The organism is Flavobacterium sp. (assembly GCF_027531705.1).
Lineage (GTDB): Bacteria > Bacteroidota > Bacteroidia > Flavobacteriales > Flavobacteriaceae > Flavobacterium.
This window is the reverse complement of sequence record NZ_JAPZSP010000039.1, coordinates 57,672-115,342: the sequence shown is the minus strand read 5'-3', so window position 1 is coordinate 115,342 and position 57,671 is coordinate 57,672. Positions and strand designations below refer to the sequence as shown.

The window sequence follows — 57,671 nt, the reverse complement described above, 5'->3', positions numbered from 1 at the left end:
AGTCATTTTTATCTTTGTTAAAATTAGTTAAGTCAACAAATATTTTTTTTGCTTTTGGAAGTGTATTTATTTGATTTTCTAATTCGTCACAATTATCATTCAAAAATTTTACATACAAAGGATTTGTTGATTTTACTATAAAGATTTCATCACTAAAATATCTTTGAGAGTTCTCTATTGCATCTTCAAGTTTAGTTTCGTCTTTAAATATTTCAGCGATAATTTCATAGGTTTTAATAATCAGTTTTCCTTCTTCAGAACTTCTATTTGGCGAGAAAAAAGTTTTATTTGATTTTATTTTTTGTGAATTTTCAAATTCTAAATTTATCGTTATTCCGTCATGTGGTGGAAATTTATCAGTTTTGAATTTAGATAATTTTTTTAAGACACTTTTTAGTTCGTTAAATTTAGTATTTTCTGCTTGAACTTCGAATTTTATTTCTTTAGGTAAAAATTTTCTAATACTTTTTAAATCTGTTGAATCAATAAATTTCCAAGTATTTTTTGAAATTGAATCTGCAAGAAAATATTCATATGGAATTGAAGCTATGACTTTCTTTGAATTATTATCTATTTCTATTTTAAAACCACTGTAAAAAGATGGAGCTGAATAGAATGTGAATTTTTCTATTTCAGATTTTCCTTTTTCTGAACAGCCAATAATTGTAATCAAAATTAAAATTATAAATGTCAACTTTTTCATTAAGGTTCTTTTTTTAAGCGGTTTCCAAAATTTTCGCCTAACGTTTTGCCGCTTTGTCTCGTGGCGTATTTTCGACACTTAACATTCCAAAAATACACAAAATATTGATTCAGCGATAAAAATTCAGATAAAAACTGAACTAGCCATGAGACAAAACGGCTGTTAGAGGTTGCCAAAATCGGCTTTTTAAACGTAAACGTGAATTTTAAACTGAATTCTGCGTTTTGTTTTTCCACTTTCAACTTTTCCATTTTTAGTTTTCAAAGTTTTGCTTTTCAGTTTTTTATTTCATTAAATTTCAAAAAAAAATCGAGCGAAGCTCGATCTTTTAAAAGTATTTTTTTTTGCGCAAAACTTTTCAAGATTTAGTTTTCAGATTTAGTTTGGAAAAATTCAAGTTCAATAATTCAACGCAACATTTTCAAGATTTTGTTTTCAGATTTAGTTTGGAAAAATTCAAGTTCAATAATTCAACGCAACATTTTTCAAGATTTAGTTTTCAGATTTAGTTTGGTAGAAAATTTTAAGTTCAAGAATCTAACGCAACACTTTCACGATTTAGTTTGGCAGAAAATTTTCAGAAACGTTTCGGAAATCAGTTTTCAAAAGTTTAGTTAGTTTTCCATTTTAGGATTTCATTAAGTTTCTTAATTTTTGTCCGCTAAAAACAAAAAAAAACTGATAAAAACTTAACATAAATTTCAGAAAATGCGCCCGAAAAAAGTAGAGTAGAAGTGGACAAGAATTCAGAAACTATTTGGTCAAATTGTATTCTGAGTTGCTTCTGAAAATTGGTAACCTCTAACGTTCTCACGCTTGGCGTCAGTTGCGAGCTTCGGAACTGATTATTTTCTGTTAAAGATAATATTTCTTGCGAAACGTGAACGTGAATTTACCACAAAATTCGCAATTGCGCCAAACGTGTGTTAGCAGATGGCTTTTTATTCAGTTATGATTTTCTCAATTTTGTCGTGTAAATTTTCTTTTATCCATTTGTTCATTTCTTCTTTATTATTTGCTTTACAACTTGTTCCTGGGCTTTCATTGTTGATTAATAATTTATTGTTTTTTAAGTCATACAAACTATGATATAAATTTCCTCTTTCTAAAATTAAAAAGTCTTTTTGAATAAAAATTTTCACATCGTTTAAATTTTTTGGACCTTCATCATAATTAAAAGCAATTGGAATAAAATTGCATTCAGTTGAAGTTTCGTTGTCTTCAAATTTGAATTTACAATCTTCTACTAACTTTTTATCTATTTTTTCGTTCTTGTTCCAATCTTCTTTTTTCCACTTCAATATTTGCCATTCTGTATCGTCAAATCCAGCCATAGAAAAATATAAAACATAAATTTCATTTTTGTATTCAACATATTGCTGAAATAAATAATCTTTGAAAAGTGTTTGCAAAACTTTGATTTTAACATCATAATATTTATCCATTCCAATTTTGTTGAAATTTTCTTTTCCCGTTTCTCTGTATTTTTCGACAACTTTTAAGCTATCATTTATTAAACCTTCTTTTTTAAGTTCTTCAATTTCATTTTTTTCTACGATATCAAAATAATATTCAACACTTCTATATTCTAAATTTTGTGAATAAGAATTAATAGAAAATAATATTGTAAATAATAAAATGAGTTGTTTCATTTTTCGTCTTTTTTCTGCGATTTTTTTTAAGCTATCTGCTAACGTTTTGCTGCTTCTGGCAGTGGCGTAATTTGCTCACTGACAACAGCAAATATACCGAATATTTGAAAACGAAAGTTGTATTGTAAGAAAAAAGATTTTCACAGAAGTTTTATAAATAAATCCCAAGCCTAGCCATTGCTAGAAACAGCTGTTACCAGTAGTACTTATTTCTTATCTATAGTCACATTTCGTTCTTTCAAAATTTGGCTTATCGCAATCTTTGCTTCTTCAACTAAATTATTTGTATTTTCTCTTTTGATTAATTCTTCTGATGATAAATTTTTAAATTCACGTGTGAAAAGGGCAATTTTATTTTCTTTAGCCTTTTCCAATTCTTCTGGCTCACCTCCAAACCATTTTTCTTTTAAATCCATTAATTCACTAAACCTTGTGAAGATTAAAACAATTAATAATATCAAAGGAAATAAATGGAAAATTCCGATTCTTGCATCGAATGCATCACCATATTTAATTGCGTCAAAAGTTGAAAGAGTTAAGGAAAATACTAATACTCCTAAACTCAAATCATCTTTTTTCAATACAAGAGCGGTTGAAACAAACGTAAGGCTTATAATTCCAAAGAATGATTGAATTCTAAAATGTGGATTATAAATCATAGATATTATGACATAAATCCAAAGTATTGTTACGATTATTATTTCGGCTTTCTTTTTACGCATTTTCGAATAGTATTACTGGTAACTTGTTTATATCAGCCATAAATTGCACTTATCAACTTACCGTAAGTTGGCTTTGTGCCATAAATTTGACTTCAAGTTTCAAATATATGAAAAAATTTGTACTATTTTTATGTAAGAACATTTTTTTATAAATCATCAAACGGACTTTTTATTTGTTCTAAACTCTTGGTGCTCACATGTGTGTAAATTTCGGTTGTTTTACTGCTTCGATGTCCTAATAATTCTTGAATATATCGCAAATCGGTGCCACTTTCTAATAAGTGTGTTGCATAGCTGTGTCGTAACCAATGCAAACTTACGGGCTTGGTTATGCCAACTTTTGCAAGTGCTTGTTTTAAAACATTTGATAAGCTTCTAGCATCGTACGGTTCGTCTCCATTGACACCTTCAAATAACCATTTTTTTGGTTTGTAAACAACATAATAATCTCGTAGTAATTGCAAAATCTTGATTGATAAAGGTGCTATTCTGTCTTTTTTTCCTTTGGCTTGTCTTATCATTACTATGTTGCGTTTGGAATCTATATCTTCTATTAATAGATTCAATAATTCGCTTCTTCTTAACCCGCAACTGTATATTAATGAGAGCATTGTTTTATGCTTTAGGTTGCTGTGAGCTGTAAGTATGAGTTTTATTTCTTCTTTGCTCAATACATTTGGCAACACTTTTTCTCGCTTTGGACGATGAATTTTTTCTATTTCAATCTTTTTTTCTTTTACAGTTTTGAAATAGAGTTTGATAGCATTTACTATCTGATTTTGATAGGATGATGATAATTTGTTTTTATAAATATACTCGTTATTGTAAGTTATTAAATCTTCATTGGAAATTTCATTGCTGCTTTTTTGGTTGAAAAAAGATAAAAAGGAACGCAATGCTTCTGTATAGGTTTTTATTGTATTAGAACTATACCGCTTTGAAATTAACCATTGCTTGAACTTCTCAATTTGTTCTAATCCTTCTTTTGAAGGTTGGTTGACTACAATACTAAATCTAATTTGGTTTTCTACAGAATTGGGAATGTGCCAGACTTTAAGTGTTTGACTCCATCTTGCACCTTCGACTTTTCTTATTCGGGAAATTAATTCGTTGCTTTTTTCAAAATAAACGGCAATGCGTTTTTCTCCGTTATGGCTGATAATTTTTGCAATCCAATACATGGCTTATAAGTTTATAATGTAAAAATAAAAAAAAATCCTCAACTAACTAGTAGTCAAGGAATATTTTTTTTATTTTCTTCTAAAATCTCTTCTTGGCGGAACGATTCTTGGTGCTGGTTTTGGCAAACTGGCTTCTTCTGTTTTGCTCGATGGTTCTATTAACTGATTGAGTTCTTTGATTTCGGCATCGGTTAAAAGTCGGTGGCGACCTATTGGCAAATCGAGTGAAATATTGATAATTCGTGTACGTTTTAGAGCTGTTACTTCATAATCAAGGTATTCACACATACGACGAATTTGTCGGTTCAAACCTTGTGTAAGGATGATTCTAAAAACGTTTTTGCTGATTTGTTCGACTTTACATTTTCGGGTAACGGTTTCTAGAATCGGAATTCCGTTGCTCATTCGTTCTATAAATCGGTCAGTAATTGGTCGGTTTACCGTTACGATGTATTCTTTTTCGTGGTTGTTTCGTGCACGCAAAATTTTGTTGACAATATCGCCGTCGTTGGTTAGAAAAATCAATCCTTCGCTGGCTTTATCAAGTCGTCCGATTGGGAAAATTCGGGTTGGATAATTGATGTAATCAATAATGTTATTGCGTACTTCTAGGTTGGTAGTACATTCTATTCCGGGTGGTTTGTTGAAAGCTAAGTAGATAGATTTTTCGGTTTTTTCTCTAATGAGTTTTCCGTCTATTCGCACTTCGTCGTGCATAGAAACTTTGGTGCCCATTTCTGGAACAACGCCGTTTATGGTTACTCTGCCTTCTTCGATAAGTTTGTCGGCTTCTCGTCGGGAACAGAATCCTGTTTCACCTATGAACTTGTTTAGCCTTTTTAGATTGTCTTCCATTTGGCAAAGATAGTTATTTTGTAAAAATGATTTCGCATCAATACAGATTGAATCTAGCCCCGATTGCAGTGGCACGAAGTAGAGCGAAAAGCGGGAACTACCATTATCGAAAATGCCCGAGTGATTGGCTCCTAATTTTTTTTAACCACATAGATACATAAGAAAAACAATAGATTTGAAGATTTCAGAGGTATTTTATTTTCACATAGATTGTTAGTAAAATATCTTTTGGCGGATTTGAAATCTAAGTTTATTCATTAAAAAAACCGCAAACTCTCAACTAATAGAATTTGCGGTTAAAAAAAATGGTTTAATTTGGCTTTAGTCTAATAAGCGTATGCTTTTTTTAAGCCACTGATTACACTGATTAGCACAGATTTTTATCTATATAATGAAGAAAATCTTTGAAATCCTTTAAATCTGTGGCAAAATAAATTGAAAGCAAATATATTATTTACACCATAGCTTTAATTTTAATGATTGGATGAAACGCTTCCGCCTGAGGTTTCTTCTTTTTCGACGGTTTTAGGGTTTCCATCATAATCGATAGAGCTTCCGCTAGAGGCTTTTCCTGAAATTTTTACTAACGGATGAACTTGTGTTGAACTTCCGCTGGTTGATTGGGCAAAAACTTCGTTGGCAAGCAAGCTTTCGGCGTTGATTTCGCTTCCGCTAGACGAAGCTGTTTCTAGTTTTAGAGCTTTTCCAGCAATGTCAATGTTACTTCCGCTGGTTGATTCGCAACTGATTTCTTCAAACTCTACACTGGCTTGAATTTCGCTTCCGCTACTAGTTTTTACTTTTAAATTGGTTCCTTTTAGTGTGTTTTTTCCCGTTATTGACGCGCCACTTGTGGTTTCAATTCCAGTGATAGTTGGCATTGAAATGCGAACAGTCATCATTTCGGCATTGTCAATATTCTCGTCAGATGTAACTTTTAGAACGCCATTTTCAACTTTGGTAGTAATGTGTTTTAGTAAGTTTTCATCGGCTTCTACTTCAATTTTTACGGCATCTGCTTGTTCTAGCACAACGTCAATTCCGCGTGAAACATCAACTTTTGTAAAGTTTTCTGTAATGGTTCGAGTTTCGGTTTGTACGTTTCCGTTTCCGTCGATTCCGTCTCCTAAGTCAATTTTGTAGGTACATGAATTGAACAATAGCGCTAGTAGGGCTGCCGTAATGACTTTTGCTGCAAATAATAGTAACTTTATCATAATTAGTTGGTTTTAACGATTATACCATTTTCATTGATTTCTAAACCAGGTTTACCTTTTTTGGTTTGAATAACTTCTTTGCCGTTTATTTTCAATGAAATCTCTTTTATAGAATCATTTTCGTTGGTAACATTGATGTCTTCTGTCATTATTTCTGAATCTACATCATTGTATTCATTTTCATCAGCTGGGCAGTTTAGACATTTTATTTGTTTGTCACCTACTTTATAAATGTAGTCGTCTGAACTGTAATGCAAGTTGAAAAATTCATTATCTGATTCGTCATATTCTTGAACGCTGTAGTCTGGTTTGATAATAGTTCCTTTTGGTACATAAACAAATAATACAACTTGTTGCGCTCTAAATCTGTTTTTTACATTGTGTAAAAGATAATTGTCTAAAATTAATTTATTTCCTTCAATTTTGAAACCATAATTGATTTTTTCTGCTCTTTCTTTTGCTTCAGAAGCGGTTTTGCCTTTTGCTAGTTTTTCAATTTGCAAATAAGGAAGCTTTTCATCTGTTGGTAAAAACTCGATTGAAATATTAGTTGAATACACTACTTCGTTTCCTTTTTCGTCTTGTGTCAATCTGAAATCTTCGCGATCATCAACATCTTTTGAATAAAAATCATTGCTTTTGAATTTTACATAAAGTGTGTCTTGTGGCGACATAGTAATGGTTTGTTTTTCAACCGATTTTCCTTCGAATGCTAATTGTGTTGCTTCGTTAATTCCTAATGAAATTAAGATTCCTAATGCAATAATCCAAATAGCAAGCAAACTGTATTTAGCAATATTTCCTATTGATTTTAAGTTGGTTATCAATAATTTTAAACCTAAAATAAGTAAAAAGAATAATGGAATACCAAAAACCAACAAGTATAAAATTCCTTGAATCCAAAGCGGTGTTTCTAAGCCAATTGGTGTTGTTACATGATTTAGAATATAATTTTCAGGCATATTAGCAGAAAACATTAAAACAATACAAGCAATACAAAAAGCTAACAATGAAAAAGAGGCAAACATTACAATTATAGCACCCAAAACTTTAGCGAAAGCTCCGAAAATAGTAACTAAAACATCACCAAAATTTTTACCAACTCTATTGGCACCCGATGTAAATTTGTTGGCCAAATCAGGATTAGCGTTTTTGAATTTCTCAGACATGTTTTCGTATTCTTCACGTACTTTTTGATCTACGTTTTTGAATTTTTCTGAAACACTATCAAATTCTTCTCTCACTTTTTTCTCTATATTCGAAATGGTTACTGGTTCTCCCGTCATTTCTAGTTTTTCGCTAGTTGTGATAGCTTCTGGCGTAACAACCCAAAGGATAAAGTAAGCCAAAATTCCAGTTCCGAAACCTGCGAAAACAAATACTAAGAACAAAATTTTAATCCAAACAGCGTCTACACCAAAGTAGTGACCTAATCCTGTACAAACTCCACCAATCATCCCTTTTTCTTTATCACGATATAATTTTTTTGAAGTTCTTGATGTTGAAGAAGTATAAGTTGTTTTTCTTGGTTCTTCACCTTCGTCGTCTATTCGGTAATCTTCTGGTTGTCCCATTACTAAAACTACTTCGTCAACGTCTTTTAAGCTAACAACATGTTTATCAGATTTTTGTTTTTCTTCTAACAATTCTGCAATTCGCATTTCGATATCTTTCATGATTTCGTCTTGCCCAGAAGAGTTAGATAGCGAACGTTTTATAGCATCTAAATATCTAGATAACTTTTGGAATGCATTTTCATCTACATTGAAAAATAATCCACCTATATTAATATTTACTGTTTTGTTCATGATTGTTAGTTTTGAATGGTTATAATGTTTACGGCATCCGACAATTCTGTCCATGTACCATTTAATTCATTTAAAAAAGTTTTTCCTAATTCGGTTAGTCCATAATATTTTCTTGGTGGTCCCGATGTTGATTCTTCCCAACGATAGTTGAGTAAGCCGTCATTTTTTAGTCTTGTTAGTAGCGGATAAACTGTTCCCTCAACTACAAGCAATTTTGCGTTTTTCAAGGTATCTAAAATTTCAGAGGTATAGGCTTCTTTTTCTTTTAATACAGATAAGATGCAGAACTCCAAAACTCCTTTTCGCATTTGCGCTTTTGTGTTTTCGATGTTCATAATGTGTTTTTTAATTTTTTGTGATTAACATTCGTTTTTTGATTGATGATTAAATTGATGATTGAAATTATTTAAAGAAATTAATAGTCAAAGGATATTTATACGATTCGCCATTCGATGCTTTTACACCTGCAATAATCACCAAAATGAATTCGCTTATTTTTGAAAATATAAATAAGCCAAAAGCGATAGCTGCAATAATTATAAAAGTTGTGAAATTTTCATTACTTAAATCTTCAATTTTAAAATTTCCAGAATCAAAATGATTCGCACTAAAACTTACATTTTTTATAGCTAAGTAAATTAAAGTTGGAATTGAAACTAACAATAAAAGTAAAGTATACAAAAACATACTTAGTTGAAAGTTCAATGCTTGTTTTCCGTTTGCATCGATAAATTCAGAATCATTTTTTTTAGAACTCCATATTATAATAGGAAAAATAAAACCTCCAAATGGAATAATATATTGAGATAATGTACTCAAATGGATTAGGGCTGATGTGTTTTTTTCGTTTGATGTCATGATTATTTTTTTGTTTTGATTAGTGATGATTTTATTTAATACTATAGATAGACTATTAATTTCTTATACAAAGATAAGGCTAAAAACTAGTATCTTGTTTTGCATAGTAGTAAATATTAACAAAAAATTAACATTTACTATGAAGTGAATACTAACAAATAAATGTGTATTTTTACAGCAAAATCAATACTTCATGAGTAATTCAACTTTAAAATATAATACCTTTTTGTTTTTCAAATTACCTTCTGCTTTTTGGTCAGGTGTACGACTTAAAGCAATAGACGAGGAGCAATGCGTAGTTTCTGTTAAGCACAGATGGTTCAATCAAAACCCTTTTAAATCGATGTATTTTGCAGTGCAAGCAATGGCGGCCGAACTCACAACAGGCGCATTAGTATTATCCAAAATAAAAGCTTCTGGTAGAAATATTTCGATGCTGGTTGCCAATAACAAGGGAAATTATACCAAAAAAGCAACAGGTAGAATCACTTTTGTTTGCCACGATGGCAAGTTGGTAGAAGAAGCTATCCAGAAAACTATTGCAACTGGCGAAGGACAAACCGTATGGATGAAATCAATAGGAACCAACCAAAAAGGTGAACAAGTTTCCGAAATGGATTTTGAATGGACAGTTCGTGTTAAATAGTTTCTAAACAAAAGTTAAACCCATAACAATTAACGAAATATTCAGATTTTGTCTTCGTAAATTTGAATAAAAATAACAAAATGAAAGTTTTAATCACAGGCGCAACAGGACTTATCGGCTCAGAATTGACGGAAAAGCTATTGAAAAACGATCATTCCGTTAATTATTTGACAACTTCAATTTCTAAAATTGCAAATAAAAACAACTATAAAGGATTTTATTGGAATCCACAAGACGGAACCATCGATGAGAATTGCATTGAAGGTGTTGATGTTATTGTACATTTGGCAGGAGCATCAATATCAAAAAAATGGACAAACAACTATAAACAAGAATTAATTGAAAGCCGATTATTGTCGGCTCATTTGCTTTTCGGATTGGTAAAAAAATCCCAAAATCAAGTGAAACAATTTATATCAGCTTCTGGAACGGCTATTTATCCTGATAGTTTTTCGAAAGTATACGATGAAAATTCTCCCGAAATTGAAGATAGTTTTTTGAGTAATTTGGTGGTAAAATGGGAGGAAAGTGCTAATCAATTCCAATTATTATCAATCAAAACCACTGTTCTTCGCACTGGAATTGTTTTTTCAGCCAAAGGTGGCGCACTTGCCGAAATGGTAAAGCCAATTAAATTTGGTGTAGGTTCGGGTTTCGGTTCAGGAAAACAAGTTCAATCATGGATTCATATTCAAGATTTGGTCAATTTGTATTATTTTGCCATTATAAATCAAACCGAAGGTATTCTAAATGCAGTAGCTCCAAACCCAATTTCAAATCAGGAATTGACCAAGACGATTGCCAGAATTTTAAAGAAACCTTTAATTTTACCCAATATTCCACAATTTGTAATGAAATTGATTTTGGGCGAAATGCACATATTACTCTTTCAAAATAAAACTATAATTCCTAAAAGAGCACTCCAACTCGGATTCAAATTTGAATTTGATACAGCAGAAAAGGCTTTGAATGATATTCTAAAATAAAAAAAAACTCCAGTATTTGCTGGAGTTTTTTATGTATCGGATCGAATTAATAATTGGAAAAGTTATAAAGCCCAACCTTTTAAAAAGAACTTTATTATTCCAAATGTACTAAACTCGAAATCGATATAGTCTTAAAATTTTGCTAATTTTTTTATTTTTAATATAAGCTTAGATTTGAAGCCAGAATTGTGACAATTTGACATAAATTCAAAAATGGCAAATAATTTGATTTTAAAGTTTTGAAATCATACGATTATGAACATTAAAAATATTTTTAAGAATAAAAAACAAGAAGATACAATGAATACTGAAAATCCAGAAAATGAACCAATTGTTGAAGAAAAAACTTCAGAAAACATTGTAAATGAGGTTGAAGCAGCTACCGAGTTAACTCTTGAACAACAATTGCAAGAAGAATTATCTACCGAAAAAGATAAATTTTTACGACTTTTTGCTGAGTTTGAAAATTATAAAAAACGTACTTCTAAAGAACGTATCGATTTGTTTAAAACTGCCAATCAAGAAGTTTTGCAAGCCATGTTGCCAGTTATGGACGATTTTGACAGAGCGATGATTGAAATTTCTAAGTCAGAGGACGAACTTTTACTAAAAGGTGTTGAACTAATTTATGAAAAATTAAAAGGAACATTGGTTTCTAAAGGTTTAGAGCAAATTGAAGTTAGAGTAGGTGATGCATTCAATGCTGATTTTGCGGAAGCAATTACCCAAATTCCAGCACCAACTGATGATTTGAAAGGAAAAATTGTAGATGTTCTTGAAAAAGGATACAAATTAGGCGATAAAATAATTCGTTTTCCAAAAGTAGTAGTAGGAATGTAGAGACAATTCATGACTTGTCTCTACAAAACAATATAAAGATAAAATGAAAAAAGATTTTTACGAAATATTAGGTATTTCCAAAAATGCATCCGAAGCTGAAATAAAGAAAGCCTATCGCAAGAAAGCTATCGAGTTTCATCCTGATAAAAATCCGGGTGACGCTGCAGCAGAAGAGAATTTCAAAAAAGCAGCAGAAGCTTATGAAGTCCTAAGTGACCCTCAAAAAAAGGCTAAATACGATCAATATGGTCATCAGGCATTTGATGGCGGCGGCGGATTTGGTGGTGGTCACGGCGGCATGAATATGGACGATATTTTCAGTCAGTTTGGTGATATTTTTGGCAGTGCATTTGGCGGTGGCGGATTTGGTGGCGGAGGCGGTCAACGTCGTGTAAAAGGGAGTAATCTTCGTATTAAAGTTAAATTGACTTTAGAAGAAATTGCCAATGGTGTTGAGAAAAAAGTAAAAGTTAAACGTAAAGTTCAAGCGCAAGGTGTTACCTATAAAACTTGTTCCACTTGTAATGGTCAAGGGCAAGTGATGCGTGTTACCAATACTATTTTGGGTAGAATGCAATCTGCCTCAACATGTCCAACTTGTGGTGGTTCGGGTCAAATCATGGACAAAAAACCTGCCAATGCCGATTCACAAGGAATGATTTTAGAAGATGAAACAGTTTCAATAAAAATTCCAGCAGGTGTTGTAGATGGTATGCAACTTAAAGTTTCTAACAAAGGAAACGATGCACCAGGAAACAACAGTATTCCTGGAGATTTAATTGTCGCTATCGAAGAATTAGAGCATGAATTTCTTAAACGTGAAGGCGAAAATCTTCATTACGATTTGTACATAAGTTTATCAGAAGCGGTTTTAGGTGTTTCAAAAGATATTGAAGCCATCAACGGTAAAGTTAGAATCAAACTGGAGGAAGGAATTCAATCTGGAAAAATTTTGAGACTCAAAGGAAAAGGAATCCCAAGTATCAACAGTTACGGAAGTGGAGATTTATTAGTTCATGTAAACGTTTGGACGCCAAAAAATCTTAGTAAAGAACAAAAACAATTTTTTGAAAAAAATCTCGGAGACATCAATTTTACTCCAAATCCAGAGAAAAGCGATAAATCTTTCTTTGAAAAAGTAAAAGATATGTTTTCATAAACCATATAAATAGCTATATTTGATTAATGCTTTATTGATAAGTAATCAGATAAGCAATTTTTTTTCCCATCCTTGTGCAAATAAGGGTGGGTTTTTTTGTAACAAATAAACAAAGTTTACTACTAATTCTATACTTTTACAAAATGCAATTGCAATAACAAAAGTCAATGTCAAAAATCAAATTCAATTGCCAAACTTTTGTAAATTGCTATTGTCATTGCCATTGAAATTTAATTTTTATGAATAACATTCTCGAAGTAAACAAAGTTGTCAAAAAATACGGAGATTATACTGCTCTCAACGAAGTTTCGCTTTCTATTCCTCAAGGAAGTATTTACGGATTATTAGGACCAAATGGTGCCGGAAAAACATCGCTAATTCGTATTATCAACCAAATTACAATGCCTGATAGTGGTGAAGTTTTACTTGATGGAAAACTATTGCAACCTGATGATGTTCAGTATATTGGTTATATGCCAGAAGAACGTGGTTTATACAAATCAATGAAAGTTGGTGAGCAATGTTTGTACTTGGCTCAACTAAAAGGATTGTCTAAAGAAGATGCCAAAATTCAACTAAAATATTGGTTCGACAGACTAGAGATTCAAGGTTGGTGGAACAAAAAAATCCAAGAACTTTCTAAAGGAATGGCACAAAAAATTCAGTTTGTTGTAACCGTTTTGCACAAACCAAAATTGCTTATTCTCGACGAACCGTTTTCTGGATTCGATCCTGTAAATGCCAATTTGATAAAAGACGAAATCATCGAACTCAACAAACAAGGAACTTCTATCATTTTCTCAACACACCGAATGGAAAGTGTAGAAGAAATGTGCGACCATATTGCGCTAATTCACAAATCAAATAAACTAATCGAAGGAAAATTGACTGATGTAAAAAAGCAATTTCGTACCAATAGTTTTGAAGTGGGAATTCTAACCAATAATGTAGAAGGTTTGATGTACGATTTGAGTCAAAAATTCACACTGTCACAAACCGATTTCAAATCGCTAAACGACGAATTAAAGCTCGAAATCAACCTTGGAAACGCTACTTCAAGCGAACTTTTAAATACATTAATACAACGCGGACAAGTTACCCATTTTGTAGAAAAAATTCCAAGTGTAAACGATATTTTTATAAAAACAGTTACCGAATAGTAATTTTTTGTTGTCACACTGAGCGCAGTCGAAGTGCTCATAAGTAAATTCTAAATATGTCTAAACTACTACTAATAATAAAAAGAGAATTTATTGCCAAAGTTCGCAATAAATCATTCATCGTAATGACATTTTTAAGTCCATTACTCTTTGTCGGAATTGGAGCTTTTGTCGGGTATCTTAGTTCAATGAAAGCCGACATGAAAACCATTGCCATTCATGACGAAACAGGCAAATTTGTTAGCCAATTCAAAAGCGATGAAGAATACAAATACCTCGATTTATCTTCTGTCGATACCAAGATTTTAAAAGATAGTATCGTAAAAGAAAGCTACGAAGGTTTGTTAATCATACCAAAAGCAGCCAATAACGAAAGTTTGCAAAAGGGCATTCAATACGTTTCTAATGATAGTCCAAGTGTAATGTTTGTCGAAAAATTAGAAGATGTTATTTCCAAAAAAATAACAGACGAGAATTTCCTTGCACAAGGTTTAGATACTCTAAAAATTAGCAATGCCAAAGCAGCTGTTTCCATAAATTTAACAAAAGCATCAGGTGAAGAAGCGCTAAAAGGTCTTAATGAAATAAAAATTGCCATTGGTGGTGCTTTCGGATACCTTATCATGATGTTCATCGTTATCTACGGAAACATGGTAATGAGAAGCGTTATCGAAGAAAAAACGTCAAGAATTATCGAAGTCATTATTTCTTCTGTCAAACCTTTTCAATTGATGATGGGTAAAATCATAGGAACTTCAATGGCTGGAATTTTGCAATTTCTAATATGGGCAATTCTAGGAGTTGCTGCCATGTTTATCATGACATCTGTTTTCGGGGTTCAAATGGGTGCAGCATCTGCAAGTCAATCGCAAGAAGCAATGGCAATGGCACAAAAAGAAATGGGTGGCGATTTTCAAATGTATCTCAAAGAAATTTTAAATCTTCCTTTACTTTCAATAGCTTTAGGTTTCATTATTTATTTCGTCGGTGGCTATTTTCTATATAGTTCATTTTACGCGGCAATTGGTGCAGCTGTCGATAACGAAACCGATTCGCAACAATTTCTTTTACCTATAATAATGCCTTTGATACTAGGTGTCTACATCGGTTTTTTTACCGTAATCAACGATCCACACGGAACCGTAGCAACCGTATTTTCCATGATTCCGCTTACATCGCCAATCGTCATGCTTATGCGAATTCCATTTGGTGTGCCTTGGTGGCAAATCGCCATTTCGGTAACGTTACTTTTCGGAACATTTCTCGGAGTTGTATGGTTTGCATCCAAAATCTACCGCGTCGGAATCCTAATGTACGGCAAAAAACCAACCTGGAAAGAATTATACAAATGGCTTAAATATTAGGAGCGAATGGCTCGGGCTTTATCAGTGATGGCAATTCCTGCTTTCCACAATATCTTTTTCTTTTTTAAATAAAAAAAGAAAAAGGATATTTATTCCAATCAGGGCTATTAATAAAACAATTTTGAATTTTTGCGAACTTTGCGAAAAACTTTGCGAACTTTGCGGTTAAATAAAAAAGCATGTCAAAAATACTAATCATAGAAGACGAAGCTGCCATTCGTAGAGTATTAACCAAAATACTTTCCGAAGAAAGCGATACCTATCAAGTTGAAGAAGCCGAAGACGGAGCACAAGGTTTCGAAAAAATAAAAAACACCGATTACGATTTGGTGCTTTGCGACATCAAAATGCCCAAAATGGATGGCGAAGAACTTCTAGAAGCCGTAAAAAAAATAAAACCCGAAATTCCAATCGTAATGATTTCTGGTCACGGCGATATGGAAACCGCTATCAATACTATGCGTCTAGGTGCATTCGATTATATTTCAAAACCACCCGATTTAAATCGACTATTAAACACCGTTCGCAACGCTTTAGACAAAAAACAACTCGTAGTTGAAAACAAAATTCTAAAGAAAAAAGTTAGCAAAAACTACGAAATGATAGGCAATTCAGAACCTATCAATCACATAAAAGCCATAATCGAAAAAGTGGCGCAAACCGATGCAAGAGTATTAATTACTGGACCAAACGGAACAGGAAAAGAACTTGTTGCGCATCAATTGCACGAAAAAAGCGAGCGAGCCAACTTTCCAATTATTGAAGTAAACTGTGCCGCAATTCCATCTGAATTGATAGAAAGCGAATTATTCGGACATATAAAAGGTGCATTTACATCAGCCGTAAAAGACCGTGCAGGAAAGTTCGAAGCAGCCGATGGCGGAACTATTTTCTTAGATGAAATAGGCGATATGAGTTTGGCAGCACAAGCCAAAGTATTACGTGCTTTGCAAGAAAGTCTGATTCAACGTGTTGGTGCCGACAAGGATATCAAAGTAAATGTTAGAGTTGTAGCTGCAACCAACAAAGATCTTAAAAAAGAAATTGAAGAAGGACGATTCAGAGAAGATTTGTACCATCGTTTGGCAGTAATTCTTATAAAAGTTCCATCGCTAAATGATCGTAGAGAAGATATTCCATTATTATTAGAACATTTTGCCATAAAAATAGCTGAAGAGCAAGGAAATGCAACAAAGGTGTTTTCAAAAGATGCTATCAAATTATTACAAGAATACGACTGGACAGGAAATATCCGCGAACTAAGAAACGTTGTCGAACGACTAATAATTCTGGGTGGTAACGAAATATCAGAAACAGACGTAAAACTATTCGCAAGTAAATAAAATGTTGTCTGAAGTCACTTATTAGTCTAATTAAAAAGAACTGAAAACCGACAACCGACAACCGACAACCGACAACTAACAAAATGCAATTAAAAAAAATAAACCCAAACCTTCAAAAAGCACTAATCGAAAACGGATTAACGGAAGCTAACGAAATGCAACAAGAAACGTTTTCTACTATCAAAAGTGGTGCGGATGCCGTTATTCAATCGGGTGAAAAAACAGGAAAATCGACTACGATTGTGCTTAATGTCATTCAACGATTAGAAAAAACGCAAGGTGAAAGTACTCGTGCTTTAATCATTGTTGAAAACAAAGAAAGAGTCCTCGAAATGGAAGAACTTTTTTTGAAACTGGGAACTTATACCGACTTGAGTATTCTAGGTGTTCATGACAAGGGCGACATTGATTACGACAAAAATGTTATTTCAATGGGATTAGATGTTCTTATCGGAACACCAGCTCGTGTCAATACACTTTTCTCTTCTGCCGGATTTAATATTAACACTATTAAAATGTTTGTAGTCGATGACACAGAAATTTTAATGCGATTAAGAATGGATGCTGTAATTCTGCGTTTGTCACAAAGTATTGAAAAAACCCAACGAATTTTCTTTTGCAACACCATAACCGAACGCGTTGAATCTTTGGCTAACAACATAATGATTGAACCATTATTTTTCGAAATGGAAGACGATGAATAAATGATTATCCGCGTTTTAGCCAACCAGTAATGCTCATTCTTTTTTCATTTGTTGTCAAAACTTCATGAAGTAATTCGTCACTTTTAAAAAAGACCGTTTTGCCTTGCGTAGGATTTATGGTATGATTATTTTTGTCTTCATAAATAAGCAATTCACCACCATCTTTTTTTTGCCAATCAGCATTCAAATAACTTATCATTGAATATTGTCGCTTGGCATCATCCTGAAATTGATCTAAATGTTTCCGGTAAAAACTTCCTTTTTCGTATAAAGAATAGTGAAATTCATAACTCTTTATATTGGTATAGCAACTTTGGTTGAGGTAAGAAATAAATTCTTCAATTTTTTCAAAAAATTCATTTTCAAAAGAATTGTTGTGCTTTTTGTCGAGCCAATAAATCTTGTCATTTCGTATTAAATTATCATAAAGCATGTGTCCATCATTACCGACACCTGCGGTTTTCATGCTACTTTCACTATCTAAAGCTATTAAATTTGCCTTTAAATTATCACACAAAGTTTCGCTTAAAAAATTCTCCGAAACACCAACTTTATTCGCAATAAAACTGGCTATCAAGTCCTCAAAATTATTTTCCATTTTAATAACTTGATTAGACAAGTATTGCAAGGTAGTCTAATAAGATTTAGTAATAGGATGATTTTAAAATATTTGGAATGAAGTTTTTTAATATATTTGTTTTTTAAATGTAATTTTCAAAGTGAAAAATAAAAGTTTAGCTCTAATTTTCAACTTCATTCTATTAATAACACTCTTTTCTTGTGGTGATTCAGAAGAAACGGAATATGTTTCAGTAGAAAAAACTCCTGTAATACTTAATCTTGAAAACGTTCCGTATCCTAAATTATCAGATTATAAGTTTTTTCAAGGAAGTATTAAAGACCAAAAGCCATCTTATGGCGTAATTCCGTACGAACCTACTAGTGAATTATTTACTGACTATGCTGAGAAAAATAGATTTTTATGGATGCCAGAAGGAACAAAGGCTACCTACAGTAGTGATTCTGAAAACTTGAATTTACCAGTTGGTGCTGCTTTGATTAAAACTTTTTACTACAATAATGTTCAACCAACCAATTCCACCAAAATAATTGAAACACGAGTTATGATTCGTAAATCTACAGGTTGGATTTTTGCTGAATATGTATGGAATGATGAACAAACAGAAGCTACTCTTCAAAATGCCGGAAGCACTATTCCAATTTCTTGGAAAGATAGTAACAACATCATTCAAAATATTGATTATCAAATTCCTGCGCCAAATCAATGTTTAACGTGTCATTCAAATAATCAAGTTGTAATTCCAATAGGCATAAAGCCTCAAAGTTTGAATAGTGATTTCAGTTATGTTAATGGAACCAAAAATCAATTGCAAAAATTAATTGACTTTGGTTATTTAGAAAATAATCTACCAGCTACTATTGTTTCCGTTGTCAATTATGATGATACTTCCAAAAGTTTAGATTTGAGAGTTCGTTCCTATTTTGATATTAATTGTGCTCATTGTCATCAAGATGGTGGTAATGCTGCCTATGTAACTCAATTGAGATTATCATTTAATGAAACTGTAAATCCTACCAAAATGGGGGTCTGTGTTTCAGCATTAACTGCAATTCCTGGTTTTCCACGTGGAAAGTTGGTAAATCCTGGTAACATTACAGGATCTTATATTTATTTTAGCATGAATACCGATTTATCTTTTAATAGAATGCCGCGTTTAGGAAGAACTATTGTTCATCAAGAAGGAATTCAGTTGGTAGAACAATGGATAAATTCTTTGCCTGCTTGCGAATAAAATCTCCTCAGCCAAAACTGTTTACCATTTGTACACCTTTAATTTTTGAGGTTTACCAATAAAAAGTTCTATTTTTGAAATATGAATTTTTTAAGAAACATTTTCATTTTCCTTTTTTTACTGTTAGCAGAAGTTAGTTTGGCTTCGCCATCAGATAACCCTTTGTTGCAAAAAGGTTGGGCTGCTTTGGTTAGAGATGATGAAAATGAAGCTTTCAACTGTTTCTGGCAAGCTTTCGAAAAAGCTCAAAAAGATAAAAATACCGAAGACAAAGCGGAGGCACTTTTATATTTAGGAATTTGTTCTTATGGTTCAAGTTCCGAAAATGGTTTGCGTTATGTAACCCAATCATTAAGTGAATATAAAAAACTGGAACCGACTTTTCCTGAAATCGCCAAAAATGGGCGTAGTAGATGTTTGCAATTAATAAGTACCATTTATAGCCGCCAAAAAAAGTATTCTGAAGCGATTCGCTTGAGTAGAGAAGTTATTACAAATTTTGAAGGCTCAAAAGATGTGACTGGAACATTAGGCTTGGCCTATAACAGCTTAGGTGCACTATATGAGATTCAAAAAAAGATAGATTCGTCTGATTATTTTTTTAATAAAGCTTTGATTGAATTTGAAAAGAATAAAAATAATGCCTATTTGCCAACAATTTACATCAAAAAAGGGAACATTGAAAAAAGAAAAGGTAACAAAGAAACTAGTTTTGAATTCTATCAAAAAGCATCTTTAATTGCTCAAAAAACCGAAAATAAACAAGCGCAAGTTTTATCTTCAATAGCAAAAGGTAATTGGTTTATAGATTTTGAAAACAATTCTTCCGAAGCAGAAAAATTATTCAATCAAGCTAAAATAATTTCAAAATCGCTAACAGATAAAACTTTCGAGATTAAATCACTTGAAGCATTGATAGTTTTGGCAAAAAAACAAAATGATTTTAAGCAAATTAGTCAGTTACAAAGTGAGATTTTAAAAATTAAAGACAATTATTATTCATTAGAAAGAGAGCAAATTGTCAAAAACCTCGAAGTTCAATTTGAAGTGTCCGAAAAAGATCGAAAATTAGAATTGATTTCAAAAGAAAAAGAAGTTTCACGATTGACGAATATTTTACTGATTATGTTGGTTTTGCTTTTGTTGGTTGTGTTTTCCTTTCTTTATTTTTTTCTAAAAAGAATTAATAAACGCGACAAACAATTATTGAAAACCAAAGAAGAATTATTTATTGCGCTCGAAGAACAAAAAAGGTTAAAAGAAATTCAATTTCAAAATGATCTTGAACATAAAGAAAGCCAATTAAGTGCCATCACATTGCAAATGTTGCAAAAAAACGAATTGCTTGAAGAAATAAAGGAAATTACTCGGAAAAAAGAAGCAACTTCAGGTGAACAATTGTCACGTATCGTAAATAGTCATTTTGCGCAAGATAGCAATTGGAACGATTTTGATAAATATTTTGAAAGTATAAACAAAAATTTTTACACCAAATTGAAACAGAATTATCCCAAAATAAGTTCAAACGATTTGAAAATATGTGCTTTGATAAAATTGAATCTTTCAATAAAAGAAATGGCTTCTATTTTGAATATTTCGCCCGATAGTGTCAAAACAGCTCGTCATCGATTGCGAAAAAAATTAGATTTGTCAACCGAAGATAATTTGACTGAATTCATACTTTCAATTTAAATTCTTTGATTTACAAGTTTTTGCATGATGTTTACCTTTTGTCAACCTATTAAAAATAGCTTTTTAAAATTATATGTTTACTTTTGAATTGTCAATAATTAAAAAACGAATATAGAAATCTTAAATCCAATAATTATGAAAAAAATTACTTTAACTCTGAAAATGTTTTTAGTATTTGTTTCTGTTACAAATATGAATGCGCAAGTCATAAATGGAAGTTTTGAAAATTTGAAAGATAATTTTTTAGTAAGCAATTGGGGAAAAAATTTTTCATATAATGTTGGAATTGATACCGGAACTGGACAAACAACATCTGATGAAATTCAATATAGTGGTTATGTTCCTAGTTTGTGTTACTCTAATTTTGGCAACTGCCATTCTGGTCAATATGCTATGGAAATGGCTAATGCTTTTAATGTTACTCAAAACGAAATGATTGTAGGTGGAGCTGTTCTTTTTGAAGATGTAACTCAAAACTTTCCTCCTGGTGGAAACTACGATATTAATACTAGTTTTGTTCCTTTTAACGCTAGCCTTTTCAATTCTTATTATGGTTATAACTTAGGGTTTTATTATAAATTTTTGCCATTAGGGAACGATATTGCCGAAGCTACTCTTGAACTTTTTGATAGTGAACTAAATTCTGTCGGGAAAGTATCTGTTCCCATTTCAGGTGTTAGTTCTGGTTTTGATTATGTGTACGCACCAGTAAATTTGACTTCTACAAATACACCTACTTTCATGAGTCTTTCTTTTTCAATGGCAAAAGAAGGTTCTACACCAACTTTAGGAAGCACGCTAATTGTTGATGATGTTTTTATAAATAATATGACTTTGGGAACTGTTATGAATCAAGCTTTTCAGTTTTTAATTTATCCAACGGTTGCCCATAATGAAATTAATATCCAAAAAGGAAGCAAAGTTGCGAATGGAAAGTATGATTTCAATATTGTAAATGCTGAAGGCAAAATTGTGCAAAAAGCTTCATTGAATTTAACTGATAATGATGCAAAAATTGATGTTAGTCAACTTTCTTCTGGAATGTATCTAGTAAAATCTGAAAATTTTGTTGGGAAGTTTATAAAAGAATAGTTTGTTAATTAAATTGCTGAAACTGGTTTGAAATGTTAAATTTCAAACCAGTTTTTATTTATATGCACGCATACTAAATTATTTTACTATATTTACCCAATCAAAACTATAAAATATGGATTTTTCAGCAAAAATGCTTCGTGATAATGCTTTGGCAGACAAAGTAATAGTAGTTACTGGTGGCGGTAGCGGATTAGGAAAAGCAATGACCAAATATTTCCTTGAATTAGGCGCGAAAGTTGCCATAACTTCACGCGATTTAGAAAAATTAAAAACAACTGCATCCGAATTAGAAGCGCAAACTAACGGAAAATGTTTACCAATTCAATGCGATGTTCGTCATTATGATCAAGTAGAAGCAATGCTTGCTGAGGTTTTGAAAAATTTCGGAAAAGTAGATGTTTTACTAAACAATGCAGCTGGAAATTTCATTTCACCAACCGAAAGACTTTCAGCAAATGCATTTGATACTATTATCGATATTGTTCTAAAAGGAAGTAAAAACTGTACATTAGCCTTCGGAAAACATTGGATAGAAACCAAACAAACCAATTGTAATGTGCTGAATATTGTTACAACTTATGCATGGACAGGTTCGGGTTATGTTGTGCCAAGTGCGACCGCTAAAGCTGGTGTTTTAGCCATGACAAGAAGTTTAGCTGTAGAATGGGCAAAATACGGAATCAGAATGAATGCCATTGCTCCAGGACCATTTCCAACCAAAGGTGCTTGGGATAGATTATTACCTGGCGATTTAGCCGAAAAATTCGATATGTCCAAAAAAGTGCCTCTAAGAAGAGTAGGTGACCATCAAGAGTTAGCCAATTTAGCAGCATATTTAGTTTCAGATTTTTCTGCTTATATAAACGGCGAAGTAGTAACAATCGATGGTGGTGAATGGTTACAAGGCGCAGGTCAATTCAATATTTTAGAAAAAATTCCACAAGAAATGTGGGATATGCTTGAGGCTATGATTAAAAATAAAGGAAGTAAATAATCCTTTATTTTGTTATTCAGGAGGAATCTCATTTTTTATACAGTTAGTATTTTTACTTAATATTTTGCAAGTCAGATGGAATTTTTCTATCTGACTTTTTTTGTAACTCATTGCTTTTAACTAATTCTCAATCGTTGTTAACTGATAACTGACAACTGAAAACTAAAAATTACAAGATTGTTAACAAAATACATTTTCAAAACCCATAAATAGTTGTATTTTTACCACTCAAAATTTTTATAAAGTAAATGGGTAAAATCATAGCAATTGCTAATCAAAAAGGCGGTGTTGGTAAAACAACAACGTCTATCAATCTCGCAGCTTCATTAGGAGTTTTAGAAAAAAAAGTATTACTAATCGATGCCGATCCACAGGCTAATGCAAGTTCAGGGCTTGGAATAGATGTGGAAAGTGTTGAAATTGGAACATATCAAATTCTAGAACACAGCAATACTCCAAAAGAAGCAATTATTTCGTCAACTTCACCAAATGTTGATGTGATTCCAGCTCATATTGATCTTGTTGCCATCGAAATCGAATTGGTTGACAAGGAAAATCGCGAGTATATGTTGAAGCAAGCTTTAGAAAGTATCAAAGACGATTATGATTATATTCTAATTGATTGCGCACCATCATTAGGTTTGCTAACCTTGAATGCATTGACAGCAGCTGATTCAGTTGTAATTCCAATTCAATGTGAATATTTTGCTTTAGAAGGTTTAGGAAAATTATTAAACACCATCAAAAGTGTTCAAAAAATACACAATCCAAGTTTAGACATCGAAGGTCTGTTATTAACCATGTTCGATTCACGTTTACGTTTGTCTAATCAAGTGGTTGAAGAAGTTCAAAAACATTTCAACGACATGGTTTTTGAAACAATTATTCAACGTAATGTAAAATTGAGTGAAGCACCAAGTTTTGGCGAAAGCATCATCAATTTTGACGCAACAAGTAAAGGTGCTACCAATTATTTGAATTTAGCACAAGAAATTATCAAGAAAAACAGTTAGTGATTTATGGCACAAGCAGTAAAAAAACAAGCATTAGGTAGAGGTTTATCGGCACTTTTGAAAGATCCAGAAAATGATATAAAATCTGTTGACGACAAAAATGCAGATAAAGTTGTTGGAAATATAATCGAGCTTGAAATTGATGCAATTGAAATAAATCCGTTTCAACCTCGTAGTAATTTCAATGAAGAATCTTTAAAAGAATTAGCAATTTCTATTAGAGAATTGGGTGTAATTCAACCCATTACTGTTAGAAAGTTAGATTTTAATAAATACCAATTAATTTCGGGAGAACGTCGTTTGCGTGCTTCTAAAATAGCTGGTTTACAAGTAGTTCCTGCTTATATTCGTATTGCTAATGACAACGAATCATTAGTAATGGCTTTGGTTGAAAATATTCAACGTCACGATTTAGACCCAATTGAAATTGCTTTATCTTACCAACGTTTGATGGACGAAATTCAATTGACACAAGAGCAAATGAGTGAACGAGTAGGTAAGAAGCGTTCTACAATTGCTAACTATTTGAGATTATTGAAATTAGATCCAATTATTCAAACTGGAATTCGTGATGGTTTTATAAGTATGGGTCACGGTCGTGCTATAATCACAATTGAAGATCATGATGCTCAAGCAGATATTTATCAAAAAATTGTTAGCCAAAATCTATCTGTTCGTGAAACAGAAACATTGGTTAAAAATTACCAAGATAGTCTAAAACCAAAAGCAGAAAAAACTGCTAAATCTTCTACATTTGAAGTTTCTACTGATGAACAAAAAGCAATTGCAACTTATTTTGGAGCAAAAGTTGATGTAAAAATAGCTGGAAATGGAAAAGGAAAAATCACCATCCCATTTCATTCAGAAGAAGATTTTAATAGAATTATTAAACTTATAAAAGGTTAGTGATTAGATTTTTACATATACTTTTAGTCGTTTTCTTTTTGGGAAATGCGATTGGTTTTGCCCAAGAAACAGAACTGAAAATAAAAGATACTATTAGTTCAAAAAAATCACAAATCGACCCATTGGCGCCAGCTAGAGCCGCTTTTTATTCGGCTGTTTTGCCAGGATTAGGGCAAGCTTACAACAAAAAGTATTGGAAAATTCCAATTGTTTATGGAGCAATCGGAAGCGGTATTGGAATTTACGCATGGAATAACAGTAAATACCACGAATTTAGAGATGTTTACAAAAGAAGAATTGCAAATATTCCTGATGCCAAATACGATAAATATTCGGATGCAACTTTGATAAATGCTCAAAAATCATATCAAAGAAACCGTGATATTTCGCTTTTAGTAACAGTAGCTTTGTATGCTTTAAATATTGTGGATGCTAATGTTGATGCGCATTTAAAGCAATTTAATGTTGATGATAATTTGTCACTTCGTCCCGAAATTTACCCATCTGATTTTACTTCACAACAAAATATTGGTTTAACACTAAATTATCGATTCTAATGAAAGTAGCACTTTTAGGTTACGGAAAAATGGGAAAAATTATCGAAAGAATCCTATTAGAACGAGGGCATAAAGTTGTTTTGAAAAAAACTAGCACCACTACTTTTGACGGATTAAAAAGCGCCGATGTTGCCATAGATTTTAGTTTGCCAAGTGTTGCTGTTGACAATATTTCAGAATGTTTAACTAGCGGAATTCCAGTTATTTCTGGAACTACAGGTTGGTTGGAAGAATATCCAAAAATAGTTTCGCTTTGTCAAGAAAAAAATGGGGCATTTTTATATGGTTCCAATTTCAGTTTAGGCGTAAATTTGTTTTTTCAATTGAATGAAAATTTGGCCAAAATGATGTCAAAGTTCAATCAATATAAAGTTGAATTAGAAGAAATTCATCACACTCAAAAACTCGATGCTCCAAGTGGAACAGCTATTTCATTAGCAAAAGGAATAATCGAAAATTCTGATTACACAAGCTGGACATTAGACAAAAATAGAGAGGAAAATCAATTATATATCGATGCCAAAAGAATAGAAAATGTGCCAGGAACGCATTCTGTTTTTTATAATTCTGATGTTGACACTATTGAAATTAAACACACAGCCCACAATCGCGAAGGTTTTGCTTTCGGAGCAATTATAGCCGCTGAGTGGATTGTGAACAAACAAGGAATATTTACAATGAAAGATGTGTTGCAAATAGTGTAACATTTTCAAAAAAATTATACATATATAAATTATATATTTAATATCTAAAATCTAAAAGTAACATGACACTATATCAATGGTTTGTATTGTTTTTAATTGTTCAAGTAATTCATTTTGTTGGAACTTGGAAAATTTATGAAGCTGCTGGAAGAAAACGTTGGGAAGCCGCAATTCCAATTTATAATGCAATAGTTTTGATGAAAATCATCAACCGACCAACTTGGTGGACATTTTTGCTCTTTGTTCCTGTCATCAACTTGATTATGTTTCCAGTTGTTTGGGTTGAAACCTTGAGAAGTTTTGGTAAAAACTCAACTTTAGATACTTTTCTGGCAGTTGTAACTTTTGGTTTTTATATTTATTATGTCAATTATACACAACCGTTAAACTATATTTCTGATAGAAGTTTAACACCAACAAACAAAACAGCAGATACAGTAAGTTCGTTATTATTCGCAATTGTTGTTGCAACTTTGGTGCATACTTATGTGATGCAACCTTTTACAATTCCATCTTCTTCGTTAGAAAAATCATTGTTAATAGGTGACTTTCTTTTTGTTAGTAAGGTAAACTATGGACCAAGAACGCCAATGACAACTGTTGCTTTGCCAATGGTTCATGATTCAATTCCGCTTGCAGGAAGATTGTCCTATACTAGTTTTCCACAATTACCTTATTTTAGATTTCCAGGATTTGAAAAAATTAAAAATAATGATATTGTAGTTTTCAATTGGCCGAGAGATACCTTAGACCACATGTATCATCCATCGGCAGTTAGAATTGACAAACCAAGAGATAAAAAGACAAATTACGTAAAACGTTGTGTCGGAATTCCGGGTGATAGTTTGCAAATTAAAGACGGAATTGTTTTTATAAATGGAAAAGAATTGATTTTGCCAGAAAGAGCAAAACCGCAGTATTCTTATGAAGTTGGTTACGACGGAAAAACGCCAATCGATTTTGAATATCTTTTGAAAGATTTGAATTCTACCGATGGTGCGGGCTTCAAAAATGCAGAAACTAGAGATACAATTTTTATTGCTGCTTTAACTTTTGAAAGTGCTAAAAGATTAAAAGACGTTCCTGGAATTACTTCGGTAACAAGAGTTATTCACAAAGGTCCAGAAGATGGTGTTTTTCCTGATTTTAAAGACGGAAAACCTTCTGTTACTAACAATTGGAGCGGTGATAATTACGGACCAATATATATTCCACAAGCAGGAAAAACAGTTGCGTTGAACAAGCAAACGCTTCCAATGTATAAAATCATTATCACTGAATATGAAGGAAACACTTTGAAAGTTGTTGGTGATGCTATTTATATAAATGATAAAAAAGCGACGAGTTATACTTTTAAACAAAACTATTATTGGATGATGGGAGACAACCGTCATAATTCATTAGATGCTCGTTATTTTGGATATACGCCAGAAGATCACGTAGTTGGAAAACCAGTTTTCATTTGGATGAGTTGGGATACTAACGGAAAAGGATTAAACAAAATTCGTTGGGAACGTATGTTTACTTTTGTAAGTGGCGATGGTCAACCTAACTCGTATTTCAAATATTTCTTAGGTTTATTGGCTTTATATTTTGTGGGTGAATATTTTTGGAAAAAAAGAAAAGCAAAAAATGTAGAATAGTTTAAGAGTTTAAAGGTTTAGCATAATAACTTCTAAACTTTTAAACTCATAAACTTCTAAACAGAAATAATGAATAATTTATTAATACATCCAACTTATTTCCCGTCTATTAGTCATTTTGTTGCTATGTCACAAGCTGATAGTATTACGTTTGAAATGGAAGACAACTTTCAGAAACAAACCAATCGTAACCGAATGTACATTTATAGTCCAAACGGAATTCAGTTGTTAAATATTCCCATAAAACACTCCAAAGAAGCACATCAACGAACAAAAGATGTAAAACTTGAAACAGCTTTTGATTGGCAAAAACAACACTTCAAATCATTAGAAGCGGCTTACAGAACATCTCCTTTTTTTGAGTATTTTGAAGACGAAATCTATCCAATTTTCACAAAGAAGCACACTTTCCTAATGGATTTGAATTTGGAATCGATGGAAATGGTTGCCAAATGTCTCAAAATGAAATTGGAATACAGTAAAACCACTGAATATTTCCACGAAGTAACGGATTTTAAAGACTTGCGAATATTAGCTAACGGAAAAAAAGACACTGCTACTTTTGAAAGTTACACACAAGTTTTTGGCGATAAACACGGCTTTTTAAATAACTTAAGTATTCTAGATTTGCTTTTCAATGAAGGACGATACGCTTTAGATTATTTGAAAAAACAGGTGTTGTAGTTTACTCAATCGAAAGCCTAGTCATAATTGGAAAATGATCTGAATTTTGAAATTCTGGGAAGCTTTCAAAACTTTTTACCTTTATGTTTGAATCGGCAAAAATATAGTCAATTCGTGCTGGATAATATTTGAAATTATAGGTTTTTCCAAATCCTTTTCCAGCTTCTTCAAATGTGTCGTGCAAGTTTCCTTTGATACTTCTATAAACATAAGAAAAAGCACTATTATTCATATCACCACAAATAATGATTGGATATTCACACTCACTTTTGTGATTTTTTATAATTTCTGCTTGTTGCTGTTGTTTGGTAAAAGCAGCACTAATTCGCTTCAAAACCATTTGTGATTTTTCTTGATTGATACCATCAATGTTTTCAGATAACTCATTAACATCTGGAGAAATTTTGATGGATTGTAAATGAATATTATAAACGCGAATAATGTCTTTTCCTTTTTTAATATCAGCAAAAATGGCATTATTATTCGAATTTGGAAACACAATGTTTCCTTCATTTATTATCGGGAATTTTGAAAAAATTGCTTGACTAGTTTTAATTTTATCGCCTTGCACATATACGTATTTATGCGGATAGACTTTCAAATCAATTCCAGCCGTTTCTGAATATTCTTGAATACACAAAATATCAGGATTTTTCTCGTTGATAAATTCCAAAATTCGATACGGAACGCTATCACTATCAATCCATTTGAAAAGATTAAGCAAACGAACATTATAACTCATCACAACAAAGTCGTTTTCGGTTTTTTCAACATCAAGAGATGAAAATTTGTAGAATTTATTGATAAAAGTTATTCCTGCCAAAAGCACTAAACCAGATAAGATGATTTGTTTTTTCAATTGTAGTAACCAATAGATAAAAAACAACGCATTCAAAATCAAAAATAATGGTAAAACAAGTGTTAATACGGATAAAAGCGGAAATAATTTTGGTGCTAAAAAAGGTAAAACATATGCAAGAAAAGTCACTATAGTCAAAACTATATTGAAAAAGAATAGGATTCTATTAAACCAAGAAAGGTTTCGAGTTAATCGCATTATTAGTTCTTACAGATAGTTACAAAAATACTACTTTCCGGCTTTGAATAAAAATTCTTTTTCTTCTTTGGTCAAAGCATCATAACCAGATTGACTTATTTTATCTAAAATTTCATCTATTTGTTGTTGTGTTTTGTCTTTAGTTACAATTTTGCTTTCCGTTTTCACAACCGTTTTCTTCAGATTTACATGCACTTTTTTGAAAGGCGTTTTCTTTTTTGTTCCAAATAAAACGGCTAACGAATCTAAAATTTTTGTAAACCAAGCTGTAATATCTGTTCCTTTTTGCAATTGTTTGATATAAATATAACCAAAAAGTGCGCCACCTAAATGGGCAATATGACCGCCAGTATTGTTAATTGGCAACTGAATCAAATCGATAAACAAGAAAATAAGAACAACATATACAAGTTTTACAGTTCCAAATAGAAACAATCTTAGTTCCATCATAGGTTGATAGGTTGCAGTTGCAGCCAAAATTGCCATTACAGCTCCAGAAGCACCAATCAAAACAGAAGAGCTATTAATGAGTGCTGGGAAAATCATATACGAGACTATGTATAGAATTCCAGCAAAAATGGCACTTACAAGGTATAAACTTAGAAACTGTTTTTGTGTAAAAAAGGTAGAAAAAATTCTTCCAGCAAAATTCAACATTAGTAAATTAAACAAAATATGTAGAATTCCAGCATGAAAAAAAGCATATGAAATTATGGACCAAGGCTTAGTTAAAAGGTTATGCGGATTGGATGATAAACTTACGTAAGATAGAAAATCAATATTAATATTGAATAATTTCAAAATTGAAAAGACAATAGTAGGAATAGCAAATAAGATGATGTTCCAAAAAATTAATTTGGTAGCAACATCACCCATTTTGAATTGCAATTTTAGATCATCTAGAATGCTACTCATTAGTTCCATCGATTTTTGTTAAATTGATTTTTTTTCCAATACCACATCATAATAAAACCTGTTAAGGCACCGCCAAGATGCGCAAAATGAGCAACTCCAGTGCTTCCAGCTCCAAAAATAGAACTTCCTTTTAAACCTAAGAATAAGTCGACTGCTAAGATTCCAGGCACAAAATATTTAGCTTTTATTGGAACAGGTATAAACATCAAACCTAATTGAGCACTTGGAAACATAAAGGCAAAAGCTGTCAATAAACCATAAATTGCACCAGAAGCTCCAACCGCAGAAGATTGATAATTCATAACCACATTTTGTAATTGATTAAATTGCTCTTGATTGCAATTAACTCTTTCTAAAATTTCTTTAACTTTCCCAGCAACCATTTGATTATTAGCATCAAAAACTTCTCTGTAATCAGTATTTAATAAAGTATGTAACTCTGCGTTAGTAAATTTTAGTTCTGAAATTGTTCCTAACAAAGAATGCACTTCATAATAATTAACACCCATATGCAACAAAGCTGCTCCTAGTCCACATGAAATATAAAAAAACAAGAATTTTTTACCACCCCAAAAATGTTCTAAAGTCGATCCAAATGAATATAAGGCAAACATGTTAAACGCTAAATGCATCAAATTTGGCATTTTGGCGTGCATAAACATATGTGTTATCAGTTGCCAAAATCTGAATTTGTCACTTTCAGGATAAAAAAGCGAAAAAAGATCGTAAGAAACTGGCACTAATTGTGAACCAATAAAAAAGATAATATTTATAATCAAAAGTTGTTTGACAACTGGTGTGATATTCATCATAAAGTAAATTTTCTGTCTATATCTTCCACACGCATTGTGATGAAAGTTGGTTTTTGAAATGGAGTAGTATTAGGTTCTTTGCAAGCAAAAAGTCCGTTGACTAAATTTTCTTGCTCTTTTTCAGTCAAGAATGTACCTGTTTTTATAGCCAAACTTTTCGCCATTGATCTTGCAATCGTATCATTTTGACTAAAGCTATTTTCAGGAATTCCATCTTGTAAATCGCTAATTAAATGTTCTAAAACCAATGATGCTTCTTTTTCAGAAACATTGGCCGGTAAACCTGAAAGAACGATATATTCTTGTGTGGTTTCTTCAAAAACAAAACCAGTATTAACCAACGATTGTTTTAATTCTTCAATTAATTCTAATTCGGCTGTTGAAAAATATAAATTTAAGGGAAACAATAATTGCTGACTGCAAGCCTGATGAACCGTCATGTTGGTCAGAAATTGTTCGTACAAAATACGTTGATGTGCTCGGTGTTGATTTACAATTACCATTCCCGATTTTATTGGGTTTACAATGTATTTTCTATGTATTTGATAGGTTCTGTTGCCTTGTTTTTCTTCGTTATTTTCATCAAATAAGGATGCGGTAATTTCTTCGTCATTTTCAAAATTCACTATCGAAGTAGCATCAATTTCTATTTCAGAAGCTTGATTGGTTCCAATATACAAACTTTCCCAACTTGCTTCTTTTTTTGGATAATAGGGTGGCGTGTAGGTTTTGTTTGGCTTATCATTAGAAAAAGGATTGTAGCTTCTATCAACTTGAATTGTTGGTGTAGAAGCTTCTTTGTCTTTAAAATCATAAGGTGTGTCCAAATTGGAATCTCTATCAAAATCTAAAGCCGGAACCACATTAAATTGTCCTAAACTATGTTTGATTGTAGAGCGTAAAATGGCATATAAAGCTTGTTCATCGTCAAACTTAATTTCAGTTTTTGTCGGATGAATATTGATGTCAATTGTATTTGGCGGAACATCTAAGTAAAGAAAATAACTTGGTTGTGCACCAACAGGCAAAATTCCTTCATAAGCAGCCATAACAGCATGATGCAAATAACCGCTTTTGATAAATCTATTATTCACAAAAAAGAATTGTTCGCTACGACTTTTCTTGGCATATTCAGGTTTTCCAACAAATCCAGTTACCTTCAAAATATCGGTTTCTTCATTGCATGGAACTAGTTTTTCATTTGTTTTTCCTGCAAAAATAGTCACAATTCTTTGTCTCAAATTGGATTGAGGCAAGTTGAACATTTCGCTTCCATTATGATAAAAAGTAAAGTGAATGTTGGGATGCGCCAAGACCACACGTTGAAATTCATCAACAATATGTCTAAATTCTACCGTTTCTGATTTCAAGAAATTACGTCGCGCAGGAATATTAAAAAATAAATTCTTTACAGAAAATGAAGTGCCTTTTGGCAAAACTGAAGGTTCTTGAGAAACAAATTTGCTTCCTTCGATGATGATATGTGTACCAAGTTCTTCTTGATCTTGTCGGGTTTTCATTTCTACATGAGCAATCGCTGCAATAGAAGCCAGTGCTTCACCACGAAAACCTTTAGTATGCAATGAAAATAAATCTTCCGCTTGACGAATTTTTGAAGTAGCATGACGTTCAAAGCACATTCTAGCATCGGTAATGTTCATTCCAACACCATTGTCTATTACTTGCACCAACGATTTTCCTGCGTCTTTTATAATCAGTTTGATATCGGTTGCTTTGGCATCGACTGCGTTTTCAAGTAGTTCTTTTACTACCGAAGCAGGACGTTGCACCACTTCACCAGCAGCAATCTGATTGGCAACATGATCGGGAAGTAATTGAATTATGCTCGACATTAAATTATTTGTTATTCAGTTTTGTCATTCAGTAGGAATCTCATCAAACTTTACAATTGTTTAAATCGTAAAAAATACGAATTAGCAAATTTAAGCAAAAACTATTGGTTTAACTAGTTAACAACTTCCTAAAAAAAACAAAAACCTATTCGATTTAGAATAAGTTTTTGAGTTATAAATAAAATTTGGAAATTTCTTCGTTAACTTATTTCAGATTTTCTTCTCAAGTCAGCCATTTTTATTGCAGCTATTGCAGCTTCTGTTCCTTTGTTTCCATGAACTCCGCCACTTCTGTCGATGGATTGTTGTTCGTTATTATCGGTTAGTAAACAAAAAATAACTGGAACATCTGTTTGAACATTTAAGTCTTTGATACCTTGTGTTACACCTTCGCAAACGAACTCAAAATGCATAGTTTCGCCTTTTATAACACAACCAATTGTGATAACAACATCAACATTTTGTGTTACAATCATGCGTTGAGCACCATACACTAGTTCAAAACTACCAGGAACATTCCAACGAATGATGTTTTCCTGAATAGCTCCACAATCTAAAAGTGCCTCAAGAGCACCTTTGTAAAGTCCTTCGGTTATATGATCGTTCCATTCTGAAACAACAATCCCAAACCGAAAATCTTTCGCATTTGGGATTGTGTTTTTATCGTAATTAGATAAATTTTTATTAGCTGTAGCCATTTTTATAGTTTTCAGTCGCAATCGCAGTAGGCAGTTACTGAAAACTGAAAACTGAGACTGTTAACTTCTTATTGTGCCATACCAATCAAAGCATCAACACTTTGAGCTTCTGGAGCACTTTCGTATTTTTCTTTGATTTGAGTTAAATGTTTCAAAGCATCTGCTTTATTATTAGCTGCTAATTCTAATTGTGCTGCTTTTAATAAATATCTTGGTGTAGTTAACTCATTTACATTCATTTCTGAAGCTTTGATATAATATTCTAATGCTTTTTTAGCATCATTTTTTTGTGAATAAGCATCACCAATCGCTCCAACTGCAAGTGTACTCAACATTACATCATCTGAAGAAAAACTTTCTAATGAGCTTATAGCTTCAGCATATTTTCCTGTATTAAGGTAAGCAATACCAGCATAATAGTTAGCTAAATTTCCTGCTGCAGTTCCTGAGAATTTATCAGCAATATCTTTAAATCCGAATTGTCCTTCTGAACCTTTTAATGCTAAATTGAATAATGAATCTTTTGCAGTATCGCCATCAACAGCTTTTTGGAAATTTTGTTGTGCTACGAACATAGCATTTGCACCTTCATCTTCTTTAGGTTCCACAACAAATTTTTGGTATAATAAATAACTTACTGTTACTAAAGCAATTGCTCCAACAATTCCGAAGATTATCTTTTGATTTTTTTCAACCCAAGCTTCTGTTTTTGAAGCTGTTTCGTCTAATGTATTGAAAACACCGGCTGTTGCACTGTCTTTCTCATCTACATTTGGAGTTTCTTCAATAAAGTTTGCGTCTACTTTTTCTTCTTTCTCTTTTGGTGTTTTGTAACCTCTTTTATTATAAGTTGCCATTTAATTTTAATTTAGTGTGCGCAAAAATAAAATTTTTATTCGTATTTAAAAGCGATTTTTGTCGATATTTTTCAATAATTTGCACGCTCTTAAAAAAAGATATTGAAAATTTTAAAAAAGTCAATATTTTCAAGCCATCACAATGTTTTTAAAAAAGATTTCTTTATTCAATTATAAAAATTTTTCGGAAGTCAGTTATGATTTCGATGCCAAAATCAACTGTTTTGTTGGGAAAAATGGTATTGGAAAAACAAATGTGCTCGATGCAATCTATCATTTGGCTTATGGAAAAAGTTATTTCAATCCTATTGCAGCTCAAAATATAAAACATGGTGAAGATTTTTTTGTGGTTGATGGCGAATTTGAAAAAGCAAAACGTTCGGAACAAATTGTAAGTAGTTTCAAAAAAGGACAAAAGAAAATCCTGAAGCGCAACGGAAAACAATATGAAAAATTCTCCGATCATGTTGGATTGATTCCACTTGTTATTATTTCGCCAAGCGATGCCGACTTGATTATTGAAGGTAGTGAAACCAGAAGACGTTTTATTGACAGTGTAATTTCGCAGTTGGATTCTACCTATTTACAGCAATTAATTCAGTACCAAAAAATCATTAGTCAACGAAATGCGTTGTTGAAATATTTTGCCTTGAATCATGTATTCGAAAATGATACTTTGTCTATATATAATGAGCAATTGAATCAATTAGGACAATCTATTTTTGAAAAGCGAAAACACTTTCTGAATGATTTTATTCCAATTTTCAATAAACATCATCAAGCAATTACGGGTTCAGTAGAAACAGTTCAATTGGTTTATGAAAGTCATTTGTTTGAGAATGATACACTGACTTTATTAGAACAAAATTTAGCAAAAGACAGAGCTTTGCAATATACTTCAGTTGGCGTTCATAAAGACGATTTGTCGTTTCAAATTGAAAATTATCCGATCAAAAAGTTCGGTTCGCAAGGACAACAAAAATCCTTCTTGATTGCATTGAAATTTGCTCAATTTGAATTTGTAAAAAAACAAAGTGGCGAAAACCCAATCTTATTATTTGATGATATTTTTGATAAATTGGATGAAACTCGTGTTGGCAAAATTGTAGAAATGGTCAACCAAGACGAATTCGGGCAATTATTTATTTCAGATACACATTCTGAACGTACCGAAGCTATTGTAAAATCAACACATCAGAGTTATAAATTATTTAATTTGTAACATTTGTTATAATATCACTATTTTTACTACTTTATTTTTGACGAAATTTTAAAAAAAAATATAAACATGAAATCTACTTTTTTATCACTACTAGCTGTAACTTTTTTATTAATCAGTTGCCAAGGACAAACCAACAAAACGGCTGAGCAAACACAATCAACAATTAACTTGTCAATTGATGCAAAATCATTTGTTGACAAATTATCCACTACACAAGGCGCCCTACTTATAGATGTAAGAACGCCCGATGAATTTGCCAGTAAACATCTTGATAATGCTTTAAATATCAATTATAATGGTGCTTCATTTGTTGCAGAAATTGAAAAATTAGACAAATCAAAACCTACTTTCGTTTATTGTTTAAGCGGCGGAAGAAGTAGCAATGCTGCTGCCAAAATGCAAGAATTAGGCTTTAAAGAAGTATACAATATGCAAGGCGGAATGATGAAATACAACGCACTTGGATTGAGCAATCAAGTTCCTTCAAAAACTGGAATGACAATGGCAGACTACGAGAAAATTCTAGCAACTGACAAAACCGTTGTAATCGATTTTTATGCCGAATGGTGTGGTCCATGCAAAAAAATGGCACCGTATTTAGACAAAATGACAACAGAATTAAGAGACAAAGTTACTATCGTTAGAATTGATGTTGATAAAAACGAAGCACTTGCTAATCAAATGAAAGTAGATGCTTTGCCAACAATTATGGTTTACAAAGACAAAAAAGTTGCTTGGCAAAATGTAGGTTATATTACAGAAGAAGAATTGAAAAAACATTTATAGAAATAGTTTGGAGTTTGGAAATAAAAGTTAAGAGTAATTCTCAAAACTTTTAAACTTTTAAACTCTTAAACTTCTAAACTAAAAACATGATTACAAAAGAAGCACTACAATTTTTAGCCGATTTGATTGCAAACAACAACACCGAATGGATGCATGAAAACAAAAAAAGATATGAAAGTTACAAGAAAGACTATCATAACTTTATAACTTCAATTTTGACAGAAATGAAGCCATTGGACAAATCATTGGAACCTTTGGAAGTTAAAAATTGTACGTTTCGAATCAATCGTGATATTCGTTTTAGTAAAGATAAATCTCCTTATAAAACCAATATGGGCGTTTGGATGAGTCAAAATAAAAACCGAAAAAACAGTCCAGGTTATTACATTCATTACGAAAAAGGAAATTGCTTTATTGCTGGTGGTGTTTGGTGTCCAGAACCAAATGAATTGAAGTTGATTCGTAAAGAAATTGAGTTTTTTCATGATGATTTAGAAGCAATAGTTTCCAATAAAAATTTCAAAAAAGAATTTAATGAATTGGATAGAAGTGAAAATACCATCTTGAAAAAAGCACCAAAAGATTTCGATCCAAATCATCCAGCAATTGAATTTTTAAAGTTAAAAAGTTTCACAACTTCAAGCAAAATTGATGATAAACTTTTTACCGATAAAGATTTTAGTAAAATCATTGCTCAAAAATTAATCACATTAAAACCAATGAATGACTTTTTGAGTCGTGCTCTAGAAACAGAAGATTAGAAACACAATTTCACAAATTTACACAGATTCAATTTGTGATAATTTGTGAAATCTGTGTTTAAAAAAAGACCATATGAAAATTGAATTAAATTTCCCTTTAAAAAAATACAACACTTTTGGTATCGAAGCCAATGCAAAACAATTTGTTGCTATTCATAATCTAGCTGAATTAAAGTCAGTTTTAGAAAAACATAACGATGACAAAAAGTTCATACTTGGTGGTGGAAGTAATATGTTACTAACCCAAGATATTGATGCTTTGGTAATTCATGTTGATTTAAAAGGAAAAAAAATCATAAAAGAAGATGACGATTTCGTATGGGTTGAAAGTCAAGCAGGCGAAAATTGGCACGAATTTGTTCTTTGGACAATCGATCAAAATTTCGGTGGATTAGAAAATATGTCGTTAATTCCGGGTAATGTTGGTACAACACCGGTTCAAAATATTGGCGCTTACGGAACCGAAATTAAAGATACATTTATTTCGTGCGATGCCATGAATTTGCTGACTCAAGAAATGAAAACTTTCACAAAAGAAGAATGTAGTTTTGGTTATAGAGAAAGCATTTTCAAACATGAAGCTAAAGATAAATTTGTGATTACTTCTGTGATTTTCAAACTTACAAAACGCAATCACAAAATCAATACTTCGTATGGCGACATCACAAAAGAATTGGAAAAACAAAACGTTACAATTCCAACTTTAAAAGACGTTTCCAATGCTGTTATTGCTATTCGTCAAAGTAAATTACCCGATCCAAAAGAATTAGGAAACAGTGGAAGTTTTTTCAAAAATCCAATTATTTCCAAAGAACTTTTTGAAAAAGTCCAACAAAAATTTCCAGATGTAAAATTCTTTGAAGTTTCTCCAACCGAAGTCAAAGTGCCAGCTGGTTGGCTAATTGAACACGCGGGATTAAAAGGCTACAGAAAAGACGATGCTGGCGTTCACAAAAACCAAGCACTAGTTTTAGTAAATTACGGAAATGCAACTGGTCAAGATATTTTAGCTTTATCAAGATACGTTCAAAAAACAGTTTTCGACAAATACGGAATTGCTATTGAGGCTGAAGTTAATGTGATTTAATTGACTGTTAAGATTCCAATAATTTGTGAAAATTTGTGTAATCTGTGTTAAAATAGTTATTTATAAATGAAAAAAGTAATTGAAACCAATCGTCTTTATCTAAGAGAATTATCGGTTGCTGATGATGAAAACTTCTATTTGCTAAACTCTGATGAAGATGTAATAAAATACACTGGTGATAAAGCTTTTGATTCTATAAAAGACGCCGAATCATTTTTAGAAAATTACAATCCTTATCAAGAATACGGTTATGGTCGTTGGGCAGTGATTGCTAAATCAAACGAAGAATTTCTAGGATGGTGTGGATTAAAATATTCACCAGAAACTGACGAAGTTGACATCGGATTTCGCTTTTTCAAAAAACATTGGAGCAAAGGTTACGCAACAGAATCTGCCAAAGCTTGCATTGAGTACGGATTTGAAAAACTGAATTTGCAAACTATTGTCGGCAGAGCAATGGAAGCCAATATTGCCTCAATAAAAGTGTTAGAAAAACTTGGAATGAGCTACGTAAAACATTTCACTTTTCATTTGCACGACGGTGTTTTGTACCAAATTAAAAAATCCTAATTCATAATTCGTTATTCCTAATTGAATTTTATACTTTTGCACCGTCTCAAATTTTAAGCTTGAAACAACATTTGTGTTATGATTTTACAAGTACTTTTTTATATTTTTATTGCAATTGTCACCATTCAATTTGTGTATTACATACTAATTTTTGGTAAATTTTCATTTACTAAACCTCAAAATAATACACCTAAAAAGTTACCAATTTCTATAATTGTTTGTGCTAAAAACGAAGAAGAAAATGTAAAAAACTTTGTGCCACTTCTTTTGCAACAAAATTATCCCGATTTTGAAATTGTCCTTATCGATGATGCTTCTAGAGATGAAACCCTAGAAATTTTTGAACAATACGAAAAGCAATATTCTAATATAAAGTTAGTTAAAGTTGAAAATAACGAAGCTTTTTGGGGCAATAAAAAATTCGCATTAACACTTGGAATCAAAGCGGCTAAAAACGAATATTTGCTTTTCACCGATGCCGATTGTTATCCAAAAACAACTGAATGGATTAACGAAATGAGCGCTCAATTTTCAAAAGAAAAAACTATTGTTTTGGGTTATGGAGCTTACGAAAAAATAAAAGGTTCGTTCTTTAATAAGATTATTCGTTTTGAAACGTTATTAACTGCAACACAATATTTTGCTTGGTCAAAAGCTGGCAAACCTTTTATGGGTGTTGGTCGAAATATGGCTTACAAAAGAGAAGAATTTTTCAGAGTTAGAGGTTTTATGGATCACATGAAAATTCGTTCTGGCGACGACGATTTGTTTGTTAATCAAGCGGCAAATGCAGCTAATACAACGATTTGCTATTCGCCTGATAGTTTTACTTTTTCTAAACCCAAAACCACTTTTGGCGATTGGTTCAGACAAAAACGAAGACATGTAGCAACAGCTAAACATTACAAATCATTCGATAGAACACAATTGGCAGTTTTTTATCTTTCGCAACTAACTTTTTTTATTCTACCTATGATTTTGTTAGCGTTTCAATACCAATGGATTATAGTCGTTAGTTTGATAGGTTTTAGATATTTAACGGCTTGGATTTCAATGGGATTTGCCGCTGGAAAACTCAAAGAAAAAGACGTAATGTATTGGTTTCCGATTATCGAAATTGTACTTATTTTGACACAATTTAATGTTTTTATCACTAATATTTTCTCAAAACCAGTTCAGTGGAAATAAATCCCTATATCGAAAAAGCTAAAAAGGGCGACCAAGTTGCTTTTACTTATTTGCTAGATTATTACTGGAACGAAGTCTATGGTTTTATGCTCAAACGTACCGAAAATGAAACCGATGCCGAAGATATTGCCATAGAAACTTTTTCAAAAGCATTCGATAAAATTTCGACTTACAACCCTGAATTTCAATTTAATACTTGGTTGATTGCCATTGCCAAAAATGTGCACATCGACTTACTTCGCAAGAAAAAAACATCACTTTTTGTCGAAATTACCGACGAAGAAGACCAACAAGCTTACAACGTTGCTGACACATCACCATCTGCCGAAGATGAACTAATTATTGAGCAAAATCTTTCGCAATTACTTCAATTTATCAAAGAGTTAAAACCTCATTATCAAGAAGTTATTCAGTTGCGTTATTTTCAAGAAATGAGCTATCAGGAAATTGCAGAACAACTCAACGAACCTTTGAGCAACGTCAAAATCAAATTACTTCGCGCCAAAAAACTATTGGCAGAAATCATCCAAAGCAAACAGTAATTTTAGTAGAAACGAATGGCTTGGGAATTGTAGCTTTCCCTTTTCCTGCTATCCGCACCGCACGACGGTTTGCTCCTATCAGGGTTAGTTAGGTTATGTATTGAATCGATGCAGTAGCTCTAAGAAAAAATTATTAAAATTCAAGTATTTTAATTAATACTTTATTAAATTTTTGTTTTTACTGTGATAATCACACAATATCGGAATAATCTTTGCGTTATTAATGATGTAAATAACTTATAAAATCTATTTTCTATACTCTAAATTCTATTTTCTAAAAAATTCGCTTATGTAGCATTGATACTTAACCATTAAATCTAATAATTATGTCTAAAGTAAGTATCTTTGAAAAAAAGTGGATTGATCTTGTGTTTGAAGGCAAGAACAAAGAGTATGGCGCTTACCAATTACGCCAAGAAAATTCTCGAACCACGCTTGTAGCCTTCTTTTTCGGAATTGTTTTCCTTTCTGGATTTGTTTTTGCGCTAAGTTCATTTGCTAATCCAGTCGAAGTTCTTCCTGAAGGCTTTAATCCTGATACAGCTATAAAAGTTGATATTTATTATCCACCAACAAAGAAAGAACCTGAACATAAGCTTCCAGCTGCGAAGAAAACTGAAGTTAAAGATGATGTAAAAAAAGAAGATTTGAAAAATCCAGTCATTGCTGAAAAAGATGAAAAATTTGTTGATGTAAAAACCAATGAAGAAGCCAAAAAAGCAGCAACAACATCTGAAAATGGAGTGGAAGGTGGCACTGGAACTTCAAAGAATGCTTCTGAAGGTGAAGGAAAAACAGGAGTGTCAACAATTGTTGAACCTAAAAAGCCTGAAGGCACAGTTATCACAGCTTTGTTAGATAAACAACCAGAATATCCAGGCGGAATCAACAAGTTCTACGAGTATGTAGGCAACAATTTCGAAAAACCAGAAATGGACGAAACGGAAAATATTAGTGTTTATGTTGCTTTCGTAATAGAAAAAGATGGCAGTATGACCGATGTAAAAGTTTTAAGAAATCCAGGTTATGGTCTAGGAAAAGAAGCTATTCGTGTTCTAAAATCTTTGCGTACCAAATGGAAACCAGGCATAAAAGATGGTCAGCCAGTAAGAACTCAATTCACATTACCAATTACAGTTAAAAAAGGTTAATTTAGAAGTTTATTAATTCAATTAAGGCCTTTGTCACAGTTTAGTCAACTTGGCAAAGGTTTTTGATTTTATAACAGTAAAATAATATCTTAATAACATGTTTATAAAGAATCTCTTTTTTTCTTGATTTTTTTTATGATTTTCCTATTTTTACCGAATGGAAATACACGGAAAATTAATCATAATAGGCGGAGCTGTCGATAAAGGCAGTTTTTCTGAAACAAATTTGGATCAAAACGCTGCAAAGAATTTGAATTTCTTTGAAGAAGGTATCCTAAAAAGAATCATCAACGAATCTAAAAATAAAGAGTTATCTCGAATAGAAGTTATTACAACGGCATCCAAAATTCCAAGAGAAATTGGACCAGAATACGTAAAAGCTTTCAGTTATTTAGGAGCCAATAATGTTGATGTTTTATATATAGAAAGAAGAGAACAAGCATCAGAACCTGAAGTTTTAGAAAGATTAAAAGCTGCAGATGTTGTTATGTTTACTGGTGGTGACCAACTTCGACTAACCTCAATTTTGGGAGGAACTCCTTTTGATGACATTTTAATTGATAAATACAGAAACGAAGATTTCATCTATGCAGGAACTTCTGCAGGTGCAGCTGCGGCTTCTAACAGTATGATTTACCAAGGGAGCAGTCAAGAAGCATTGCTAAAAGGTGAAGTTAAAATAACTTCTGGTTTAGGATTAATAGACGATGTTGTTATCGATACTCATTTTGTACAGCGTGGCAGAATAGGAAGATTATTCCAAGCAGTTGTAGGAAATCCAAAAGTTTTAGGAATTGGTTTAGGAGAAGACACAGGATTGCTAATAAAAAATGGTCGCCAAATGGAAGCAATCGGTTCTGGACTTGTAATATTAGTTGATGGTCGCGAAGTAAAAGACACCAATTTAACTCAAGTTGAATTAGGAAAACCAATTTCTATCAACCATCTGGTAACACACGTAATGAGTAAACACGACACTTTTGATTTAGATACTTTCAAAATGCAAATTCATTCGTCTCAATATGTATAAAAGTTTGTTGTTTATAGCTGGTTGTCAACTATAAAACCAAAAAACATAAACTAAAAAAATGAAGGTAATCATTCACGGCGGTTTTTTCTCAGAATCTTCAACCAATCACGAAACAAAAGTTGCTAAACAACAAGCTTTGTTGCGAATTGTAAAAGATTCGTATGCTTATTTACAAAATCATTCTGCTGTTGAAACAGTGGTTTACGCAGTTTCATTATTGGAAGATGATGAATTGTTTAATGCCGGAATTGGTTCGCAAATTCAAAGTGACGGAAAAATTAGAATGAGTGCTTCTTTGATGGATGGCGAAACTCAGAAAATGAGTGGTGTTATCAATATTGAAGAAGTAAAGAATCCAATTCAAGTTGCACAAGTATTAATGAATGTTGACGATAGAGTTTTGGGTGGAAGTGGTGCAACCAATTTTGCAAGACAACACGGATTTGAAAAATTCTCAACAGAAATTCCACAACGAAAAGCTGAATATGAAACCAAACTTGCTTCAACTGGAACAGGAACTGTTGGTTGTGTAGCAATAGACAAAAACGGAAAAATTGCAGCAGCAACATCAACTGGTGGAAAAGGATTTGAAATTCCCGGAAGAATTTCTGATTCGGCAACTGTTGCGGGTAATTATGCTAACTCTTTTTGTGGCGTAAGTTTAACAGGTGTTGGAGAAGATATTGTGAGTGGAGCAGTAGCGGCCAAAATCGTGACACGTGTAACTGATGGATTTTCATTAGAAAAAGCTTTCGAAAAAACATTTGATGAACTAAAACCTTACGATGGTTTTGCAGGTGCAATCGCTATCGATAAAAACGGAAATATTTTCCACCAAGATTCACATCCAAGTATGGTTTTTGCAAGTTTTGATGGCGAAAATGAAGAGGTTTTTAACTAAACTATTGATTCTTTCTAAATAAATATAAATATCCTATTAGTGGTGTTTGATAATCAGGATCATTCAAATGGAGAATATAAAAATAAGTATCTCTAGGCGAAATAGTAGTTGAATCAAATCTAATTTCTTGATTTGATAAACCATCCCAATCTGGAGTTGAATTATCTCCTGTCCAAACTAATTGTCCCCAACGATTGTAAATTTCTATTTCAAAATTAAGAAAAACATCTCGTAAGCCTTCAATTGAGAACGTAGGATTTATATCATCACCATTTGCAGAGATATAATTATGAATTATTGGAGGATTTTTTTTGGCAGTAAATTTAGTTACAACCGCATTAATCATTACAACATCTTGACCAGAAGTAAGTTCAATGTCCATAGAAGTATCATCTTTTTGAACGTAATTCTGAATATCATAAATATCTAAATCCATATTGTATAGAGTTGAGCTTCCAGTAATACTGTTTGTTCCGTTAAAAGCATTGTTTGCTGGATTTAATGGTAATTGTTCAACTACATAATCATTAATTTTTAATGTTTCTGTAACACGAATATTTGAATCGCCTTCCCAAGCAACAAAACCAATTTTGGAATCTAAATTATTTACAACTTCTATATTTGTTAAATTAATTGATAAAGCATTGGGAACCGCTTGTAGTCCATCATAAACATTTATTTGAGTTACTGGTATGTTATTATTTTTATAAATAATAATTATAGCCCAGCCTGCAAAATTTGTTTTTCTGGTAAAATGATCATCAATTACGTCACTTATATCAAGGTTTGATAAAGTGTAAATACCATTTCCAGTTTGTTTTACCAATTCGGTTATATCTTTAAAAGCACTAAAATAATCTAATAGTAGTCCAAAATTGTTTCTTTGATATGCAAATGTTCTTTCGGCAGTTATTGAAGTTGAGTTTAATGTGATTTCAAAATCGCCTGTTCCAGAACCTGCCCAATATAAGTAAGCGTTTTTTATTACTGATTTAGAGTCTAAGTTTAATGTTGCAGAAGAACTCGGTAATATAGATGGTGATGTTTGAAAAGAATTTTCTTGAGGATTTAATGTGTTTCCTATAAATGTAAAGTCATATCGACCATTAAATTGAGCCATTAAAGAAACATCTTGTGCAAAAATAGTACAAGAATAAAGCAATGCTATACTAAAAATGATATTTTGTAGTTTTAGCTTCAAGAAGTTATCTTTTTAAAAAAAAAAATAAAAATACAACATAATTTTTTAAAATCAATTTTTGAAAGATAATTAACAAATAATAAAATAATTGATTAATTTTCCACATTATAAAATTTACTAGTGAAAAACTATATAATTCGACAATATAAGAAGGAAGATAAAGCTATTTGGAATACTTTTATTAGTAATGCCAAAAATGCCACTTTTTTGTTCAATCGAAATTTTATGGAGTATCATTCTGATAGGTTTGAAGATTTTTCATTATTGATTTTTGATGAATCTGAAAAATTAGTTGCTGTTTTACCAGCTAATAGAGTAGAAGAAATTGTTTATTCACATCAAGGGTTGAGTTATGGAGGTTTGGTCTTACAATCAAAGATTAAATTGAATGAAGTAATTTATATTGTTCAAAATTTACTTTCTTTTTTGGAAGAAAATAGTATTAAAAAACTTCACTTGAAATTGTTGCCTACGATTTATTTCAAAAAACCTTCTCAAGAAATTGATTATGTTTTGTTTCTTGTAAATGCAAAATTAGTAAGAAGAGATGTGTTATCAGTAATTGATTTAAAGCAGCAGAGTGAATATTCGGATTCTAGGAAAAGAGCAATTAAAAAAGGAGTTTCAAATAATATTACAGTAAAAGAAGATAATAATTTTGAACTTTTTTGGAATGAAATTTTAATTCCTAATTTGGCTTTGCGACATAATGCAAAACCTGTTCATTCAGTTGAAGAAATTAGATTATTAAAATCAAATTTTCCTGAAAACATAAGACATTTTAATGTTTATTTTGGTGAAAAATTAATTGCGGGGACAACCGTTTTTGTTACTGATAATGTTGCGCACTCACAATATATGTCTGCAGATGAATCAAGAAAAGAATTTGGTAGTTTAGATTTTTTACATGATTATTTGATCAGAAATGTTTTTCAAGATATGCATTATTTTGATTTTGGTATTTCTAACGAAAATCAAGGAATGAATGTCAATTCGGGTCTTATATATTGGAAAGAAGGTTTTGATGCAAGTTCTGTTGCACACGATTTTTATGAAGTTGACACAAAAAATCACAACTTATTGAATACAGTTTTGATATGATAAAATTCCTTGACTTAAAAAAAATTAACGCACCTTATCAAGAACAATTTCAAGAAAAATTGAAAACATTTTTGGATAAAGGTTGGTATATTCTTGGAACTGAAGTAAAGTCTTTTGAAGAAAATTTCGCCAATTTTTGCGGCACTAAATATTGCATTGGAGTTGGTAACGGATTAGATGCTTTGGTACTAATTTTCAAGGCTTATATTCAGCTCGGAAAAATACAAAAAGGTGATGAAGTTATTGTTCCTGCAAATACTTACATAGCTAGTATTTTGGCAATAAAAGAAGCCGATTTAATTCCTGTTTTGGTTGAACCAAGATTAGAAACTTATAACTTGAATCCTGAATTAATTCAAGAAAAAATTACTCCAAAAACTAAGGCCATTTTAGCAGTACATCTTTATGGTCAATTAGCTGAAATGGAGTTGATAAACAAGATTGCAAAACAAAATAATTTATTGGTTATTGAAGATGCTGCACAAGCTCATGGTGCAATTGCAAATTCCAATAGTGAAATTCCAAATTCCAAAAAGAAAGCTGGAAATTTAGGTGATGCGGCAGGTTTTAGTTTTTATCCTTCTAAAAATTTAGGTGCTCTTGGTGATGCTGGTGCCATTACAACTAATGATGATAAGTTAGCAAAAGTGCTTTTTTCGGTACGAAATTACGGTTCGGAGAAAAAATACCATAACGATTTTATAGGTGTAAATTCTAGACTAGATGAGCTTCAAGCTGCTTTTTTGAGTATAAAGTTGCCAAATTTGGATGTTGAGAATGAGGTTAGAAGAAGAATAGCTAAACGTTATTTAACTGAAATAAAAAATTCGAAAATTCTTTTACCTAATTGGGATTTCACCAATAATCACGTATTTCATTTGTTTGTAATTAGAACTCAAAATAGAGATAAATTGCAAGAGTATTTGTTACAAAATGAAATTGAAACCATGATTCATTATCCAATTGCACCACACAAACAAAAAGCTTTTGCTCAATGGAATTCGTTGTCTTTTCCAATATCTGAACAAATTCACAATGAAGTTTTGAGTTTGCCAATGAGTCCAATAATGACAAATGATGAGGTTACTAAAGTTATTGAAAAACTGAATCAATGGACATACTAATAAAATCGTATAATCGACCTTATTATCTTGATAGATGTATTCAAAGTATTTATTTGAACTGCATTAATTCTGATTTTAAGATTAAGATTTTAGATGATGGAACACCACATAAATATTTAGATAAACTTCAAAATAAATTTCCTGATATTCAAATATATAAGTCTGAATTTTATGAACAGAAAGTAAATTTCACTTCTAAAGGAAAACAGCCTGAAATTAATAAAATCCCAATCGAACTTTGGTTGGAAGGCGCAAAAAATGCTTCTGATTATTTTATTTTACTTGAAGATGATATTTGGTTTGTAGAAAAGTTTGATTTAAACATGCTGCATCAAAATTGCATTGAAAATAAGCTGGTTTTTGTTAAAATGTTTTGGTTAGGAAATGAAAAACTAATTCAATCTAAAACTCATTTTATTAAAGATAATTTGACTTTTTTTGAACCAAATTTGTATTTGAGGAATCCACTTTTGTACAAGTTTGTTTTTTATAAATTCAATCGATTTAAAATAAGAAAAACTTTAAAAGCATTGCGAATTCACACTTATGATAGATTTTTAAGTTATTATTCAATTTATGCTGTTGCAGGCGTTGTTTTCAGAAAAGATTATTTTCTTTCACTTTGGAATGATCATAAAAATGAAGTTGATGAAGGTTTGCAACTATACAATTCAGTTAAGTTTTTGAAAAAAAATAGAAATAAAATTGGTTTTGCTCACACTACGAATGAAGTAGTTAAAACTGGTTTTTTATCTTCGGCAACTAATCAATTTAAAAACTATAAAGATGTGAAAATTGATATGTTTTTGTTTAATAAAACTGTCAATGAAGCTTGGTATAATGATCAATTAGATGTAATGCAAAAATATCCTAAAGATTTGAATTCGGAACAAATTGCGGTAATTATTGAGAAAGAAAACAATGTTGATTTGCAAGTTATTGAATGGAAAAAATGGGTTTCAAGTTTTAAAAATCAATTTCAATCTTTTGGTTGTAATATAGACTAGCATGAAAAATAACAACATTGATAATTCGCATAAAACGATTCTAAAAGCCACGGGTGTTTTTGGAATTATGCAAGTTATGAAAATGGTTATTAGCATAGTTGGCTCTAAATTTGTAGCCATTTTTCTTGGCCCAATCGGAATAGGAACTGTCGGACTTTTGAATAATACTTTAACTATAATTACTTCTATTTCAAGTTTCGGAATTTCTACAACCAGTGTTCGCGAAATTGCCGTTGCCGATAGTGATGAAGATAAAACAAAACTGAATCAAACTATTTATATTATCCAAAAAATAGCTTTTGCTATTGGGTTATTTGGTGCTTTACTTGCAATTGTTTTTAGTTCATTATTGAGTAAATGGACTTTCGGGAATACCAATTATTATCATTGGTTTATTATCCTTTCCATTAATTTTTTCTTCACAAGTTTTACAGCTAGTAGAGTTGCGATTTTGCAAGGAAAACGAATGTTGAAAATCATTGCGATTTCCAATGTTTTATCTTCTGTTTTGATAACATTAACAACAGTTTCAATTTATTATTTTTATAAATTTGACGGAATTGTTCCTGTTATTTTGGTTTCTAGCGCTATTAATCTTGGTGTAAATTTGTATTTCACAAGAAATTTTAAAACAACTGGAATTCAATTTAATTTTTCTGAAGTTTATCAAAAAGCATTGCCTATTTTAAAGTTAGGATTGTTGTTATCTATAAATGTAATTTTCGGGCATATTTGTACCTTTTTAATCAAATTATATCTTAACGGAAACGGTGTAACTTCTCAAATTCTAGGTTTTTACGAAGTAAGTACTGTTATTTTGATTTCCTATGTTGGAATGATTTTTACTTCAATGTCAATTGATTTTTATCCAAGATTAACATCAATTAATAAGGATAATTCGGGCATGAAAGAATTAGTAAATAATCAATTAGAAATTGGGCTTTTATTAGTTACACCAGCCATTATTTTTTTGTATTTGGTATCACCTTTTGTCATTCAATTACTTTATACAAAAGAGTTTTTGCCTGTAATATTAATTTTTAAAGCTGCTTTATTTTCAATTATTATAAAAGCAATTATTTGGCCATTGGCATTTATAATTTTGGCAAAAGGAAACAAAAAACAGTATTTTATTCAAGAATTAGTTGGTGATTTTTTGAATGTTAGTTTAACAATTTTATTATATAATTTTTATGGACTTGTAGGTATTGGAATAGCAAGTGTTGTAAATTTTAGTCTTTACGGATTTTATGTATATTATGTTGTAAATAAAAACTATGATTTCAGTTTTAGAAATGATTCCTTCAAAATAATTTTTTTTTCAATAATAGCTGGTTTGGTATGTTGCGTTAGTGCTTTTTTTATTGATGAATACTATTTCAAATTAATTACAGGGATTGTTTTTCTTATTTCGATTGTTTATTCCTATATTGCTTTAGATAAGCGAATTTCTTTCAAGATTTATTTTGATAAATTCAAAAATAAATTTTTTAAATAGTATTAAGTAAAACCTAAAAATGCAATTTAATTCTATCTATTTTGCCCTTTTCTTTCCAATAGTATTTTTACTCTATTGGTTTGCATTCAATAAAGATTTGAAGAAGCAAAATATATTTTTAGTTGTAGTTAGCTTTTTTTTCTTTGCTTGTTTTGATTGGCGTTTTCTATTTCTTTTGCTATTTTCAATACTATTAGACTACTTCATTGCTATCAAAATTTTTGAGTCAATAAGTAATAAAAAAAAATGGCTTTGGCTTAGTATTGGTGTAAATATTTGTTTTCTTGGGTTTTTCAAATATTTTAATTTTTTTATTGATAATTTTTCTGAATTGATTTCATTATTCGGATTTAAAGCGAATATTTGGACATTAAAAATTATTTTGCCAATCGGAATCTCTTTTTATACTTTTCACGGATTGTCTTATGTGATAGATGTTTATAATAATAAATTAAAACCAGTCAAAAGTATTGTTGATTATTCACTGTTTGTGAGTTTTTTCCCTTTACTAGTGGCTGGACCAATTGAAAGAGCAACTCATCTTTTACCCCAAATTCAAAAAAAGAGAGTTTTTGATTATTCTAAGGCAGTTGATGGTTTACGACAAATTTTATGGGGATTGGTCAAAAAAGTTGTGATTGCTGATGGTTGTGCCGAGTATGTAAATATGATTTTTGAAAATCCAACCAGTCACTCTGGAAGTGATTTAGTGGTTGGCGCGTTTTTGTTTTCGTTTCAAATTTATGGTGATTTTTCTGGATATACTGATATAGCTTTAGGAACAGCAAGATTGCTTGGCATTGAACTATTGCAGAACTTTTCTTATCCTTATTTTTCAAGAGATATAGCCGAGTTTTGGCGTCGTTGGCATATATCATTGTCAAGTTGGTTTAGGGATTATATTTATATTCCATTAGGCGGTTCAAGGAAATCTAAAATTGTTAGTATTAGAAACATTTTTATTATTTTTCTCTTGAGTGGATTTTGGCATGGTGCCAATTGGACTTTTATATTTTGGGGATTATTACATGCTTTGTTTTTTATTCCTTTGTTTATTCAAAACAAAAATCGAAACAATATTGCAATCATATCAGAAGTTGATTTTAAATCTAAATCAATTGAATTACTCAAAATAGTAATGACTTTTAGTTTAGTTACTTTTACCTGGATTTTTTTTAGATCAAGCTCTTTAACAGAAAGTTTTAGCTATATTGCTCATATTTTTACGAAGTCATTATTTACTTTTCCTGAAGTTTTTCCTAAAACATTGATAGGATTTATTTTCTTTTTTTTACTTATAGAATGGCAAGGTAGAGCTGAGTACTTTGCCTTAAAAAGCTTTGGTTTGAGTTGGAATAAGTATTTAAGAATTAGCTTCTATTATCTATTGGTATTTATGGTTTTATACTACAACGGAAAAGATTTAAACTTTATTTATTTTCAATTTTAATGAAAAAACTAGTTAGAAAAATCACTTTTTTTGTTTTACCAATTCTCATAGTTTTAGGTATTATAGAGGTTTTTTACAGAGTTGTTCCAAATAATTATATTGTAAAAAATAGGAATGTTGTAAAAAACTATGAAACGGCTGAAGTTTTAATTTTAGGAAATTCTCATACTTTTTATGGTTTAAATCCAGCTTATTTTGATAAACCAACGTTTAATTTATCCAACATAAGTCAAACTTTATATTTTGATAAACTCTTGTTTGATAAGCATATTGATAAATTCAAAAAATTGAAATATGTGATTTTGAATGTAGAATATTTTTCATTAGGAGTATTGAATAATTCATCAGAAAGTGACTGGAGAAAGTATTATTATGAAATGTATATGGGTTTAGATGTTCCAATCATTGAAAAAACAGATATTAATAGATACTTATTGTCGTCTCCAAGAGGATTTAATGCTAATATCAAATTAATGCAGCGCTATTTTGCTGATGGAACTATAATTGACTGTAATGATAGTGGGTTTGGAATAAACTATACAAAAGAAAAAATAAAAATAAAAAATATTTATGAAGATGCCATAATGAGAGTAAAAGGTCATGAGAATAAGAATGTGAATTTTACTGAAAATACTATGATACTTCAAAAAATGATTGACAAATGCAATTCTCTTGGAATTAAAGTAATTATAGTTACAATGCCAGTTTCAAAACCTTATGCTAAAGGTGTAAATCAAAAAAAAAATACTAAGATTGTTAAAACATGTTTATCATTAGAAAATAAAAATATAAACGTTCATTATGTAAATTTATTTAATGACAGCAGATTTACTAATGAAGATTTTTATGATGCTGATCATTTGCAAACTGATGGTGCAAAAAAATGTTCAAAAATAGTAAATGATTGTTTGAATAAATTTAACTAAGCTTTATTCTTAATAGAAGAATTATATATTTTAAAAACAACACAAAATCCAACGTTTTTACTGAAACACTTAACTCATGATAAATAAATTTTAAGATTGCCTTATTTTCATCATTTGTTTGATTTAGTTTTAAGGCTTTCAAAATTATTATATAGGTTGATTGGTTAAATTTTCGAGTTTTTGAATTAAATATCTTAAATCTGTTGTTACTCAATGAACTAGAAAGAACTCTTTTTTTTACTAAAATTTCATCTATATATTCAAACTCATATTGGCGTGCAGCTCGTATCCAAAAATCTAAATCTTCATAATACAATGTTGTGTCATAGCAATTAAGAGTTTCATAAACTTCTCTTTTTACCATAGATGAAACCGAGCAAACATTATTCTCGATACTTAACAATCCTTTGTATATGTCGCCAGTTGGTTGCGGTTTTATGGTTTTTAAATTTTTATCTACATTAAAAAAATAGTCTATATGATTATTCTCAGCATCTATTCGTTCCAGGTTTCCGTAAACAATACCAAGTTTACTGTTTTTTGATTTTTCAAAACAAGCTACTTGTAACTCTATTGTATTTGGAAAAAGTACATCATCAGTTGCTAAATCAACAATGTATTCACCTTTAGCATGTTGAAAAACAGAATTGAATGTCTTTGTATTGCCAATATTAGTTTTATTTTTAACAAATTTTGTTTCAGGATATTTTTTTATCCATTTCTCTATTAATGCAACAGAGTTATCACTGCTACAATCGTCAGCAATAATTACCTCAATATTTTGGTAGGTTTGATTAACAACAGATTCGAGTGTTTCAAGAAGATACTTCTCATGATTATAACAAAGGCAAATAATGCTAACAAGTGGTTTTTTTTGCATAATTCAAGCAAAGTATAGTATATTTGAGCAAAAGTAAAAAAATATTAACTCATAGTATTCATAAGTTGAAAAAAATCGCGTTAGTTGGTGATTGTTTAGCTGGTGGTGGTGCCGAAAAAGTTCATGCAACACTATCTAATTTTTTTCATGAAAATAATTTTGAGGTGCATAGTATTACATTTTTGGATTGGATAGAATACGATTTTTCGGGAGAAATTTTCAATTTAGGAAAATTAAAATCAAAAACGATTTTTGACAAGTTAAAACGGTTATTCATTTTGAAAAAGTATCTAAAAAAAAATCAATTTGATTATATAATCGATTTTAGATATAGAGTAAATGCAATTAATGAACTTTTAATTTCACATTGCGTATATAATACCAAAGTTTTTTATACCGTTCATAGCGGCGTTACAAAAAAATATATTCCCGAAAATCATTTTCTTGCAAACTTAATTTATTCAAAACATCAAGTAGTGACGGTTAGTAAAGCAATTGAAAAATTGTTAGAAAATCATTTAAAATCAAAAATAACAACAATTTATAATCCATTCGAAATTAATAAAATTCAATCTTTAGGCAAAAGTTTTGTTCCAGTCGAGAGGAACTATATTGTCGCCGTTGGTAGAATGAATAGGCGTGTAAAACAGTTTGATAAACTTATTCTTGCTTATCATAAATCAGATTTACATCTAAAAGATGTTTCATTGCTTATTCTTGGAGAAGGAAAGTATATGGATGAGCTAAAAACACTAGTTGAAAAATTGAATTTGACGAGTAATGTTATATTCAAAGGAAACCAATCCAATCCTTTTCCGTATCAAAAAAATGCACTTTTTTTGGTGGTTTCAAGCAAAAATGAAGGATTTGCTAACACACTAGTCGAATCGTTGATAAATGAAACACCTGTTATTTCATTTGATTGCTTTTGCGGTCCAAACGAAATTATTGACCCAAATCTAAACGGGATTTTAGTAGAAAATCAAAACATTGATAAATTGTCAGAAGCTATGAGAAATTTATATTGCGACAAAGAACTTTATACTACCTTTAAAGAAAATTCGTTAACTAGTATTACTCAGTTTTCAGTTGAAAACATTGGAAAACAATGGATTTTTCTTTTTAATCAAACTAAGAAATAATGAAAACTACTATTATTGATATTCCGAAAATAGAAAATAATTTAGGCAATATAGCTGTTATAGAAAATGACACAATTCCTTTTGAAGTAAAACGAGTTTATTATTTATATGATATTCCGAGTAGCGCAGTTCGTGGCGGTCATGCTCATAAAAAGTTAACCCAAGTTTTAATAGCAATTTCGGGTAGTTTTGATGTGATATTGGATAATGGAAAAGTTAAGGAAAAAGTGACTCTAAATAAGCCCAATAAAGGCTTACTCATAGAAAATTACACTTGGCGTGAACTAGAAAATTTTTCTTCTGGTGCTGTTTGTTTGGTATTGGCCTCTGAAAATTATAATGAAAATGATTATATCAGAGATTACAATGATTTTTTATCTTCAGTTAAATGAAAATTCTTTATATAACTCCAAAAGCTAATGATTATGGTGGTGTGGCCAAAATTCTTTCCGTAAAAGCTAGTGCACTAGCCCAAAATCATCAGGTTTATATAGCTACACAAAATAATGGTTGGCAAAATGCTCCCTATAAGTACAATGCTTCCATCCAATTTTTTGACATGGTATTATATGGAAATAAAATTTCTTTTTTATATCGTTACCACAAAGCATTAAATAATATAGTTAATACAGTAAAACCTGATCTAATTTTTGTGAGCGATAATGGTTTAAAAGCTTACTTAATACCTTTTTTGGTAACTCACAAATGCCAGCTGGTTTTTGAAGTACGAGGATCACTTTACAACGAAATAACATCGATAGCTCCCAATAGAATAAACCAATTATTTCACAATCTAAAATATTTTTATCGTAGAAAATTTGTGAAATTTTATAATTATATAGTTTTTCTTTCCAAAGAAAGTCAGGAGGAATGGGGAATAAAAAAAAAGACATTCATAATCCCCAATCCTATTGAAAATATAACGCAAACAGTTACAAGTTTAGATGAGAAAATTGCTATTTGTGTTGCCAGAAATTCTTATGAAAAAGGATTGGATAGGTTATTGGATATATGGCAACTTGTTCAAAAAGAAAATAAAGAATGGAAGTTGAAAATTATTGGAGTCTCAGAAAATAGAGAAGCCTTGATTGAACATGCAATAAGAAATGATATTGCACACTCTATCGAAATTCTGCCACCAACAAATGATATAATACAAGAATATTTGAATGCTTCAATTTATCTAATGCCTTCACGTTCAGAAGGATTTCCAAATGTTTTATTAGAAGCGCAGTCTTGTGGATTACCTCTAATATCATATAATTGTCCAATTGGCCCAAAGTCAATGATTATAGATTCTGAAAATGGATTTTTAATTCCCGATGGCGATAAAAATGAGTTTGCAAAAAAACTTCTTCTTTTAATGCAAGATAAAAATCTTAGAGTTCAAATGGGAAAATCGGGAAGAACAAAAATTTTTGAATATGAAAAGGAAAAAATTATCGAAAAATGGGAGAAGTTAATTCAAGAAGTAACTAAAAGTAAAGTTTAATAATTACTAATTTCGGTGAAAAACCCCAATTTATATAAATCAAAAACAAACAAAGATGGATTATTTGAAAGTAAATTTTTCTTCAATACTCTTTTAAATTTTCTAAAGATGAATAAAAGAAACAAATCAATTTTATATCGTTTAATTTGACTATAATATTTTGTTACTTGAGTTTCAGTTTTGTACAAATCATTTTTTGAAATTGTGTGTAAAGTTCGTAATGCAATTTCAGTTTTTTCAAGAAAATGTTCAGAGTTTTCTAAATTTAGATGATAAACACAATTATCAATTTGTTCAATTTGTATGTTATTTTTTTCTAATTCTGATATAAAAATTAAATCTTCATAACCGTAATTTTTTATACTACTATCAAATTTAATTTCGCAAAATACTTCACTTAAAATGGCAAGATTTGATGTCAAAGCAAAGCTTGGGTTTCGTTTTCTTTCTTCAATCGATTTTGCTTCTCTTTTTTTTCCATAAACCCATCGTAATATTTCCTCTTTTTTGGGTTTTTCATTTTTGTAGGCTAAACCACCATAAATTACATTGGGTTTACATTGTACAATTACCTCAATATAATTTTTTATAAAATTTGAATCAGTTGGAAAAGTATCACAATCTAAAAAAAGAAACCAATTATGATGTGCTCTATTGGCTAAACTATTTCTGTTTTCGCCTCTTCCTAAATTAGTTTCAGCACAAAAAAAATGGCAGTTTGAAACTAAATTTATCTTTTCATTTTCAAGATTCAACTCCGATTTTGAAGCATCATCCTGAACCAATATCTCGAACTCAATTTGGCATTCCAAACATTGTTTATGCAATTCCAAAACTAATGGATATACATTATAGTTGTATGTCGGAATGAGTATAGAAAGCATTAAACCGTTCTTTGAACCACTTCAAAAAGTTGCCCGTTTTCACATTTCAACGTTTTGGATGGAAACTTCATCAACAAAGCATAATCGTGCGTTGCCATAATAACCGTTTTGCCATTAGCATTGATTTTTCGCAATACTTCCATAACTTCAACGCTTGTTTGTGGATCAAGGTTTCCAGTTGGTTCGTCTGCCAAAATAAGTTCTGGGTCATTCAGTAAAGCTCTTGCAATGGCTACTCGTTGTTGCTCACCACCAGAAAGTTGATGCGGCATTTTGGAGGCAATTGATTTCAAATCGACTTTAGCCAAAACTTCATCAATTTTTTCATCCATTTCAGTTTTGTCTGTCCAGCCAGTAGCTTTTAATACAAAAAGCATATTTTCTTTCACACTTCTATCGGGTAAAAGTTGAAAATCCTGAAAAACAATCCCAACTTTTCGTCTCAAATACGGAATGTCATTTTCTTTTAAACCAACCAAATTGTATTCAACAATTTCGCCTTCGCCTTCTGTTAAAGGTAAATCGGCATAAAAAGTTTTCATCAAACTACTTTTTCCTGAACCTGTTTTTCCAATAATATATATAAAATCACCATGCTTAACATCAAGTGTAATATCCGACAAAATCGGATTGTTTTCTTGGTAAATCGTTGCATTTTTTAATGATAAAACAGTTTCTGACATAATTTGAATTATTTAATGTTGTAAAAGTAATAAGATAACGCTGGTATTCAAAATTATTTTACTGTTTTAATAAAAATTCAATGTCTATCATTCACAACAAAACAATTGTTAAAAAGAATGTTTATAATAAATACCAAGCTTACTCCGTTATAGGTTATAGAAATCAATACATTTGACAGTAAACAAGTAAGGCAATGAAATATCCATGTTTTGCTGACGAAAACATTTATGTAGATTCTGTCATGGATATTCCATATTCCTTTAAAAAACAAATATTATCCATATATGAAACAAATAAAAAGACTATTATTTCTCTTGATTTTTATAACAAGTAGCACCACTTTTTCGCAAAAGTCGGCTATCTATTCTAATGATTTAGAAGATTTTCAAAGAGCTGTAAATCTGTATAAAAATAACCAATACCAATCGGCACAAATTATTTTTGATAAAGTAAAAGCAAATAATGACAATGCTGATATTCAGGCTGATTGTGCTTATTATAGTGCTAATTGTGCTATTCATTTAGGACAAGCAAACGCCGACCAAATGATGG

Annotated in this window: 59 protein-coding genes (2 of these 59 cut by a window edge); 38 read left to right on the top strand and 21 right to left on the bottom strand. The window is 31.2% G+C overall.

Going from position 1 to position 57,671, the window contains the following annotated elements; genetic code table 11:
* The 10 genes from O9267_RS13790 to O9267_RS13745 all read right to left on the bottom strand — a co-directional run.
* Positions 1-703, bottom strand: the 5' portion of a protein-coding gene (locus O9267_RS13790; RefSeq protein ID WP_298180561.1) for a hypothetical protein. Its footprint begins 86 nt before the window's first position; the window shows 703 of its 789 coding nt (coding positions 1-703); it begins with the start codon at positions 701-703; its stop codon lies off the left edge, out of view.
* Positions 703-954 (bottom strand): hypothetical protein, encoded by a 252-nt coding sequence (locus O9267_RS13785; RefSeq protein WP_298180559.1) that lies wholly within the window; start codon positions 952-954, stop codon positions 703-705. The genes O9267_RS13790 and O9267_RS13785 overlap by 1 nt, the downstream gene beginning before the upstream one ends.
* Before the next feature lie 690 nt (positions 955-1,644).
* Complete coding sequence (locus O9267_RS13780) at positions 1,645-2,355, bottom strand: hypothetical protein (RefSeq protein ID WP_298180557.1); 711 nt, start codon at positions 2,353-2,355, stop codon at positions 1,645-1,647.
* Between the two features lie 206 nt (positions 2,356-2,561).
* Positions 2,562-3,077: a hypothetical protein gene (locus tag O9267_RS13775; protein ID WP_298180555.1), complete on the bottom strand. Its 516-nt coding sequence runs from the start codon at positions 3,075-3,077 to the stop codon at positions 2,562-2,564.
* Positions 3,078-3,223: 146 nt separating this feature from the next.
* Positions 3,224-4,258, bottom strand: a complete 1,035-nt coding sequence (gene xerA / locus O9267_RS13770; protein WP_298180553.1) for a site-specific tyrosine recombinase/integron integrase — start codon at positions 4,256-4,258, stop codon at positions 3,224-3,226.
* A 69-nt stretch (positions 4,259-4,327) separates the two neighbouring features.
* The gene (gene rluF, locus O9267_RS13765) at positions 4,328-5,113 is read right to left on the bottom strand and encodes a 23S rRNA pseudouridine(2604) synthase RluF (RefSeq protein ID WP_298180551.1); all 786 of its coding nucleotides are present in this window, start codon (positions 5,111-5,113) and stop codon (positions 4,328-4,330) included.
* 473 nt (positions 5,114-5,586) lie between these two features.
* Positions 5,587-6,330 (bottom strand): head GIN domain-containing protein, encoded by a 744-nt coding sequence (locus tag O9267_RS13760; RefSeq protein ID WP_298180549.1) that lies wholly within the window; start codon positions 6,328-6,330, stop codon positions 5,587-5,589.
* 2 nt (positions 6,331-6,332) lie between these two features.
* Positions 6,333-8,138, bottom strand: a complete 1,806-nt coding sequence (locus tag O9267_RS13755) for a PspC domain-containing protein (RefSeq protein WP_298180548.1) — start codon at positions 8,136-8,138, stop codon at positions 6,333-6,335.
* Between the two features lie 5 nt (positions 8,139-8,143).
* The gene (locus O9267_RS13750) at positions 8,144-8,473 is read right to left on the bottom strand and encodes a PadR family transcriptional regulator (RefSeq protein ID WP_298180546.1); all 330 of its coding nucleotides are present in this window, start codon (positions 8,471-8,473) and stop codon (positions 8,144-8,146) included.
* Positions 8,474-8,540: 67 nt separating this feature from the next.
* Positions 8,541-8,996: a DUF4870 domain-containing protein gene (locus O9267_RS13745; RefSeq protein WP_298180543.1), complete on the bottom strand. Its 456-nt coding sequence runs from the start codon at positions 8,994-8,996 to the stop codon at positions 8,541-8,543.
* 193 nt (positions 8,997-9,189) lie between these two features.
* Here O9267_RS13745 and O9267_RS13740 point away from each other — a divergent pair, with 193 nt between their 5' ends.
* The 8 genes from O9267_RS13740 (at position 9,190) to O9267_RS13705 (ending at position 17,198) form a co-directional block, all read left to right on the top strand.
* Complete coding sequence (locus O9267_RS13740; RefSeq protein WP_298180541.1) at positions 9,190-9,642, top strand: DUF4442 domain-containing protein; 453 nt, start codon at positions 9,190-9,192, stop codon at positions 9,640-9,642.
* An 80-nt stretch (positions 9,643-9,722) separates the two neighbouring features.
* Entirely contained in the window at positions 9,723-10,628 is a 906-nt protein-coding gene (locus tag O9267_RS13735) for a TIGR01777 family oxidoreductase (protein WP_298180538.1), read from the top strand.
* Between the two features lie 255 nt (positions 10,629-10,883).
* Complete coding sequence (locus O9267_RS13730; RefSeq protein WP_298180536.1) at positions 10,884-11,468, top strand: nucleotide exchange factor GrpE; 585 nt, start codon at positions 10,884-10,886, stop codon at positions 11,466-11,468.
* A gap of 43 nt (positions 11,469-11,511) precedes the next feature.
* Entirely contained in the window at positions 11,512-12,627 is a 1,116-nt protein-coding gene (gene dnaJ / locus O9267_RS13725; protein WP_298180534.1) for a molecular chaperone DnaJ, read from the top strand.
* Positions 12,628-12,866: 239 nt separating this feature from the next.
* Positions 12,867-13,787 carry an ATP-binding cassette domain-containing protein gene (locus tag O9267_RS13720; RefSeq protein ID WP_298180532.1) on the top strand — a complete coding sequence of 307 codons (921 nt, stop codon included), beginning with the start codon at positions 12,867-12,869 and terminating at the stop codon, positions 13,785-13,787.
* A gap of 56 nt (positions 13,788-13,843) precedes the next feature.
* Complete coding sequence (locus O9267_RS13715; RefSeq protein WP_298180530.1) at positions 13,844-15,151, top strand: ABC transporter permease; 1,308 nt, start codon at positions 13,844-13,846, stop codon at positions 15,149-15,151.
* Between the two features lie 179 nt (positions 15,152-15,330).
* The gene (locus tag O9267_RS13710; RefSeq protein ID WP_298180528.1) at positions 15,331-16,494 is read left to right on the top strand and encodes a sigma-54 dependent transcriptional regulator; all 1,164 of its coding nucleotides are present in this window, start codon (positions 15,331-15,333) and stop codon (positions 16,492-16,494) included.
* An 83-nt stretch (positions 16,495-16,577) separates the two neighbouring features.
* The gene (locus O9267_RS13705; protein WP_298180526.1) at positions 16,578-17,198 is read left to right on the top strand and encodes a DEAD/DEAH box helicase; all 621 of its coding nucleotides are present in this window, start codon (positions 16,578-16,580) and stop codon (positions 17,196-17,198) included.
* A 4-nt stretch (positions 17,199-17,202) separates the two neighbouring features.
* On the opposite strand, the gene O9267_RS13700 is transcribed toward O9267_RS13705, so the two are convergent.
* Entirely contained in the window at positions 17,203-17,796 is a 594-nt protein-coding gene (locus O9267_RS13700; protein WP_298180524.1) for a 2OG-Fe(II) oxygenase, read from the bottom strand.
* A 121-nt stretch (positions 17,797-17,917) separates the two neighbouring features.
* Here O9267_RS13700 and O9267_RS13695 point away from each other — a divergent pair, with 121 nt between their 5' ends.
* The 10 genes from O9267_RS13695 to O9267_RS13650 all read left to right on the top strand — a co-directional run bounded on the left by O9267_RS13695 (position 17,918) and on the right by O9267_RS13650 (position 28,300).
* A complete protein-coding gene (locus O9267_RS13695) occupies positions 17,918-19,012 on the top strand; it encodes a hypothetical protein (RefSeq protein WP_298180522.1) in 1,095 nt (364 codons plus the stop codon).
* 81 nt (positions 19,013-19,093) lie between these two features.
* Entirely contained in the window at positions 19,094-20,704 is a 1,611-nt protein-coding gene (locus O9267_RS13690; protein ID WP_298180520.1) for a hypothetical protein, read from the top strand.
* A gap of 135 nt (positions 20,705-20,839) precedes the next feature.
* Complete coding sequence (locus tag O9267_RS13685; protein ID WP_298180518.1) at positions 20,840-21,796, top strand: T9SS type A sorting domain-containing protein; 957 nt, start codon at positions 20,840-20,842, stop codon at positions 21,794-21,796.
* Positions 21,797-21,911: 115 nt separating this feature from the next.
* A complete protein-coding gene (locus O9267_RS13680) occupies positions 21,912-22,793 on the top strand; it encodes an SDR family oxidoreductase (RefSeq protein ID WP_298180516.1) in 882 nt (293 codons plus the stop codon).
* A 248-nt stretch (positions 22,794-23,041) separates the two neighbouring features.
* Complete coding sequence (locus O9267_RS13675; protein WP_298180513.1) at positions 23,042-23,806, top strand: AAA family ATPase; 765 nt, start codon at positions 23,042-23,044, stop codon at positions 23,804-23,806.
* A 6-nt stretch (positions 23,807-23,812) separates the two neighbouring features.
* Complete coding sequence (locus O9267_RS13670) at positions 23,813-24,712, top strand: ParB/RepB/Spo0J family partition protein (protein ID WP_298180511.1); 900 nt, start codon at positions 23,813-23,815, stop codon at positions 24,710-24,712.
* Positions 24,712-25,269, top strand: a complete 558-nt coding sequence (locus O9267_RS13665; RefSeq protein ID WP_298180509.1) for a DUF5683 domain-containing protein — start codon at positions 24,712-24,714, stop codon at positions 25,267-25,269. The genes O9267_RS13670 and O9267_RS13665 overlap by 1 nt, the downstream gene beginning before the upstream one ends.
* Entirely contained in the window at positions 25,269-25,973 is a 705-nt protein-coding gene (dapB, locus tag O9267_RS13660) for a 4-hydroxy-tetrahydrodipicolinate reductase (protein ID WP_298180508.1), read from the top strand. The genes O9267_RS13665 and dapB overlap by 1 nt, the downstream gene beginning before the upstream one ends.
* Positions 25,974-26,035: 62 nt before the next feature.
* Positions 26,036-27,616, top strand: coding sequence for a signal peptidase I (lepB, locus tag O9267_RS13655; protein WP_298180506.1), 1,581 nt, complete (start codon positions 26,036-26,038; stop codon positions 27,614-27,616).
* A 69-nt stretch (positions 27,617-27,685) separates the two neighbouring features.
* Positions 27,686-28,300, top strand: a complete 615-nt coding sequence (locus tag O9267_RS13650) for a WbqC family protein (RefSeq protein WP_298180504.1) — start codon at positions 27,686-27,688, stop codon at positions 28,298-28,300.
* A gap of 1 nt (position 28,301) precedes the next feature.
* Here O9267_RS13650 and O9267_RS13645 read toward each other — a convergent pair whose 3' ends face one another.
* From O9267_RS13645 to O9267_RS13620, 6 genes are all read right to left on the bottom strand, one after another.
* On the bottom strand, positions 28,302-29,357 hold the full coding sequence (locus tag O9267_RS13645; protein ID WP_298180502.1) for an endonuclease/exonuclease/phosphatase family protein: 1,056 nt from the start codon (positions 29,355-29,357) through the stop codon (positions 28,302-28,304).
* Positions 29,358-29,387: 30 nt separating this feature from the next.
* Positions 29,388-30,272 carry a rhomboid family intramembrane serine protease gene (locus O9267_RS13640; RefSeq protein WP_298180500.1) on the bottom strand — a complete coding sequence of 295 codons (885 nt, stop codon included), beginning with the start codon at positions 30,270-30,272 and terminating at the stop codon, positions 29,388-29,390.
* The gene (locus O9267_RS13635) at positions 30,272-31,084 is read right to left on the bottom strand and encodes a rhomboid family intramembrane serine protease (protein WP_298180499.1); all 813 of its coding nucleotides are present in this window, start codon (positions 31,082-31,084) and stop codon (positions 30,272-30,274) included. The genes O9267_RS13640 and O9267_RS13635 overlap by 1 nt, the downstream gene beginning before the upstream one ends.
* Entirely contained in the window at positions 31,081-32,937 is a 1,857-nt protein-coding gene (gene mutL / locus O9267_RS13630) for a DNA mismatch repair endonuclease MutL (RefSeq protein WP_298180497.1), read from the bottom strand. The genes O9267_RS13635 and mutL overlap by 4 nt, the downstream gene beginning before the upstream one ends.
* Positions 32,938-33,137: 200 nt before the next feature.
* Complete coding sequence (ribH, locus tag O9267_RS13625; protein ID WP_298180495.1) at positions 33,138-33,635, bottom strand: 6,7-dimethyl-8-ribityllumazine synthase; 498 nt, start codon at positions 33,633-33,635, stop codon at positions 33,138-33,140.
* A 68-nt stretch (positions 33,636-33,703) separates the two neighbouring features.
* Entirely contained in the window at positions 33,704-34,492 is a 789-nt protein-coding gene (locus tag O9267_RS13620) for a hypothetical protein (RefSeq protein ID WP_298180493.1), read from the bottom strand.
* 142 nt (positions 34,493-34,634) lie between these two features.
* Here O9267_RS13620 and recF point away from each other — a divergent pair, with 142 nt between their 5' ends.
* The 10 genes from recF to O9267_RS13570 all read left to right on the top strand — a co-directional run bounded on the left by recF (position 34,635) and on the right by O9267_RS13570 (position 43,730).
* Entirely contained in the window at positions 34,635-35,714 is a 1,080-nt protein-coding gene (gene recF / locus O9267_RS13615) for a DNA replication and repair protein RecF (protein WP_298180491.1), read from the top strand.
* Between the two features lie 66 nt (positions 35,715-35,780).
* The gene (gene trxA, locus O9267_RS13610) at positions 35,781-36,500 is read left to right on the top strand and encodes a thioredoxin (protein ID WP_298180489.1); all 720 of its coding nucleotides are present in this window, start codon (positions 35,781-35,783) and stop codon (positions 36,498-36,500) included.
* 86 nt (positions 36,501-36,586) lie between these two features.
* Complete coding sequence (locus O9267_RS13605; protein WP_298180487.1) at positions 36,587-37,261, top strand: DUF2461 domain-containing protein; 675 nt, start codon at positions 36,587-36,589, stop codon at positions 37,259-37,261.
* Positions 37,262-37,334: 73 nt separating this feature from the next.
* Complete coding sequence (gene murB / locus O9267_RS13600; RefSeq protein WP_298180484.1) at positions 37,335-38,348, top strand: UDP-N-acetylmuramate dehydrogenase; 1,014 nt, start codon at positions 37,335-37,337, stop codon at positions 38,346-38,348.
* Positions 38,349-38,414: 66 nt separating this feature from the next.
* Positions 38,415-38,918 carry a GNAT family N-acetyltransferase gene (locus O9267_RS13595; RefSeq protein WP_298180483.1) on the top strand — a complete coding sequence of 168 codons (504 nt, stop codon included), beginning with the start codon at positions 38,415-38,417 and terminating at the stop codon, positions 38,916-38,918.
* A gap of 81 nt (positions 38,919-38,999) precedes the next feature.
* On the top strand, positions 39,000-40,106 hold the full coding sequence (locus O9267_RS13590) for a glycosyltransferase (protein ID WP_298180563.1): 1,107 nt from the start codon (positions 39,000-39,002) through the stop codon (positions 40,104-40,106).
* Positions 40,097-40,648, top strand: coding sequence for a sigma-70 family RNA polymerase sigma factor (locus O9267_RS13585; protein WP_298180481.1), 552 nt, complete (start codon positions 40,097-40,099; stop codon positions 40,646-40,648). The genes O9267_RS13590 and O9267_RS13585 overlap by 10 nt, the downstream gene beginning before the upstream one ends.
* A gap of 326 nt (positions 40,649-40,974) precedes the next feature.
* Positions 40,975-41,799, top strand: a complete 825-nt coding sequence (locus tag O9267_RS13580) for an energy transducer TonB (protein WP_298180479.1) — start codon at positions 40,975-40,977, stop codon at positions 41,797-41,799.
* A gap of 157 nt (positions 41,800-41,956) precedes the next feature.
* Positions 41,957-42,829, top strand: a complete 873-nt coding sequence (locus O9267_RS13575) for a cyanophycinase (protein ID WP_298180477.1) — start codon at positions 41,957-41,959, stop codon at positions 42,827-42,829.
* 58 nt (positions 42,830-42,887) lie between these two features.
* A complete protein-coding gene (locus O9267_RS13570) occupies positions 42,888-43,730 on the top strand; it encodes an isoaspartyl peptidase/L-asparaginase (RefSeq protein WP_298180475.1) in 843 nt (280 codons plus the stop codon).
* 1 nt (position 43,731) lies between these two features.
* On the opposite strand, the gene O9267_RS13565 is transcribed toward O9267_RS13570, so the two are convergent.
* Positions 43,732-44,931 (bottom strand): gliding motility-associated C-terminal domain-containing protein, encoded by a 1,200-nt coding sequence (locus O9267_RS13565; protein ID WP_298180473.1) that lies wholly within the window; start codon positions 44,929-44,931, stop codon positions 43,732-43,734.
* A 120-nt stretch (positions 44,932-45,051) separates the two neighbouring features.
* Between O9267_RS13565 and O9267_RS13560 the strand changes: the two genes are divergently transcribed.
* The 6 genes from O9267_RS13560 to O9267_RS13535 are packed head-to-tail and all read left to right on the top strand — an operon-like array spanning position 45,052 to position 52,037.
* Positions 45,052-46,032 (top strand): GNAT family N-acetyltransferase, encoded by a 981-nt coding sequence (locus O9267_RS13560; protein WP_298180471.1) that lies wholly within the window; start codon positions 45,052-45,054, stop codon positions 46,030-46,032.
* Entirely contained in the window at positions 46,029-47,156 is a 1,128-nt protein-coding gene (locus O9267_RS13555) for a DegT/DnrJ/EryC1/StrS family aminotransferase (protein WP_298180468.1), read from the top strand. Before O9267_RS13560 ends, O9267_RS13555 begins: the two co-directional genes overlap by 4 nt.
* On the top strand, positions 47,144-48,163 hold the full coding sequence (locus O9267_RS13550) for a glycosyltransferase family A protein (protein ID WP_298180466.1): 1,020 nt from the start codon (positions 47,144-47,146) through the stop codon (positions 48,161-48,163). The genes O9267_RS13555 and O9267_RS13550 overlap by 13 nt, the downstream gene beginning before the upstream one ends.
* A 1-nt stretch (position 48,164) precedes the next feature.
* Positions 48,165-49,661, top strand: a complete 1,497-nt coding sequence (locus O9267_RS13545; protein ID WP_298180463.1) for an oligosaccharide flippase family protein — start codon at positions 48,165-48,167, stop codon at positions 49,659-49,661.
* Positions 49,662-49,680: 19 nt separating this feature from the next.
* Positions 49,681-51,111 (top strand): MBOAT family O-acyltransferase, encoded by a 1,431-nt coding sequence (locus O9267_RS13540; RefSeq protein ID WP_298180461.1) that lies wholly within the window; start codon positions 49,681-49,683, stop codon positions 51,109-51,111.
* A complete protein-coding gene (locus O9267_RS13535) occupies positions 51,111-52,037 on the top strand; it encodes a hypothetical protein (protein ID WP_298180459.1) in 927 nt (308 codons plus the stop codon). The genes O9267_RS13540 and O9267_RS13535 overlap by 1 nt, the downstream gene beginning before the upstream one ends.
* Here O9267_RS13535 and O9267_RS13530 read toward each other — a convergent pair.
* Positions 52,030-52,917 carry a glycosyltransferase gene (locus tag O9267_RS13530; RefSeq protein ID WP_298180457.1) on the bottom strand — a complete coding sequence of 296 codons (888 nt, stop codon included), beginning with the start codon at positions 52,915-52,917 and terminating at the stop codon, positions 52,030-52,032. The genes O9267_RS13535 and O9267_RS13530 overlap by 8 nt on opposite strands.
* 65 nt (positions 52,918-52,982) lie before the next feature.
* Between O9267_RS13530 and O9267_RS13525 the strand changes: the two genes are divergently transcribed.
* The 3 genes from O9267_RS13525 to O9267_RS13515 are packed head-to-tail and all read left to right on the top strand — an operon-like array spanning position 52,983 to position 55,551.
* Entirely contained in the window at positions 52,983-54,059 is a 1,077-nt protein-coding gene (locus O9267_RS13525; RefSeq protein WP_298180455.1) for a glycosyltransferase, read from the top strand.
* Positions 54,059-54,451, top strand: a complete 393-nt coding sequence (locus O9267_RS13520; RefSeq protein ID WP_298180452.1) for an FdtA/QdtA family cupin domain-containing protein — start codon at positions 54,059-54,061, stop codon at positions 54,449-54,451. Before O9267_RS13525 ends, O9267_RS13520 begins: the two co-directional genes overlap by 1 nt.
* Entirely contained in the window at positions 54,448-55,551 is a 1,104-nt protein-coding gene (locus O9267_RS13515; RefSeq protein ID WP_298180450.1) for a glycosyltransferase, read from the top strand. The genes O9267_RS13520 and O9267_RS13515 overlap by 4 nt, the downstream gene beginning before the upstream one ends.
* Here the strand turns inward: O9267_RS13515 and O9267_RS13510 are convergent.
* Positions 55,548-56,435 carry a glycosyltransferase family 2 protein gene (locus O9267_RS13510; protein WP_298180448.1) on the bottom strand — a complete coding sequence of 296 codons (888 nt, stop codon included), beginning with the start codon at positions 56,433-56,435 and terminating at the stop codon, positions 55,548-55,550. The two genes, O9267_RS13515 and O9267_RS13510, sit on opposite strands and share 4 nt — an antisense overlap.
* Positions 56,435-57,118, bottom strand: coding sequence for an ATP-binding cassette domain-containing protein (locus tag O9267_RS13505; protein WP_298180445.1), 684 nt, complete (start codon positions 57,116-57,118; stop codon positions 56,435-56,437). The genes O9267_RS13510 and O9267_RS13505 overlap by 1 nt, the downstream gene beginning before the upstream one ends.
* Before the next feature lie 285 nt (positions 57,119-57,403).
* Between O9267_RS13505 and O9267_RS13500 the strand changes: the two genes are divergently transcribed.
* On the top strand, positions 57,404-57,671 hold the beginning of the coding sequence (locus O9267_RS13500; RefSeq protein ID WP_298180443.1) for a tetratricopeptide repeat protein. The gene runs 2,747 nt beyond the window's last position; 268 of the gene's 3,015 nt are visible here — the first part of the coding sequence; it begins with the start codon at positions 57,404-57,406; its stop codon lies beyond the right edge, outside the window.

Bases quoted from the DNA above. Each gene is read 5' to 3' on its own strand.
- O9267_RS13785 (WP_298180559.1), bottom strand. From the start codon at position 954: ATGGAAAAGTTGAAAGTGGAAAAACAAAACGCAGAATTCAGTTTAAAA.
- O9267_RS13780 (WP_298180557.1), bottom strand. From the start codon at position 2,355: ATGAAACAACTCATTTTATTATTTACAATATTATTTTCTATTAATTCT.
- O9267_RS13775 (WP_298180555.1), bottom strand. From the start codon at position 3,077: ATGCGTAAAAAGAAAGCCGAAATAATAATCGTAACAATACTTTGGATT.
- xerA (WP_298180553.1), bottom strand. From the start codon at position 4,258: ATGTATTGGATTGCAAAAATTATCAGCCATAACGGAGAAAAACGCATT.
- rluF (WP_298180551.1), bottom strand. From the start codon at position 5,113: ATGGAAGACAATCTAAAAAGGCTAAACAAGTTCATAGGTGAAACAGGA.
- O9267_RS13760 (WP_298180549.1), bottom strand. From the start codon at position 6,330: ATGATAAAGTTACTATTATTTGCAGCAAAAGTCATTACGGCAGCCCTA.
- O9267_RS13755 (WP_298180548.1), bottom strand. From the start codon at position 8,138: ATGAACAAAACAGTAAATATTAATATAGGTGGATTATTTTTCAATGTA.
- O9267_RS13750 (WP_298180546.1), bottom strand. From the start codon at position 8,473: ATGAACATCGAAAACACAAAAGCGCAAATGCGAAAAGGAGTTTTGGAG.
- O9267_RS13745 (WP_298180543.1), bottom strand. From the start codon at position 8,996: ATGACATCAAACGAAAAAAACACATCAGCCCTAATCCATTTGAGTACA.
- O9267_RS13740 (WP_298180541.1), top strand. From the start codon at position 9,190: ATGAGTAATTCAACTTTAAAATATAATACCTTTTTGTTTTTCAAATTA.
- O9267_RS13735 (WP_298180538.1), top strand. From the start codon at position 9,723: ATGAAAGTTTTAATCACAGGCGCAACAGGACTTATCGGCTCAGAATTG.
- O9267_RS13730 (WP_298180536.1), top strand. From the start codon at position 10,884: ATGAACATTAAAAATATTTTTAAGAATAAAAAACAAGAAGATACAATG.
- dnaJ (WP_298180534.1), top strand. From the start codon at position 11,512: ATGAAAAAAGATTTTTACGAAATATTAGGTATTTCCAAAAATGCATCC.
- O9267_RS13720 (WP_298180532.1), top strand. From the start codon at position 12,867: ATGAATAACATTCTCGAAGTAAACAAAGTTGTCAAAAAATACGGAGAT.
- O9267_RS13715 (WP_298180530.1), top strand. From the start codon at position 13,844: ATGTCTAAACTACTACTAATAATAAAAAGAGAATTTATTGCCAAAGTT.
- O9267_RS13710 (WP_298180528.1), top strand. From the start codon at position 15,331: ATGTCAAAAATACTAATCATAGAAGACGAAGCTGCCATTCGTAGAGTA.
- O9267_RS13705 (WP_298180526.1), top strand. From the start codon at position 16,578: ATGCAATTAAAAAAAATAAACCCAAACCTTCAAAAAGCACTAATCGAA.
- O9267_RS13700 (WP_298180524.1), bottom strand. From the start codon at position 17,796: ATGGAAAATAATTTTGAGGACTTGATAGCCAGTTTTATTGCGAATAAA.
- O9267_RS13690 (WP_298180520.1), top strand. From the start codon at position 19,094: ATGAATTTTTTAAGAAACATTTTCATTTTCCTTTTTTTACTGTTAGCA.
- O9267_RS13685 (WP_298180518.1), top strand. From the start codon at position 20,840: ATGAAAAAAATTACTTTAACTCTGAAAATGTTTTTAGTATTTGTTTCT.
- O9267_RS13680 (WP_298180516.1), top strand. From the start codon at position 21,912: ATGGATTTTTCAGCAAAAATGCTTCGTGATAATGCTTTGGCAGACAAA.
- O9267_RS13675 (WP_298180513.1), top strand. From the start codon at position 23,042: ATGGGTAAAATCATAGCAATTGCTAATCAAAAAGGCGGTGTTGGTAAA.
- O9267_RS13670 (WP_298180511.1), top strand. From the start codon at position 23,813: ATGGCACAAGCAGTAAAAAAACAAGCATTAGGTAGAGGTTTATCGGCA.
- dapB (WP_298180508.1), top strand. From the start codon at position 25,269: ATGAAAGTAGCACTTTTAGGTTACGGAAAAATGGGAAAAATTATCGAA.
- lepB (WP_298180506.1), top strand. From the start codon at position 26,036: ATGACACTATATCAATGGTTTGTATTGTTTTTAATTGTTCAAGTAATT.
- O9267_RS13650 (WP_298180504.1), top strand. From the start codon at position 27,686: ATGAATAATTTATTAATACATCCAACTTATTTCCCGTCTATTAGTCAT.
- O9267_RS13645 (WP_298180502.1), bottom strand. From the start codon at position 29,357: ATGCGATTAACTCGAAACCTTTCTTGGTTTAATAGAATCCTATTCTTT.
- O9267_RS13640 (WP_298180500.1), bottom strand. From the start codon at position 30,272: ATGAGTAGCATTCTAGATGATCTAAAATTGCAATTCAAAATGGGTGAT.
- O9267_RS13635 (WP_298180499.1), bottom strand. From the start codon at position 31,084: ATGATGAATATCACACCAGTTGTCAAACAACTTTTGATTATAAATATT.
- mutL (WP_298180497.1), bottom strand. From the start codon at position 32,937: ATGTCGAGCATAATTCAATTACTTCCCGATCATGTTGCCAATCAGATT.
- ribH (WP_298180495.1), bottom strand. From the start codon at position 33,635: ATGGCTACAGCTAATAAAAATTTATCTAATTACGATAAAAACACAATC.
- O9267_RS13620 (WP_298180493.1), bottom strand. From the start codon at position 34,492: ATGGCAACTTATAATAAAAGAGGTTACAAAACACCAAAAGAGAAAGAA.
- recF (WP_298180491.1), top strand. From the start codon at position 34,635: ATGTTTTTAAAAAAGATTTCTTTATTCAATTATAAAAATTTTTCGGAA.
- trxA (WP_298180489.1), top strand. From the start codon at position 35,781: ATGAAATCTACTTTTTTATCACTACTAGCTGTAACTTTTTTATTAATC.
- O9267_RS13605 (WP_298180487.1), top strand. From the start codon at position 36,587: ATGATTACAAAAGAAGCACTACAATTTTTAGCCGATTTGATTGCAAAC.
- murB (WP_298180484.1), top strand. From the start codon at position 37,335: ATGAAAATTGAATTAAATTTCCCTTTAAAAAAATACAACACTTTTGGT.
- O9267_RS13595 (WP_298180483.1), top strand. From the start codon at position 38,415: ATGAAAAAAGTAATTGAAACCAATCGTCTTTATCTAAGAGAATTATCG.
- O9267_RS13580 (WP_298180479.1), top strand. From the start codon at position 40,975: ATGTCTAAAGTAAGTATCTTTGAAAAAAAGTGGATTGATCTTGTGTTT.
- O9267_RS13575 (WP_298180477.1), top strand. From the start codon at position 41,957: ATGGAAATACACGGAAAATTAATCATAATAGGCGGAGCTGTCGATAAA.
- O9267_RS13570 (WP_298180475.1), top strand. From the start codon at position 42,888: ATGAAGGTAATCATTCACGGCGGTTTTTTCTCAGAATCTTCAACCAAT.
- O9267_RS13555 (WP_298180468.1), top strand. From the start codon at position 46,029: ATGATAAAATTCCTTGACTTAAAAAAAATTAACGCACCTTATCAAGAA.
- O9267_RS13550 (WP_298180466.1), top strand. From the start codon at position 47,144: ATGGACATACTAATAAAATCGTATAATCGACCTTATTATCTTGATAGA.
- O9267_RS13545 (WP_298180463.1), top strand. From the start codon at position 48,165: ATGAAAAATAACAACATTGATAATTCGCATAAAACGATTCTAAAAGCC.
- O9267_RS13540 (WP_298180461.1), top strand. From the start codon at position 49,681: ATGCAATTTAATTCTATCTATTTTGCCCTTTTCTTTCCAATAGTATTT.
- O9267_RS13535 (WP_298180459.1), top strand. From the start codon at position 51,111: ATGAAAAAACTAGTTAGAAAAATCACTTTTTTTGTTTTACCAATTCTC.
- O9267_RS13530 (WP_298180457.1), bottom strand. From the start codon at position 52,917: ATGCAAAAAAAACCACTTGTTAGCATTATTTGCCTTTGTTATAATCAT.
- O9267_RS13520 (WP_298180452.1), top strand. From the start codon at position 54,059: ATGAAAACTACTATTATTGATATTCCGAAAATAGAAAATAATTTAGGC.
- O9267_RS13515 (WP_298180450.1), top strand. From the start codon at position 54,448: ATGAAAATTCTTTATATAACTCCAAAAGCTAATGATTATGGTGGTGTG.
- O9267_RS13510 (WP_298180448.1), bottom strand. From the start codon at position 56,435: ATGCTTTCTATACTCATTCCGACATACAACTATAATGTATATCCATTA.
- O9267_RS13505 (WP_298180445.1), bottom strand. From the start codon at position 57,118: ATGTCAGAAACTGTTTTATCATTAAAAAATGCAACGATTTACCAAGAA.